Annotated in this window: 51 protein-coding genes, 2 pseudogenes and 1 other annotated feature; of the genes and pseudogenes, 32 read left to right on the top strand and 21 right to left on the bottom strand. The window is 36.0% G+C overall.

The window, feature by feature from the left end; translation table 11 throughout:
• Window positions 1-127 precede the first annotated feature (127 nt).
• From ACMZ42_RS22310 to ACMZ42_RS22335, 6 genes are all read left to right on the top strand, one after another.
• A complete protein-coding gene (locus ACMZ42_RS22310; RefSeq protein WP_370080126.1) occupies window positions 128-847 on the top strand; it encodes an ABC transporter ATP-binding protein in 720 nt (239 codons plus the stop codon).
• Window positions 816-3,281: an FtsX-like permease family protein gene (locus ACMZ42_RS22315; protein WP_415732817.1), complete on the top strand. Its 2,466-nt coding sequence runs from the start codon at window positions 816-818 to the stop codon at window positions 3,279-3,281. Before ACMZ42_RS22310 ends, ACMZ42_RS22315 begins: the two co-directional genes overlap by 32 nt.
• Window positions 3,282-3,287: 6 nt before the next feature.
• On the top strand, window positions 3,288-3,794 hold the full coding sequence (locus ACMZ42_RS22320; protein WP_323657096.1) for a PadR family transcriptional regulator: 507 nt from the start codon (window positions 3,288-3,290) through the stop codon (window positions 3,792-3,794).
• Window positions 3,795-3,985: 191 nt separating this feature from the next.
• Window positions 3,986-4,501: a hypothetical protein gene (locus tag ACMZ42_RS22325; protein WP_415732818.1), complete on the top strand. Its 516-nt coding sequence runs from the start codon at window positions 3,986-3,988 to the stop codon at window positions 4,499-4,501.
• Window positions 4,502-5,675: 1,174 nt separating this feature from the next.
• Window positions 5,676-8,381: an aconitate hydratase AcnA gene (gene acnA, locus ACMZ42_RS22330; RefSeq protein ID WP_415732819.1), complete on the top strand. Its 2,706-nt coding sequence runs from the start codon at window positions 5,676-5,678 to the stop codon at window positions 8,379-8,381.
• Window positions 8,382-8,460: 79 nt separating this feature from the next.
• Window positions 8,461-9,873 (top strand): YcdB/YcdC domain-containing protein, encoded by a 1,413-nt coding sequence (locus ACMZ42_RS22335; protein WP_415732820.1) that lies wholly within the window; start codon window positions 8,461-8,463, stop codon window positions 9,871-9,873.
• A gap of 206 nt (window positions 9,874-10,079) precedes the next feature.
• Here the strand turns inward: ACMZ42_RS22335 and ACMZ42_RS22340 are convergent, their stop codons facing one another.
• From ACMZ42_RS22340 to ACMZ42_RS22360, 5 genes are all read right to left on the bottom strand, one after another.
• Window positions 10,080-10,478: a hypothetical protein gene (locus tag ACMZ42_RS22340; RefSeq protein ID WP_415732821.1), complete on the bottom strand. Its 399-nt coding sequence runs from the start codon at window positions 10,476-10,478 to the stop codon at window positions 10,080-10,082.
• A 230-nt stretch (window positions 10,479-10,708) separates the two neighbouring features.
• Window positions 10,709-11,128 (bottom strand): hypothetical protein, encoded by a 420-nt coding sequence (locus ACMZ42_RS22345; RefSeq protein WP_415732822.1) that lies wholly within the window; start codon window positions 11,126-11,128, stop codon window positions 10,709-10,711.
• A complete protein-coding gene (locus ACMZ42_RS22350; protein WP_415732823.1) occupies window positions 11,104-11,622 on the bottom strand; it encodes a hypothetical protein in 519 nt (172 codons plus the stop codon). The genes ACMZ42_RS22345 and ACMZ42_RS22350 overlap by 25 nt, the downstream gene beginning before the upstream one ends.
• Window positions 11,598-11,765, bottom strand: a complete 168-nt coding sequence (locus ACMZ42_RS22355) for a hypothetical protein (RefSeq protein ID WP_415732824.1) — start codon at window positions 11,763-11,765, stop codon at window positions 11,598-11,600. The genes ACMZ42_RS22350 and ACMZ42_RS22355 overlap by 25 nt, the downstream gene beginning before the upstream one ends.
• A gap of 80 nt (window positions 11,766-11,845) precedes the next feature.
• On the bottom strand, window positions 11,846-12,988 hold the full coding sequence (locus ACMZ42_RS22360; RefSeq protein ID WP_415732825.1) for an MFS transporter: 1,143 nt from the start codon (window positions 12,986-12,988) through the stop codon (window positions 11,846-11,848).
• A gap of 168 nt (window positions 12,989-13,156) precedes the next feature.
• Here ACMZ42_RS22360 and ACMZ42_RS22365 point away from each other — a divergent pair, with 168 nt between their 5' ends.
• A complete protein-coding gene (locus tag ACMZ42_RS22365) occupies window positions 13,157-14,008 on the top strand; it encodes a LysR family transcriptional regulator (protein ID WP_370083583.1) in 852 nt (283 codons plus the stop codon).
• 47 nt (window positions 14,009-14,055) lie between these two features.
• On the opposite strand, the gene ACMZ42_RS22370 is transcribed toward ACMZ42_RS22365, so the two are convergent.
• Window positions 14,056-14,640, bottom strand: coding sequence for a DJ-1/PfpI family protein (locus ACMZ42_RS22370; RefSeq protein WP_370083581.1), 585 nt, complete (start codon window positions 14,638-14,640; stop codon window positions 14,056-14,058).
• 141 nt (window positions 14,641-14,781) lie between these two features.
• On the opposite strand from ACMZ42_RS22370, the gene ACMZ42_RS22375 reads away from it, so the two are divergent.
• From ACMZ42_RS22375 to ACMZ42_RS22405, 7 genes are all read left to right on the top strand, one after another.
• Entirely contained in the window at window positions 14,782-15,219 is a 438-nt protein-coding gene (locus tag ACMZ42_RS22375) for an Lrp/AsnC family transcriptional regulator (protein ID WP_415732826.1), read from the top strand.
• 102 nt (window positions 15,220-15,321) lie between these two features.
• Window positions 15,322-15,843: a sigma-70 family RNA polymerase sigma factor gene (locus tag ACMZ42_RS22380; protein WP_415732827.1), complete on the top strand. Its 522-nt coding sequence runs from the start codon at window positions 15,322-15,324 to the stop codon at window positions 15,841-15,843.
• Window positions 15,836-16,792, top strand: coding sequence for a hypothetical protein (locus tag ACMZ42_RS22385; protein WP_370083575.1), 957 nt, complete (start codon window positions 15,836-15,838; stop codon window positions 16,790-16,792). Before ACMZ42_RS22380 ends, ACMZ42_RS22385 begins: the two co-directional genes overlap by 8 nt.
• A 143-nt stretch (window positions 16,793-16,935) precedes the next feature.
• The gene (locus ACMZ42_RS22390) at window positions 16,936-17,568 is read left to right on the top strand and encodes a hypothetical protein (protein WP_402872628.1); all 633 of its coding nucleotides are present in this window, start codon (window positions 16,936-16,938) and stop codon (window positions 17,566-17,568) included.
• A 38-nt stretch (window positions 17,569-17,606) separates the two neighbouring features.
• Window positions 17,607-18,458, top strand: coding sequence for a DUF2785 domain-containing protein (locus ACMZ42_RS22395; protein ID WP_415732828.1), 852 nt, complete (start codon window positions 17,607-17,609; stop codon window positions 18,456-18,458).
• 81 nt (window positions 18,459-18,539) lie between these two features.
• Window positions 18,540-18,779 (top strand) — a binding site (T-box leader).
• A 54-nt stretch (window positions 18,780-18,833) separates the two neighbouring features.
• Window positions 18,834-21,923 carry an isoleucine--tRNA ligase gene (gene ileS / locus ACMZ42_RS22400; protein WP_415732829.1) on the top strand — a complete coding sequence of 1,030 codons (3,090 nt, stop codon included), beginning with the start codon at window positions 18,834-18,836 and terminating at the stop codon, window positions 21,921-21,923.
• 536 nt (window positions 21,924-22,459) lie between these two features.
• The gene (locus ACMZ42_RS22405; protein WP_415732830.1) at window positions 22,460-22,600 is read left to right on the top strand and encodes a hypothetical protein; all 141 of its coding nucleotides are present in this window, start codon (window positions 22,460-22,462) and stop codon (window positions 22,598-22,600) included.
• A gap of 76 nt (window positions 22,601-22,676) precedes the next feature.
• Here the strand turns inward: ACMZ42_RS22405 and ACMZ42_RS22410 are convergent, their stop codons facing one another.
• Window positions 22,677-23,630 carry a hypothetical protein gene (locus ACMZ42_RS22410; protein WP_370083567.1) on the bottom strand — a complete coding sequence of 318 codons (954 nt, stop codon included), beginning with the start codon at window positions 23,628-23,630 and terminating at the stop codon, window positions 22,677-22,679.
• Window positions 23,631-23,825: 195 nt separating this feature from the next.
• Window positions 23,826-23,948, bottom strand: coding sequence for a hypothetical protein (locus ACMZ42_RS22415; protein ID WP_370083565.1), 123 nt, complete (start codon window positions 23,946-23,948; stop codon window positions 23,826-23,828).
• Window positions 23,949-24,244: 296 nt separating this feature from the next.
• Between ACMZ42_RS22415 and ACMZ42_RS22420 the strand changes: the two genes are divergently transcribed.
• The 7 genes and pseudogenes from ACMZ42_RS22420 to ACMZ42_RS22450 all read left to right on the top strand — a co-directional run bounded on the left by ACMZ42_RS22420 (window position 24,245) and on the right by ACMZ42_RS22450 (window position 30,237).
• Complete coding sequence (locus ACMZ42_RS22420; protein WP_415732831.1) at window positions 24,245-24,718, top strand: DinB family protein; 474 nt, start codon at window positions 24,245-24,247, stop codon at window positions 24,716-24,718.
• Window positions 24,719-24,721: 3 nt separating this feature from the next.
• The gene (locus ACMZ42_RS22425) at window positions 24,722-26,701 is read left to right on the top strand and encodes a prolyl oligopeptidase family serine peptidase (protein ID WP_415732832.1); all 1,980 of its coding nucleotides are present in this window, start codon (window positions 24,722-24,724) and stop codon (window positions 26,699-26,701) included.
• Between the two features lie 3 nt (window positions 26,702-26,704).
• A pseudogene (locus ACMZ42_RS22430) lies at window positions 26,705-26,822 on the top strand (SMI1/KNR4 family protein); the annotation flags it as partial.
• 313 nt (window positions 26,823-27,135) lie between these two features.
• The gene (locus ACMZ42_RS22435) at window positions 27,136-27,651 is read left to right on the top strand and encodes a hypothetical protein (RefSeq protein WP_415732833.1); all 516 of its coding nucleotides are present in this window, start codon (window positions 27,136-27,138) and stop codon (window positions 27,649-27,651) included.
• Between the two features lie 162 nt (window positions 27,652-27,813).
• Window positions 27,814-28,287, top strand: coding sequence for a GNAT family N-acetyltransferase (locus ACMZ42_RS22440; RefSeq protein ID WP_415732834.1), 474 nt, complete (start codon window positions 27,814-27,816; stop codon window positions 28,285-28,287).
• Between the two features lie 730 nt (window positions 28,288-29,017).
• Window positions 29,018-29,509 (top strand): DinB family protein, encoded by a 492-nt coding sequence (locus tag ACMZ42_RS22445; RefSeq protein WP_415732835.1) that lies wholly within the window; start codon window positions 29,018-29,020, stop codon window positions 29,507-29,509.
• A gap of 249 nt (window positions 29,510-29,758) precedes the next feature.
• A pseudogene (locus ACMZ42_RS22450) lies at window positions 29,759-30,237 on the top strand (CcdC family protein).
• Between the two features lie 256 nt (window positions 30,238-30,493).
• Here the strand turns inward: ACMZ42_RS22450 and ACMZ42_RS22455 are convergent.
• Together ACMZ42_RS22455 and ACMZ42_RS22460 are read right to left on the bottom strand one after the other, a co-directional pair.
• Entirely contained in the window at window positions 30,494-30,922 is a 429-nt protein-coding gene (locus ACMZ42_RS22455) for a HEAT repeat domain-containing protein (RefSeq protein WP_415732836.1), read from the bottom strand.
• 450 nt (window positions 30,923-31,372) lie between these two features.
• Window positions 31,373-31,654, bottom strand: a complete 282-nt coding sequence (locus ACMZ42_RS22460; protein WP_415732851.1) for a type II CAAX prenyl endopeptidase Rce1 family protein — start codon at window positions 31,652-31,654, stop codon at window positions 31,373-31,375.
• A gap of 950 nt (window positions 31,655-32,604) precedes the next feature.
• On the opposite strand from ACMZ42_RS22460, the gene ACMZ42_RS22465 reads away from it, so the two are divergent.
• Both ACMZ42_RS22465 and ACMZ42_RS22470 read left to right on the top strand, forming a co-directional pair.
• Window positions 32,605-32,811, top strand: a complete 207-nt coding sequence (locus tag ACMZ42_RS22465; RefSeq protein WP_415732837.1) for a hypothetical protein — start codon at window positions 32,605-32,607, stop codon at window positions 32,809-32,811.
• An 18-nt stretch (window positions 32,812-32,829) separates the two neighbouring features.
• Window positions 32,830-33,738 carry an alpha/beta fold hydrolase gene (locus ACMZ42_RS22470; protein ID WP_415732838.1) on the top strand — a complete coding sequence of 303 codons (909 nt, stop codon included), beginning with the start codon at window positions 32,830-32,832 and terminating at the stop codon, window positions 33,736-33,738.
• Window positions 33,739-34,148: 410 nt separating this feature from the next.
• On the opposite strand, the gene ACMZ42_RS22475 is transcribed toward ACMZ42_RS22470, so the two are convergent.
• Window positions 34,149-34,751, bottom strand: a complete 603-nt coding sequence (locus ACMZ42_RS22475) for a LysE/ArgO family amino acid transporter (protein ID WP_415732839.1) — start codon at window positions 34,749-34,751, stop codon at window positions 34,149-34,151.
• Between the two features lie 339 nt (window positions 34,752-35,090).
• Here ACMZ42_RS22475 and ACMZ42_RS22480 point away from each other — a divergent pair, with 339 nt between their 5' ends.
• The 3 genes from ACMZ42_RS22480 (at window position 35,091) to ACMZ42_RS22490 (ending at window position 37,647) form a co-directional block, all read left to right on the top strand.
• Window positions 35,091-36,518 (top strand): PLP-dependent aminotransferase family protein, encoded by a 1,428-nt coding sequence (locus ACMZ42_RS22480; protein WP_415732840.1) that lies wholly within the window; start codon window positions 35,091-35,093, stop codon window positions 36,516-36,518.
• 244 nt (window positions 36,519-36,762) lie between these two features.
• Window positions 36,763-37,242 (top strand): NUDIX domain-containing protein, encoded by a 480-nt coding sequence (locus ACMZ42_RS22485; RefSeq protein ID WP_415732841.1) that lies wholly within the window; start codon window positions 36,763-36,765, stop codon window positions 37,240-37,242.
• Between the two features lie 150 nt (window positions 37,243-37,392).
• The gene (locus ACMZ42_RS22490; RefSeq protein ID WP_415732842.1) at window positions 37,393-37,647 is read left to right on the top strand and encodes a hypothetical protein; all 255 of its coding nucleotides are present in this window, start codon (window positions 37,393-37,395) and stop codon (window positions 37,645-37,647) included.
• A gap of 366 nt (window positions 37,648-38,013) precedes the next feature.
• Here the strand turns inward: ACMZ42_RS22490 and ACMZ42_RS22495 are convergent, their stop codons facing one another.
• The 6 genes from ACMZ42_RS22495 to ACMZ42_RS22520 form a co-directional block, all read right to left on the bottom strand.
• Window positions 38,014-38,301 (bottom strand): hypothetical protein, encoded by a 288-nt coding sequence (locus ACMZ42_RS22495; protein WP_415732843.1) that lies wholly within the window; start codon window positions 38,299-38,301, stop codon window positions 38,014-38,016.
• 168 nt (window positions 38,302-38,469) lie between these two features.
• Window positions 38,470-38,622 (bottom strand): DUF2992 family protein, encoded by a 153-nt coding sequence (locus tag ACMZ42_RS22500; protein ID WP_415732852.1) that lies wholly within the window; start codon window positions 38,620-38,622, stop codon window positions 38,470-38,472.
• Between the two features lie 11 nt (window positions 38,623-38,633).
• A complete protein-coding gene (locus tag ACMZ42_RS22505) occupies window positions 38,634-38,885 on the bottom strand; it encodes a DUF2992 family protein (RefSeq protein WP_415732844.1) in 252 nt (83 codons plus the stop codon).
• A gap of 351 nt (window positions 38,886-39,236) precedes the next feature.
• Window positions 39,237-39,839 carry a lysostaphin resistance A-like protein gene (locus ACMZ42_RS22510; protein ID WP_415732845.1) on the bottom strand — a complete coding sequence of 201 codons (603 nt, stop codon included), beginning with the start codon at window positions 39,837-39,839 and terminating at the stop codon, window positions 39,237-39,239.
• Window positions 39,840-40,997: 1,158 nt separating this feature from the next.
• The gene (locus ACMZ42_RS22515; protein WP_370076614.1) at window positions 40,998-41,186 is read right to left on the bottom strand and encodes a DUF4177 domain-containing protein; all 189 of its coding nucleotides are present in this window, start codon (window positions 41,184-41,186) and stop codon (window positions 40,998-41,000) included.
• Between the two features lie 215 nt (window positions 41,187-41,401).
• On the bottom strand, window positions 41,402-41,608 hold the full coding sequence (locus tag ACMZ42_RS22520; RefSeq protein ID WP_143999067.1) for a hypothetical protein: 207 nt from the start codon (window positions 41,606-41,608) through the stop codon (window positions 41,402-41,404).
• Between the two features lie 120 nt (window positions 41,609-41,728).
• On the opposite strand from ACMZ42_RS22520, the gene ACMZ42_RS22525 reads away from it, so the two are divergent.
• Window positions 41,729-41,917 carry a hypothetical protein gene (locus ACMZ42_RS22525; protein ID WP_370076612.1) on the top strand — a complete coding sequence of 63 codons (189 nt, stop codon included), beginning with the start codon at window positions 41,729-41,731 and terminating at the stop codon, window positions 41,915-41,917.
• 119 nt (window positions 41,918-42,036) lie between these two features.
• Here ACMZ42_RS22525 and ACMZ42_RS22530 read toward each other — a convergent pair whose 3' ends face one another.
• Together ACMZ42_RS22530 and ACMZ42_RS22535 are read right to left on the bottom strand one after the other, a co-directional pair.
• Entirely contained in the window at window positions 42,037-42,429 is a 393-nt protein-coding gene (locus ACMZ42_RS22530) for a hypothetical protein (protein WP_402874406.1), read from the bottom strand.
• 585 nt (window positions 42,430-43,014) lie between these two features.
• Window positions 43,015-43,215, bottom strand: coding sequence for a hypothetical protein (locus ACMZ42_RS22535; RefSeq protein WP_415732846.1), 201 nt, complete (start codon window positions 43,213-43,215; stop codon window positions 43,015-43,017).
• Between the two features lie 825 nt (window positions 43,216-44,040).
• On the opposite strand from ACMZ42_RS22535, the gene ACMZ42_RS22540 reads away from it, so the two are divergent.
• Window positions 44,041-44,511 (top strand): O-methyltransferase, encoded by a 471-nt coding sequence (locus tag ACMZ42_RS22540; RefSeq protein WP_415732847.1) that lies wholly within the window; start codon window positions 44,041-44,043, stop codon window positions 44,509-44,511.
• A 66-nt stretch (window positions 44,512-44,577) separates the two neighbouring features.
• Entirely contained in the window at window positions 44,578-45,753 is a 1,176-nt protein-coding gene (locus ACMZ42_RS22545) for an oxalate decarboxylase family bicupin (protein WP_415732853.1), read from the top strand.
• 49 nt (window positions 45,754-45,802) lie between these two features.
• On the opposite strand, the gene ACMZ42_RS22550 is transcribed toward ACMZ42_RS22545, so the two are convergent.
• The gene (locus tag ACMZ42_RS22550) at window positions 45,803-46,954 is read right to left on the bottom strand and encodes an MFS transporter (RefSeq protein WP_415732848.1); all 1,152 of its coding nucleotides are present in this window, start codon (window positions 46,952-46,954) and stop codon (window positions 45,803-45,805) included.
• A 101-nt stretch (window positions 46,955-47,055) separates the two neighbouring features.
• Here ACMZ42_RS22550 and yeiL point away from each other — a divergent pair, with 101 nt between their 5' ends.
• The gene (gene yeiL, locus ACMZ42_RS22555; RefSeq protein ID WP_402874415.1) at window positions 47,056-47,718 is read left to right on the top strand and encodes a transcriptional regulator YeiL; all 663 of its coding nucleotides are present in this window, start codon (window positions 47,056-47,058) and stop codon (window positions 47,716-47,718) included.
• Between the two features lie 6 nt (window positions 47,719-47,724).
• Here the strand turns inward: yeiL and ACMZ42_RS22560 are convergent, their stop codons facing one another.
• Entirely contained in the window at window positions 47,725-48,015 is a 291-nt protein-coding gene (locus tag ACMZ42_RS22560) for a hypothetical protein (protein ID WP_370076600.1), read from the bottom strand.
• 360 nt (window positions 48,016-48,375) lie between these two features.
• Here ACMZ42_RS22560 and ACMZ42_RS22565 point away from each other — a divergent pair, with 360 nt between their 5' ends.
• Window positions 48,376-49,356: a diaminopimelate dehydrogenase gene (locus ACMZ42_RS22565; RefSeq protein WP_415732849.1), complete on the top strand. Its 981-nt coding sequence runs from the start codon at window positions 48,376-48,378 to the stop codon at window positions 49,354-49,356.
• A gap of 473 nt (window positions 49,357-49,829) precedes the next feature.
• Window positions 49,830-50,540, top strand: a complete 711-nt coding sequence (locus ACMZ42_RS22570) for a hypothetical protein (RefSeq protein ID WP_415732850.1) — start codon at window positions 49,830-49,832, stop codon at window positions 50,538-50,540.
• The last annotated feature ends 63 nt before the right edge of the window (window positions 50,541-50,603 follow it).

Here is a 50,603-nt window from a genome sequence, read left to right on the forward strand (position 1 = left end):
GTATATATTATACTTGGGGGGTCTTTTATAAAAAATACATAATTTATAATGAAATTTAAACGATTTTACTTTTATGCATTATATACTTAGTATATAATAATTTCGAAAGGATAGGAGGAATTAAAACATGATTAAAGTTAGAAATTTGAAAAAGGAATTTATACAGGGGCAAGAAAGAACACAAGTCTTGAAGGGTTTTGATTTGAACGTTGAAGAAGGCGAATTTGTGGCTGTAATGGGCCCAAGTGGTTCTGGAAAGAGCACATTACTACAACTTTTAGGGGGTCTTGATGTCCCTACTGAAGGAGATATAGTAATAAATCAAAGTAATTTAAGTAATATGACGGAAAAAGAAAGAACGATATTTCGTAGAAAGTATATCGGTTTTATTTTTCAGAATTACCAGCTACTCCCTACATTAAGTGTAGAAGAAAATATAGCTTTCCCTCTTCATGCAGATGGTAGTTTAACTAAAAAGAAGAACCAAATTATTATAGAACTACTTGATTCTGTCGGATTGAAAGGACTTGGTCGGAAACGTGCTAATTTGCTGAGTGGTGGTCAACAACAACGAGTTGCTATAGCCAGGGCGTTAGTTAATAACCCTTCTGTTCTATTAGCCGATGAACCAACAGGAAATTTAGATAGAGGTAAAGCCGAAGAAATACTCGGATTAATATCAAGATTCAATCGAGAGAATAATCAAACAATCATCATGGTAACGCATGATATTTTCGCAGCTGGGTTTGCTGATCGAATTATTCTTTTTAAGGATGGTGTTATTGATCAAGTGATTTCTAGAAAGGATGATGATTATGCTAAATATGTGGCGAATTTCATGGCGTAATATCACACAAAATAAAAAAAGGTTTTTCATTTCCTTACTTGGGATAATCTTAGGTATAGCTTTTGTAACATCTATGCTTATTGCAGACAAAACAACAAATGATGTTTTCGATTATTATGAAGAAATGTATGTGGCAAATGCGGATTATTGGGTTCTAAGCGATGAACATACTTACTCTGAGGATGTGGTTTCGTCAGTTTTAACTAGCCCAATTGTGACGGAAACCATGCTTGCACTTGATAAACAAGCCTTTTTTGAGCTGGAGGGTGATCAATCTTTAAATCAAAGATCCGTCCGAATTACAGGCGTGAATGATCAAAGCAGTTCTTTACTGAAACTTCCTGTTATCGAAGGGAGTTTGGATAATGAAGGTTTGGTGATACCAAAAGCTGTTGCGAATCTGTTAAATAAAAACGTAGGAGATACAATTAGGTTTACCGATTTGGGAGAAGCTAAGGTTTCCGCCATTGTTGAATATACGCAGTTGCTTGCAAGTCCGAGTAACTGGGAGCGTGCTGAATCAACCAGCTTCCGAATCATGGCTCCACTTGAATTGCTACAAGAATGGACTGGTATGGAGGACAAACTTTCCTATGTAAGATTTCAAACAACTGAAGAAGGAGAGAAACTTTTTCAATCTCTCCAGGAAGAATTTCGTAATTCAAATGCATATGTACAACCAGTTGTCGCGGATGATCGACAAAGTAACGATATAGGGGGACTATATACGTTCTTTTACTTAATTGCTGGGTTATCTATGTTTATTAGCGGATTCATTGTTTTTAATATGATTTATACAAGTGTTATGGAGCGAAAAAAGGAATTTGCAATCATGAAAAGTTTCGGATATCTACAAAGTTCTGTTTCCAGACTTATTCTTATTGAAGTACTACTGTTGGGGCTAATAGGTACAGCTGTTGGGGTGCCTATGGGAATTTGGCTTGGGGATATGTTCATGCAAACTTTACTAAGCGTATTTGAATTTGACATGGTTTACACATTAAATTGGAAAATACCTGCATTAATAGCTGTGGTAGTTGGAATTTTATTTCCTGTTGTATCTTCATTATTTCCTATTTACAATGCGGGGAAAACCTCTGTGTTATTGACATTAAAAATGGCAAATCAAACCCAATCATCGAGAAGCCTGTACATAGTTAGGGCAGTTCTAGGTGTTGGCTTGCTTGCTTTTGTATTTATCAATCATCCCATCTCTTATTTAGCGATTTTAGTAAGCATCATTTTGTTGTTTCCATTATTGTTACTTGGTGTGAGCAGGATATTTAAACCTATTTTAAAATTAATCTTCGGCTACTCTGGTAGTCTGGCAACGCAAACCCTTATAAAACAATTAAATCGAAATGCTAATACTGCTGCTATTCTTGCTGTGGGGATTGCAGTGATATTATTACTAAGTGCTGTTATTGAATCCGCACCTGAAGGTTATGAAAATGAAATCAGGAATACGTATGGAGGAGACCTGAGAGTTTCATCAGAAGCACCTTGGTCTAATCAGGATATAGAAAAGTTACTATCATATGATGCTGTTGTAAATGTTGATCCTTTAACGGAAGCTACGCCAATTACATGGGTAACCACTGATGGGGAGAAGAGACAGTTTTCCATTTTTGCTGTAGATGAAGAAGGCCCCACCTTATTTGAAAGTTCTAATAAAGACAATTTATATTATGAGCTGGCAAAGGAACCTTCTGTTATCCTCGGCGAAAGAGCTTTTGATGAATGGGGTGGAAATATAGGAGAATATATTTACATTAATACACCCTCAGGTAAACAACAACTTGAAGTCCTTGATGTAGTGAAAACATCGAATTACTCAGGCTATGTTGCATTTATGGATGAGAATCATTTAAATAATAAATTTGGTTGGGCGAATCATTTCGACATATTATTAACTTTAAATGACGGATATACTGGTGAACAATTACGTAATGAGTTATGGTTGGATTTCAGCACTCATCTCTCAAAAGTAGAAACAGTAGAAGATAAAATTAAATCAACTACTTCAGCATTAACCGGTATGAATGAGTTGATTTTAATCATGTTAGTTTTAATCATTGGACTAGCTAGTATCGGTACAGCAAACACTTTATTAATGAATACGTTGGAACGCACCACCGAGATAGGGACAATGCGAGCGCTTGGTTTTACGAAACAGCAAGTTAAAAAGATGATCATTGGAGAAGGTTTACTTATAGGATTGTCGGGGTTTATTGGTGGTATAATTTCGGGTGTAGTTTTACTTTATACAACTAGCCAATCCGAACTATTGGGAGGGTTGATATCTTTTCAATTACCTTTAGGGAATACTATTCTGGCACTGATTGCTGGTGTTTCTCTAAGTCTCCTTGCTTCTTGGATTTCCAGTACTACAGCTAGTAAAATAAATATTATATCATCACTCAAAGAAGGTTAAGCAATTATGTCGGTTAAATATGGAATATTAACTCTGCTATTTCTACAAAAAAATCATGGGTATGAATTAAAACTAGAGCTAGAATCCCATCTGGGAGTTAAAGGAAAAATTAATCCTGGTCAAATTTATACGACTCTAGACCGTCTAATACGTGATCAACTTGTCTTATCTGTAGGAATGGATGACCAAGAAAGAAAACTTTATGAAATCACTACGGAAGGTAAAAAAGAGTTGGAAAATTGGTTACTGGAACCTGTACCCTATCATTCTACTAAAGAAGACTTTCATTTTAAATGGAGCTGTGCTCGTAAGATTGATTTCGAACAAGAAAAGAAAATGCTAGATCAACAAAAAGCGATGATAATGAAAGATGTCATGGAATTGACTAAATTTAAAACGGAATTTCTTCTTCAAGGTGACGAGAATAGGTATTTATTAATCACTGGTACCCTCTTGCATTTAGAAGCAGATTTAAACTGGATAAATCAAGTTGAAAATCGAAATAGACCATAATTCTAGGTAAAGGTTTTCTCTTTTAAAAACCTTTGCCGTTATTCAATCTTTTGAAGGGAAGTGAAAATTTTTTGGATGTTATCCTTGATTACAATTGGGAATTGTTTATCTCTATAGAGGTATTGTCATTGGGATCCCTGATCTTATTCGGTATATTTCGCTATTTTTTTAAAAAAACTCGATATAGCCTAATGTGTATTTTTTTATTTCTGTTTTTGTTGATAATTGAGGGATTACTCGGACTGTATGTCTATCGTCAAACAGGAGAAATATCAACTTTTCAAATCGTTATTATCATCTTTATCATTTATGCTTTTACATTTGGTATACTCGATTTTATCAAATTGGATCGTTGGATGCGTAAAAAAATTGGAAAGTTACGTGGCGTTGAATTATTGACTGATAAAGATTATGAGATTATTGAAAAAAATAATAATCCTAAATATATTGCAAAGAAATATCGTGTATCATCCTATATTCATTTAGTTTTGTTCATTACAGTTCAAGCTATTCTGTGGGTAATTGGTACAGAAAGTTTGGCAGAAATAAAGATGTACTTAAGTGATTTTTCGTGGCTAGGAAATGAAAATGCTAAAGGATCACCTTATCCAAATGATGCTGCGTTTGCAATAGGTGTAATTTGGGGAATTGTATTTATTGCTGACTTTATTAATTCATGGTCTTATACATTGTTTCCCAAAAAATAGGCAGAAGTAAGTTTGAACTTCAAAATTCGCACAATTATGGCATATACAGGTTGTAATCGCCTTTTAATAATTAGTGGAAACAAGATATTATTCTATTCTTTGAATACATGTCCACAGTGAAATAGTGTTGTTTAATTACACTTTTTTATAAAAAGGTATTGATAAAGTGTAAGCCCGAATTATAAAAAAATAGGCGCACTTTTTCGGTACGCATCACGAATGGCCGTATATCATTGATTTTTTTATCAGATATACGGCTATTTTATTTTCCACATGCAGCTTGGATGTTTTTTGACCAAGGCATGTACTGATTTAAAATTTCTAGGTTTCGGTGGATATCCAGATTCGGTGGATCCGTCATTAACTTCATCAGGTATTGATAGAAGTCCACTAAATGCGCCCTTATTTTTGGTATATATAACAAAATTATGGATACAGTTATCTTGGGTTACAGCGAAAATCCTTTTTCATTATTAGTGGGCACAATGATAAACAAAAAATATAAGGCTCTAGCTAATGTTGAGTTTGGATTTAAAACAGAAGAAAAGAGCCTTTCGTCAAATCGCCAAACATATTGCAACAAAAGTAGATCGCGATATGATTTGGCTGGAGCCGAGATTGTATTGTAAAGTCCAGTATTTAGAGAAAACTAATTCTGGATTGTTAAGAACAGTATCGTTTAAAGGATTTTGTTTTGATAAAGAACCTGAAGAATGTATCTATTGAAATAATAGTTCATGAAAGTCACTCATTATTTATTTATAAAATGAGTGACTTTTTTAAATTTTTTTAATATGATTTATCTATATAAAAAATATGTTTCTTTGTAAGATTTCTACTATATAAAGTACCTGTCCGAACGATTGTTATAAATTATTCAATATTATAGGTGGGGTACCATTAAAAAAACTACGAATGCCCCAAAAAATGCCCCAGTTAAATACACTTCATATAAAAGGTATAAAAACTTCTTTTTAGCGAAACCTTCATATTATGCACATCAAAAAATTAAAAACATTAGGCTACAAACCAGGGTCATAAGGATTACTTATTGAAAAAGATAATATTAATGTAATTTACTTATGAATATAAATACGCTATTATGGGTATTGGAGAAAAGATGCTTTAAAAATTTATATAGCCTTTTCAAAAAGAAATTTAGGGGGATCCGCAAATGGCACAAGGTAATTTACACAACAGCCGCGCATCATTCGAAGTTAATGGTAAAACTTATAATTACTATGACTTAGCTGCGATTGAAAAAGCTGGCGTTGCAAAAGTTTCAAACCTTCCTTACTCAATCAAAGTATTATTAGAATCAGTTTTACGTCAATATGATGCATATGTTATCAAAGAAGAGCACGTAAACGAATTATCAAAATGGGGTAACGGTGCAGATCCAGAAGCAGAAGTACCATTCAAACCTTCACGCGTAGTATTACAAGACTTCACTGGTGTACCAGTAGTAGTTGACCTTGCTTCTCTACGTTCTGCTATGAAAGAAATGGGCGGCGACCCAAGCAAAATCAACCCTGCTATTCCAGTTGACCTTGTAATTGACCACTCAGTACAAGTTGACAAATACGGTAATGCATCTGCATTAGCAGCAAACATGGACCTAGAATTTGAACGTAACGCTGAGCGTTATAACTTCTTAAAATGGGCTCAAACTGCTTACAATAACTTCCGTGCTGTACCACCAGCAACTGGTATCGTTCACCAAGTAAACTTAGAGTATCTAGCTCCAGTTGTACACGTAAACGAAAATGCTGACGGTACATTCGAAACTTTCCCAGATTCAGTAGTAGGTACTGACTCACATACAACAATGATCAACGGTATCGGCGTTCTTGGATGGGGCGTTGGTGGTATCGAAGCTGAAGCAGGTATGCTTGGTCAACCTTCATACTTCCCAATCCCAGAAGTTATCGGTGTTAAATTAGTTGGCGATCTTCCAAACGGAACTACTGCTACTGACTTAGCATTAAAAGTAACTCAAGTATTACGTCAACGTGGCGTAGTTGGTAAATTCGTTGAGTTCTTCGGACCTGGCGTAACTAAATTACCACTAGCTGACCGTGCGACAATCTCTAACATGGCTCCTGAATATGGTGCTACATGTGGTTTCTTCGCAATTGACGAAGAATCATTAAACTACATGCGTTTAACTGGTCGTGACGAAGAGCACATCGCGGTTGTAGAATCTTACTTAAAAGCTAACCACATGTTCTTCGATCCAACTTTAGAGCCAGTTTACACTGACGTATTAGAAGTAAACTTAGCTGAAATCGAACCAAACCTTTCTGGTCCAAAACGTCCACAAGACTTAATTCCACTATCTCAAATGCGTTCTCGTTACAAAGAAGCAGTAGTGGCACCACAAGGTACACAAGGTTTCGGTTTAACTGAAGATGAATTCGCAAAAACTTCTGTAGCTAAATTCGCTGAAGGTGATGTAGAAATCCCAACAGGTGCTGTAGCAATCGCTGCAATCACTTCTTGTACAAATACATCTAACCCATACGTATTAATCGCTGCGGGCTTAGTTGCGAAAAAAGCTGTAGAAAAAGGTCTAACTGTGCCTAAATGGGTAAAAACTTCTTTAGCACCAGGTTCTAAAGTAGTAACTGGTTACCTTGAAGATTCAGGTTTACAAACTTACCTTGACCAAATCGGTTTCAACACTGTAGGTTACGGTTGTACAACATGTATCGGTAACTCAGGCCCATTACTTCCTGAAATCGAAGACGCTATCAAAGAGAACGACTTATTCGTAACTTCAGTTCTTTCTGGTAACCGTAACTTCGAAGGTCGTGTACACCCACTTGTAAAAGCTAACTACTTAGCTTCACCACCACTTGTTGTTGCTTATGCACTTGCTGGTACTGTGGATGTTGACCTACAAAAAGATTCATTCGGTAAAGACAAAGATGGCAACGAAGTATTCTTCGCTGATATCTGGCCTACAACTGAAGAAGTTAACGCAGTATTAGGTACTGTAGTTAACCGTGAATTATTCCAAAAAGAATACGAAACTGTATTCACAGCGAACGAAAAATGGAATGCAATTGAAACATCAACTGAGTCTCTATACACATTTGATGACAAATCAACTTACATCCAAAACCCACCATTCTTCCAAGGTCTTGCAAAAGAGCCAGAAGCTATCAAAGGCTTAGAAGGCTTACGCATTATGGCGAAGTTCGGTGACTCAATTACAACTGACCATATTTCTCCAGCTGGTGCAATCGGTAAAGATACACCTGCAGGTAAATATTTAATCGAAAACGGTGTTGCAATTCGTGACTTCAACTCATACGGTTCTCGTCGTGGTAACCACGAAGTTATGATGCGTGGTACATTTGCAAACATCCGTATCCGTAACCAAGTTGCTCCAGGTACAGAAGGTGGTTTCACTACTTACTGGCCAACAGGTGAAGTAGAGTACATCTATGACGCATGTATGAAATACCAAGAGCAAGGTACTGGCTTAGTAGTACTTGCTGGTAACGACTACGGTATGGGTTCTTCTCGTGACTGGGCTGCTAAAGGTACTAATTTACTTGGTATCAAAACAGTTATCGCACAATCTTACGAGCGTATCCACCGTTCTAACTTAGTAATGATGGGTGTTCTTCCACTTCAATTCATGCCAGGTGAATCAGCTGATACATTAGGCTTAACTGGTAAAGAAGAAATCTCTGTTAACATTACTGACAACGTGAAACCACGTGAAATCTTAACAGTAACTGCTAAATCTGAAGACGGATCAGTTAAAACTTTCCAAGCTTTAGCTCGTTTCGACTCAGAAGTAGAAGTAGACTACTACCGTCACGGTGGTATCCTACAAATGGTTCTTCGCGCGAAAGCTGCTCAATAATCATTTAACTAAAAAACCGATCTCTTAGGAGATCGGTTTTTGTCTATACATAAAAATAATTGTCATGGGGGTTTTGATTTTGCAAAAAGATAAACTAAAAGAACGGGCTCTATCAATTGTTCCATTACCAAGTCACTATAAACTAATCATAGAAGAGTATTCTGAAGACGAAAGAGTGATGTTCTCATGGGCAACTGAACAACAAGATGAAAGTATGACTGTTGAGTTAGACTGCTCTGGAAACCTCATATACTTATCAATTGAAAAAAATGATTCTGTTTCTGAGGCAAATTCTTTATCTATTGATGAAAAAAGAAGATGTGCTGAACAATTTTTACTTAGTCATTATCCATCTGCACTGGAAGATTTAACGTTTTCAAAAGCTAAACAACTATCTAGTGCGGATCGTTTTTATTTTGAACAAATTGTCATGGATTTACCGTTAGAACATGCTGGTTGTTTTATAGATGTCGATGCTTTGGGAAATATTGTTGGATTTAGATATGACGGAGTGAAAACGAGTCCTGAAATTCCTTCAAGGCTAGTTTCAAAGAAAGCTCTAATGGAACATGTGCGGAATGAATTGGTGTTACAACTAGTAATAACAACATTATCTCGTGATGTTTATAATGTGAAGAAAGATGGACTCCATCTCGTGTATCAAGTAAATTCATTTTTACACTTTAATGCAGATTCTTTAGAACCAAAATTAACGAGTATTCATGATGAAAATGAGCCTGAAAGTTATGCTACACTTCCTCCTTTACCAACTAACTTAATTGCCAATGAATTTACGAATGAATCAATCATTGGCATAACAGATGAACTGGAGCTTATTCGAGAAGTAGACAGAGGTCCAGAGATAGGAATCGTGTGGCGTATACGGGATTGGGAGATGAGAGAAAAAGATTTATCGTTGAACAGTTTTTTTAAAATGCAGTCAGAAGATACAGTAAAAGCTATTATTTCAAAGAAGACTGGTAAAGTTCAAAGCTTTATATGGATGTATGAACGCTCAGGGAATCTACAGCTTAGTCAAGCAGCCTGTTATCAAAAAGCATTAGATTTTTTACTGAAAATAATTCCTGATTACTATCCTTATATCCAACGATTAATTCGAGAAGATGAGGAAGAAGATAATACGTCACAAAGCGAATCGTTTATATTCCAGGCCTATAATAGCCAAGGTATACTTATTCATGATATGGTTGGCGTTGTTGTTAATCGTATGACTGGTCAGATTGATAATTATGCTGGACCAAACTTTGATTTGATTGAGCTTAGCCAAGTTCCAACAGGACCACGTATTTCTATGGAAGAAGCGTATCGTCGATTTCTAGAGAATGTCGATTTTCAATTGGTTTGGGACAAAAATTACGATGACGAAATAGAGTCTTATCAACTTGTCTATCAAGCTTGTGATCGACATACTAGATCACCTATCCGGTATATTGACGCAACAACTGGCGAAATTATTGTCAGTAATATTTAACTTTTTTCAGTGAATTGAATTTGAAGCGACAGTTATAGAAGTCTCCAACCTCTATAGCTGGTGAGATGAATGAGGATAAAGTTATCAAAACATCCGTATCCAGTTGCTCTTGGTGCAGAAACCGATTTCCTGGGAAGTCGGTTTTTTCATGCACCTCTATTATGATGGATAGAACTTCAATAAAGAGGTCTTTAGTTTTAAAATCTTTACTCTTCTACAATTTCCAACAGTTTGTAATAGTTTTCTACAATAGGATAAATATCCGGGTTTGAATCATAGTAGGTATTATCAATTTCGCTTAGTGTAAAATAAAATTTTCTTTCACTATCAAAAAGAGTAATACCATATCTCCAACCAACACGTTTTTCTTGATTGTCTTGCGGAGTAAATTTTATATCTTTAATCAGAGAAATGAATTCATTGATTTGGTCTTGCTTAGTTATCGTTTTTGAAGCACCCATTGAACCATCTTGGATAATCACTTTATCGATACTTTCAATTTTTGCATCCTTATAAAAAGCTTCTAATGATTGCGTTTTTCCATTTGTACAAGCAGACACCAAAAACAGACTTACCAATAAAATTAGAAACAAAAATCTTTTCATTAGACTGCCTCCAAAAAGTTTATTCTATTGCCAATTAGACGGGCTAAATTACAAATAGTTACAAATTGCAAGAGTGTTTATTTAATGCAGCTGACAGCTTTTTCAAATGCCATTGCCTCGATAATGGTTGTAATATATCGTATAACACTTAGTGACGGATAGATCCTCTGAAATCGTGGATAGAAACGTCAAAATCGTGGATAGAACTTCCGGAATCGTGGATAGAATGGTCAAAATTGCGGATAGAACCTCAAAATAAAGGATATAAATGTAAAAGCGATGGATAGAACCTCTGGAATCGTGGATAGAAACGTCAAAATCGTGGATAGAGCCTCCGAAATCGTGGATAGGGTGGTCAAAATTGCGGATAGAACCTCAAAACAATGGATAGAAATGTCAAAGCGATAGATAGAACCTCCGAAATGATGGATAGAATCGTCAAAGTGACAGGAAGAACGGCCAAAGTGACGGAAGTTCCCGCCAAAGAGACGGAAAGAATCGCCACAGCGACGGATGGAACCATCGAAACGACGGAAAGAATCTCCGCCGACGGAAGTTGCCGCCGGAGTGACGGAAAGAATCATCAGAGCGACGGATGGAACCATCGAAGCGACGGAAAGAACGGTCAAAGCGACGGAAAGAATCTCCAACGACGGAAGGTCCCGCCGAGGTGACGGAAAGAATCGCCACAGCGACGAATGGAACAATCGAAACGACGGAAAGAATCTCCGACGACGGAAGGATCCGCCGAAGAGACGGAAAGAATCGCCACAGCGACGGATGGAACCATCGAAACGACGGAAAGAACGGCCAAAGCGACGGAAAGAATCTCCGACGACGGAAGGTCCCGCCAAAGTGACGGAAAGAATCGCCATAGCGACGGATGGAACCATCGAAACGACGGAAAGAACGGCCAAAGCGACGGAAAGAATCTCCGACGACGTAAGGTCCCGCCGAGGTGACGGAAAGAATCGCCACAGCGACGAATGGAACTATCGAAGCGACGGAAAGAACGGCCAAAGCGACGAAAAGAATCTCCGACGACGGAAGGATCCGCCGAAGAGACGGAAAGAATCGCCACAGCGACGGATGGAACCATCGAAGCGACGGAAAGAACGGTCAAAGCGACGGAAAGAATCTCCAACGACGGAAGGTCCCGCCAAAGTGACGGAAAGAATCGCCATAGCGACGGATGGAACCATCGAAACGACGGAAAGAACGGCCAAAGCGACGGAAAGAATCTCCGACGACGAAAAGCGCCACCCTAAAAGAAGGTAACCCAGTCAAATTTGCGATTCTAACCATCAAAATGACGAATAAGATCATAAATCAACAGTTAGAATCGCAATTATATAAATTTATACTTTCTAAACGCTAAATTTGTTCTTCAAACTAAAGAACTGTAAACAAATGGCGATTAGTATAGAGATAACCGCGAAATAAATCAATGTTATTGTTCCAATCTGTAAGGACAGTACAATGCCACCTAAGCTTGCACCGATTGCACTGCCTAAATAATTTACAGAACTGTTTAAGGCCACTGCGGAGCTTCCGTTGTTGGGCTGATATGATAGTAAAATATGTTGTTGAGGTGCTTGGCTTGCCCAACCCATTGCTCCCCAGACAAAGAATGGTAAGTACTTTATTATAGGTAAGTTAATCATTAATGGGATACAAATAATGGATAAAGTTAAAGTGAATAAAATGATCGTAACTAAAGTTTTTGGTTTTCCGAAGTAGTCGATTAAGTATCCAATCATTATACTTCCAAATAAGCCACCGAATCCCCATGCCCAAAGATATTTTGTTATGTTACCTGAGCCTGCCATGTCTTCTAATACGGGAGATAGATATGTATACAATCCAAGGCTAGCAACACTGGCGAAAAATGTTATACATACAGTTACAGTTACTCTTTTATCTAGAAACATCTTTAATCGTTCATTTAGTGCAGGGGGAGGGGTTGTTGGGAAATTGGGAAGTAAAATATACATACATAAAACAGAAATTACACCGATTATAACTAATAGCCAAAGTGTTAATTTCCAATCAAATAAGTTGGATATATATATACCTAAAGGAACCCCTAGTACTGTTCCCATGCTCATTCCTCCAATAGTCAATCCTAGAGCTCGCCCTCTCTTTTCACTAGAAACGAACTTTGTAGAGGCTGCAACAGCTAATGGTGAAAATAAACCAGCCCCAGTCCCCGCAATTGCCCTCGAAAGTAGAAGAATAGAAAAGCTTGGCGCTAAAGCTGTGATGCCATTCGCTATTGTAAAGATAAGCATTGACCCTATTAAGATTTTTTTTATTGGTTTTCCTGCAAGTAAAGAAGAAAATAACGGCGCTGATATTGCGTAAAATAAAGTGAAAATACTTACAGCCTGGCCGACTTGTGAAGTGCTTTTGTGATACGTATCACTAATTCCTGGGAGAAGCCCTGCGATCACATAGGCATCAAAGCCCAAGGCAAACATGCCAAAGGATAATAATAAAACATTTTTCATTTATCGAACCTCCAAAAAAATTAAAGATGCTAAGTATAGACGTCCTATAACGTTATGTTATAATCGATGCATCTTCTATATTTAATAGGTTACTAAAAAACCAAGAATATGGAACAATCACTATTTTATAAGGGTATAACAAATCGTTATAAGGTATGGAGGAATACAATGAATGTAGAATGGTTACATAGTTTTATTGCCGCAGCCAATCAGAAAAGTTTTTCAAAAGCTGCTCAAATCATGAATCTTTCCCAACCTGCACTAAGTAAACATATACGAAACTTAGAGAATAATCTTGGCATCGAGCTATTTCATAGGACATCGATTGGTATCGAATTAACAGAAGCTGGCGAACGTTTTTACACTCGCATTACACCAGTTTTGACTGAATTAACGACCATTCGTGAAGAATTACAGCAATTTAGCCAGAGCAGCCCTATTGCCATCGGTGGTCTGCCTAGCTTAGCTACTTACTATTTGCCAAACAAAATGAATGAACTTAAGCAACTAGATCGACCTATAACTTTAATGATTCAAAATACGTCAAATGAACTGCTACAATCTTTGGAAAAAGGTAGACTTGATGCAGTCTTTGTGGATGCAAAATATACGGGAGAATCTTTGTGGAGTTGCGAATTGTTTACGGAGCCTTACTATGCTGTGTTTCCGTTGACTCATCGTTTTAATTCAAGAACAGTAGTGGATCTTGAAGAATTGTGTGAGGAGCCACTTATTGTCCATCAAGCTCCTTGTGATTCAAGGAAGGAGATAGTAGAACAAATACAATCACTTGGCTACAAGCCTAATATCATAAGTGAGATGAACTTTGGGGATTTTATCTTTGGAGCTGTAATTGCTGAAATGGGGATTACGATTGTACCAGAATTAATGGCTAAAAATATCGGTCATCTTCAGCTGTTTGCCTTACCGATTAATAATTTTGGAAGGTCCAGAACGATTGCATTGGTTACAAAAAACAAAGAACTTGGATCGAAGTTACATCATTTATTATCAAATTAAACGAATGAAGCTGTCTCAACTTAACGCATTGAGACAGCTTCATTTAATTACTTAAACCCCATTAAATCCTTTACCTTTTTTGTATTTTCCTCAGATGTCAGCATTTCTAGTAAGCTAAAAGCAACGTCGAATGCGGTGCCAGGATTTGATGATGTAATAATATGTCCAGTTTGAACAATTCGTTCGTTTACGATGTCTGCACCATAGGATTGTAGCTGTGCCAGTCGTTTACTTGTTGGATGATTATAAGTAGTAGCTTTTCGATTATGTAGTACTCCGCTATGACCTAAAATTAGGGAAGCTACACAAACCGTTGCAATCGGTTTTTTGTGTTCATCGAAATGACGAATGACCGCCTGGAACTCCTCGCTAAAGGCATCATCATAAAATCCAGCTTCTTCAAAACCTCCAGGAATCGCTAGTGCATCAAACTCCGCTAATGAAATTTCATGAAGTAACTTTTCAGGTGTTACGTTAAAATTCCATGTACATTGTAATTGCTGATGCAATCCTACTGTCACGACTTCAGTTGTGCCGTCTCCCTCCCATTTATTCCAGCCAAGTACATCTGTAAAAACACTCGCTTCAACAGCCTCGAAACCATTTGCTAATAGTAATAATATTTTTTTCATGTTGTTAATGCCTCCTTTATATGTTTCATTGTAATGAATAAGGCTATTCAATGACAGAATCTGTATAATGTTATTTAGATGAATTGCTTTATTATAAAAGGAATTTTATTAAATCTAATTAATTAAAAAAGGTGGATACATATGGATCAAATAGATACAGAAATATTACAGCAATTGCAGCGAAATGCAAAAATATCGATGAAGGAATTAGCTTCGATGGTTCATTTATCATCTCCAGCAGTAATTGAGCGTGTTAAAAAGTTAGAAGAGCAGGGGATTATTGAGGCTTATAGTGCGAAGGTAAATTTAAAAAAGTTAAATCGCGATATTCAAGCTATTATTTTATTTAAATCAATTGATTGTAAAAGTCTTTCGGATTTTTGTAATGCACATCCTGATGTCCTTGAATGCTATCGTGTAGCGGGTGAAATAAGTTATATCGTAAAAATTGCAACTAATTCAGTGGAAACATTGGAGCAGTTTATAGATGAGGCAATGCCATATGGAACGCCATCTACAAATATTGTGCTTTCTTCAAATAAAAAAGCGGTCATTGCTCCTTTCTCTGATGAAAATTAGAATAAGTGAATTTAGAGTTTATCTAGATCTTTATTTAAAAAAATATAAAAAAAGCAAACCTCAATATCGTGAGCACCGTTTATAGGGCAGAGAGGGGGAGAGATGTTGCTTGAAACTAAAGAACTCGAAGAAATAATGCAGCAGCATACAGAAAGGCTCATCCGACTTGCCTTTTATTACGTCAAAGATTTACAAAGTGCTGAAGATATCGTGCAGGATGTATTTATCAAATTTTACGATATTCAGCAAAACTATGAGGAAAGAGGAGAATTACGGGCATATTTATCGAGGCTCGTCATTAACAAAAGTAAAGACTATTTACGTAGCTGGACATACCGTAAAATACAAGTTCAACAGAAGATCTTTGCCAAGCAGGCTATTACGAAAAGGGACATGCTAGTACAGCAGGATGAACAAACCTTAGTAGAAAACGCCATCTTAGCACTACCATTAAAACAGCGTGAGGTCCTAATTTATTTTTATTTTGAGGAAATGCCTGTTATTAAAATTGCCGAGCTTTTAAGTATTCCGGAGAGTACGGTGAAAACAAGGCTACGTCGTGGACGAGAGCTATTAAAGCCGAAGCTACAGCAAATTGAATGGGAGGTCCTGCTGCATGAGTAAAGTCGATGTGAGGGTAATAAATGATTTAACCGAAAGCAAAAAGCGTGTGATGACTAATGTTGTACAGCATTTAGAACAGCGTGAGATGAAAAAAAGATCCTGGCGTTGGCAATATAGTGTATTATCTATTTTATTTACAGTTTGTATTGGAATATTTCTGTATAGCCAATTCAACGGAAGTCAAGAGCAATCAGCAAGTATACCAACTGTATTGGATGAAAAATTTCTAAACTTCTATTTAGAAACGGATTCCCGGGTAAATGATCAGAAAAGGTCCAATGATGCAAAGAAGCAGAACTTTGAATCCTTTTTACAGGCTGAATCTTTATATGCTTACGCTCGGTCAAAGGGGATAGTACCTTCGCAAAAACAAATTGATGAACAGCTTGAATCATTGATAGAAGTAGGTATAAATCAAAACGAAGCGCAATTTACTGAACAATTAAAAATGGTGAATCTTACAAGAGAAGAATTTATCGAACAATATTCTTATAGATTAGCTATAATCAATTCACTATTGGAGCAGGAAAAGAATCAATACAAAGATGTAAATAGGCCGATACTATATTTTCTAGTCTTGAAAGATGCTATGAACTATTTAGAGAAGCACTATAGTCAAGAGATAGTTGCCTTACGTGAAAAATTTGATATTCCAGTTGGGGAAAAAGAACTCCATTCTAAAAAGGGGTTAATCGTAGCAATCAAGGAACATGAATTTTTAGTTGTTTCCTATGCAGATAAATCGGATATTGGTAAATTATCAATTGATGACATTGTACAAAAACATGGTAATGGTACGTGGTTCCCATTAATCGATGCTCCTACAACATTGTCGCTTGGAGATAATGTAGAAGTGAAATATAGTATAGATATAGGAAGGGAAAAAGCCGAATCTAAAATAACCTTTGCAGATATAGATAGCATGAAAATACTCGAAGATCATAAATGAATCAAGGCTAGACATTCGAAAATTTCAAGAATGTCTAGCTTTTTTATTAGCTGTTTTATATATTTGGATTAGGGTACAATTATTGTAAGTATTTGTATGATGGTGTTTTCTAAAAAAATAGGTACTGGGGAGTGAATAAAGCATTGATAACTGTAATAATGGACAATTCGTTAGCATTTATTCTATCTTTTCCACTTATACTTATCTATTTTAAAAGTCTTTCCCAGGAAAATTCAGCTTGGCGTTGGACTTTGCCTCTTTGGTTTTTAAATCATAATATGATTAGATATTTAGTGTCTTTTGGTGATGACTTTTGGGTGGTGTTAATGTGGCAAATTCTTTTTGTTTGGCCATTATGTATAGGCATATATTATTTCTTATACAAAAAGGAAGATAAATGGGGATTTTATATAGGGTTAAAGAAAAAGAATGTCATTTTATTGGGAAGTCTACTCGTTTTATGCATTGGTTCACTTGGGATTAGTATGTATGATACTAATAAAAAAGTGATTGCCTTTCATGAACATGTAATGAAGGAGTTGCAAGATAGCTCTGACCGTCCGCAATATTTGATACAAAATAGTGTTACTCCATCTACTCTGCTCTCTTTGTCTGACCAAATCAATGAGGTCAGAAATGGAAAGGTGCGTGCGGTGACCTTTCCTTGGAAAAGCAAAGTAATTGTTGTAATGGACAACGAGCAGAAGGAGTTTACTTATGTACGGTTTAATGAGGGATGGAAGCTTGATGGCATTTATCGTGAAAGTGGTTTTTGATTATTCGATTAAAAGCAAACATGAAAAGGAGAGAAACAGTGCGTATACTACTAAATGAAAACTTATTGAAGGAAGATGAATTAAAAGAAATACTCAAAGAATTACAAAGTGGAGCTATTACATGGCAGCAAAAGGATCATACCGATCTCATACAATCAATGATGCTACATATCGGTTCATTAGATAGTGAATTACGAGATAACTTAATTTATGGATCGTTTTATGAATTGATTCATGAAAAAAACTTACTAGAGCATTCACTTTTAACGGAGCTTTTAGAGGAATGTTTGAATAATTTATTATACAAGGGTATTGAAGAAAGCGAATCAGATTTAGTTTTTACCCGTACATTTACGTCACTATTGATTGCCCTAATATTGTTTAGAGATAACGCAGATGATTTTTTATCCCAACAGAAAATCGCTGATTGTAAAGATAAAGTACTAGCTTATTTAGCGGCAGAAAAGGATGTAAGAGGCTACGTTCCGGTGAAAGGGTGGGCTCATAGTGTTGCCCATATGGCTGATGCAATCGATGAATTGGTGAAGAATCCGAAATTAAATAAAGCCTCTTATTGTGAAATTGTAAGCGCATTATACAACGCCATTTTGCAAGAAAATTATGCTTTCATTCACGAAGAAGATGAACGGATTTTAGTGCCTATTTTCACAATGCTTGAGCATGGTTTAGAGGAGCAAGAGCTCATTAAATTGCTGCAAGAATTACCTGCTACTTTAAAAGTAAAAAAAGGACAGCTCGATGTACAGCATCACAGAATCTTAGTTTTTAACTGCAAAACCTTTGTAAAAAGCTTTTATATTAAAACAAATGGAAAGCCTAAGTTCGCAGCTCTTCATAAAAGCATTGAAGCATGTCTCAATGAATTATAAGGAAAACACTACCAATATTAGTACTTTGAAATTATTGACAGACAAAAATTAGTTTGTTAAGATGAGTGACAATAAAAGCATACAAATTCGTTGATGAGAAAAAGTAGTGTTTCATTTTGTTCTACAGAGAGCCGACATATTGGTGGAAGTCGGTGTGCAAGTGTTACATGAAGATCCTCTCTGAGAAGATTGGCTGAACATAGTAAGCTAATCCGGGTGTCTACCGTTAAAAAGAACACGTATGATTGTACGTTGCTAAGTGCTATTGAACGTTGATTCAATAGAATTAGGGTGGTATTCGCGGTTAACCCCGTCCCTTACTTGGGACGGGGTTTTTTGTATGCCTTTTATACAATTAGTATAGGAGGAATTTACATGCAAGCTAATGAGAAGAAAGAAACGACTGTAGAAAGAGAAACGCGTATTCGTCAGTTGTGGGAACAAGAAGGAACGTTCCAAGCGTCTGTTGCGAATCGTTCTAACAATAAGCCTTTTGTATTTTACGAAGGTCCTCCAACAGCGAATGGCTTACCACACGTAGGGCACGCATTTGGCAGAACAATTAAAGATGTCGTGGCTCGTTATAAAACGATGCAAGGTTATTTAGTTGAGCGTAAAGCTGGCTGGGATACACATGGTTTGCCTGTAGAGTTAGGCGTGGAAAAAAAGCTAGGTATCTCTGGCAAGCAAGAAATTGAGAAATATGGTGTCGAACAATTTATTCAAGAGTGTAAGGGAAGTGTCTTTACCTATGAGAAGAAATGGCGCTCCTTTACAGAGCAGCTAGGCTATTGGATTGACATGGATGACCCATATTTAACGTTAAGTAATGATTATATTGAGTCTGTTTGGAATATTTTAAGTCATGTGCACAAGGAGAAGCTTTTGTATAAGGGCCACCGCGTTTCACCTTATTGTCCTAGTTGTCAAACATCATTAAGCTCTCATGAAGTTGCGCAGGGCTATAAAGATGTAAAGGATTTATCTGTCACGGCAATGTTTAAGCTAAAGGATAAAGATGAATATTTTCTTGGCTGGACAACGACTCCATGGACATTACCTGCCAATGTTGCATTAGCCATGAATCCTAAGCTCATGTATGTTCGAGTGAAGCAGCACAATAAAGTCTATATCTTAGCAAAATCACTAGTGAATAAAGTTTTTGCTGATTCTGTGGAAGTGTTAAGTGAACATGAGGGGCATGAATTTGAAGGTGTATCGTACACCCCACCATTTTCTTATGTCACAGTTGATAAGGGGCATGTCGTTGTATTAGCGGATTATGTCACAGAGCATAGTGGAACTGGTATCGTCCATATCGCGCCAGCATATGGGGAGGACGATTATAAAACGGTTCAGCAAAATGGGCTATCGTTTGTCAATGTTGTTGATTTAAAGGGTTGCTATACAGAAGAGGTTCCAGAGCTTGCCGGTAAATTTGTGAAAGATTGCGACGTCGAAATCATTAAAATGCTCGCTAAAAAGGAGCTATTGTTTGATAAGGAAAAATATGAGCATAGCTATCCACATTGCTGGCGCTGTGATTCACCATTGCTTTACTACGCGACTGACAGCTGGTTTATCAATATGTCTACAATGAAAGATAAACTTTTACAAAATAATGAACAAGTTACATGGTATCCTGATAACATTAAGCACGGTAGATTTGGCAATTTCTTAGAAAACCTAGTGGACTGGAATATTAGCCGTAATCGCTATTGGGGTACACCGCTAAATGTGTGGGTTTGTCAGGATTGTGGTCATGAAGTGGCACCAAATAGTATTGCATCTTTAAAAGAACTAGCGAAGGGTACTATAGATGACATTGAGCTTCACAAGCCGTATATTGACGAGGTTGTGTGTACTTGTCCAAAGTGTAGTGGTGACATGGAACGTACACCTGAAGTGATTGATGTTTGGTTTGATAGTGGATCCATGCCATTTGCGCAGCATCATTATCCTTTCGGTGGCCTTACTACTTTTAACAATCAATTTCCGGCGGATGTGGTCATCGAAGGCATCGATCAAACACGAGGCTTTTTCTATAGTTTATTAGCGGTTTCTACTTTATTCACAGGAAAGGCACCTTATAAAAATGTACTTTCTTTAGGGCATGTTTTAGATGAGCATGGACAGAAGATGTCGAAAAGTAAAGGAAATGCGTTAGAGCCAGTTGAACTGATAGAGCAGTACGGAGCGGATGCTTTACGATGGGCATTTTTAGTTGATAGTTCTCCTTGGAATCCTAAACGTTTTTCAACAAAAATTGTGATGGACGCGAAATCAAAGCTAGTCGATACATTAGATAATACGTTCAAATTTTATCAACTATATGCAGAAATAGATGGCTTCCAGTACGACGTTAACAAGACTGGCACGCGTACAAAACTAGATCATTGGATATTATCTCGATTACATCATACGATCCAGCTTGTGACAAAATCTATGGACGACTATCAATTTACACAGGCAACACGCGAAATCGGCAAGCTTGTGGAAGAGCTAAGTAACTGGTATATCCGTCGTTCACGAGCAAGATTTTGGGCAAATGGGCTGACAGAGGATAAACGAGGTGCTTATAGTACGCTGTATGAGCTACTAACGACAATTTGTCAATTACTAGCACCATTCACTCCATTTATCGCAGAGGATTTATATCGACAATTATCAGGGAAAAGTGTTCATTTACAAAACTACCCAACATACAATGAATCGCTCGTTAATGCTAAGCTTGAAAAAGAGATGGCGAATATTTTAACAATCGTTGAGCTAGGCCGTAGCATACGTAATAGTCAAGGGATCAAGGTAAAGCAGCCGTTAAGTGAAATCATTGTCTCTGTTGACGGCGAGTTACCAGATTATCAACCATATAGCGAGCTCGTGAAAGATGAGCTAAATATAAAACAATGCGTTTGGACAAATGATTTTTCAGCTTACGAAACAGTTCATTATAAGCTTAATTTTAAAACGGCAGGTGCAGCATTTGGAGCAAAAGTGAACAAAGTAAAAGATTACGTAGTGAATTTAAATGATGAGGAGAAAAATGTATTACAGCGAACAGGTTCAGTTCCGTTAACGATCGATGGAGAACAGGTAACATTATTAAAAGCACATGTGTTAACTGAATCTATCGTGAAGGAACATTACGTCTTAAGTGAAGATGCTTCTTGTCGAGTCCTTATGAATGTTCATCTGACAGCAAACTTACTTGAGGAAGGGCAAATAAGGGAATTAATTCGCACAATTCAAGATACACGCAAAAAATGGAAACTCCCTGTTGAGCAATATGTATCGATTTCGATTGCTGGAAGTGCCAAAGCAACAACTATCATCCAGCAACACGAAGCGTTACTAAAGGCCAATGTGTTGTTAAATGATATTCATTATGTGAGTGACGATCATGGCGAACGATATATAGAGACAAAAGTGTTTGATGAAAAAATTACTGTTTATTTTAAGCTGTAAAATCTTTAATGCTCAGGTAATCTGGAAGACAGAAGAGTGATCAGGTAAGCCCGGAAACTGCTCGGGTAGACAGAAAAAGTGATCAGGTAAGCCCAAAAACTGCTCTGCTAGACAGAAGAAGTGATCGGGTAAGCCCGGAAACTGCTTTGGAGTCGCCAGAAAAAAGCACAGAACGATGTAAAGAACGCTCAGGTAACTAAAAGTAAGTTAATTGTTTAAATAATGCACTTAAAACAATGTACAACATTTTTATTTGCTATTTTTAAGTTGAACTAATTTTGATATTAGTTCAGCTTTTTTGTGTTTAAGGATATAGTTCGAGTACATTTATAAAAGTTTAGTATCTGTAAATTTTTCTCTCCGTTATTTAACTAACAGAGAGGATATATCAAAGTGCAGTATTAAATTACAACACTATATTGAGTGAATATCTGAAAGAAAATGTGCAGTAGGAGAATGAAATTAATTAATCACAAACATGGACTCCAGACGCTAATCGAATGATTACAGATTATATCGAAAATGAGTACCTAGAAATGTATGAGGATTGGGACGACAGAGCTAATGAATGCGTTACAGATGAAATCTTGCAGAAAATCCAAACAATCTTAGATAAAGCTTTTGCCAGCGATTCGGTTAAACAATATTGGACTTTAGAAAAGAAAATCGTAATTTAAATACTGTACATTTTAAGCAAAACTAAATGGACAAAAAAATGTGTATTCAGTAATGAATACACATTTTAATAAAAACTTAATGATACACGTCATTTGAAAGATATTTTATGCTGTGATAGTCCACAATATTTTTATTTTTGTTAATTCGGTAGTAGTTAACGATATCTATGAGTGGAGTTAATGGTGAATAATCCAAAGAAGTGTAATGAGGAATTTTTTTATTCACTGCACCTTCTTCACCGATATACGATAGTTTGCTAGAATGCATATCGTGTATACTATTTAACCATTCATTATCAACGAAAAGGTTTTTTACATCACTGTGATATGTACGGTTTTTGTTTGCAGTCCATTGAGTATCAGTCATTTGTGACTTAGCTACTGGTAAAGCATTAAAAGTATATACTCCGCTAATTTTTTCCTTTTTGATAGGACCATAATGAGTAAACTTTTGGTTAGAAACTACTGTTATTCCAGCACGAACGTCTAAGTAGGACTTCGCTGCCAACCATCCACCTAAAGAATGTCCTGTAAAATACCATTGGTAGTCTTTATAACCAAATTTATCATAGATATAGTTAAGGTAGAGGTGCGCTTGATGTAATTGGCCTGGAACACTACCATTCAATAATGATGATGCTGCTGTTGCATAATCTGAAACATCTTCTGAACCTGCAAAGGCAATGAATAGTTTCTTACTACCATTTGGATCGGCAATAACAACTGTCATTGCTTTAAAGCCAGTTCTATCTAAATTGTAACTAGGTGCTCCCATCTTATGATTTTGATTAGAGTTAATGTCTACCGAATCAATCACTTTAAATTTATTTGGACCATGTTCAAGATTGATTGCATGTTGGATTTCAGCATTTGTCTTATTTCCGACTTTGTAAACTTGGTCTGCTAAATCATAGTATAGTTTACTAGGGTTATCTGCATAACCTGCTTGTGCTTTACTAGCACCAATAGAAAATGTAAATAGTAGTAGGATGGCAGAAAGTAAAACTGTAAAACTAAATTTTTTTAACATGAAAAATTAATACCTCCTTTTATTAAGTATATTGGTAATTATCCTTTATTTTGGTAATTAAGTCTACGGTATTATTAATTAAACAAGTATATTTACGAAGATTTTTTTGTATCAGCAATAATAGTGAACATTTTGAGGATTAAACAAAAATAGAGCGATTAAATCGCTCTATAATCCCATTATGTATTCAAGTAATTACTTATTTCTTTCAAGTTCTTCGATACGTTTTTCTAACTTTTTAATCTTAGCATCAGCTGAGACAGCAAAGGCGAATGATAAACAAGCAAAAGAAAAGGCCATAAGTGCAAAAGAGTTCATTTAAGTACCTCCGAATAATAATAAAGGAAAATTGTTGTAATTAATTTACGGATGAAAATGGAAAAGGTTTCAAATAGTTCATGGCGATTGAAAAGGAAAAAGCCGCAGCGTAGCCCATACTACAGTAAACTAATGAACAATAGAGGAAATTAATAAATAAGGTAATCTACTACTTATTACGAATATCAAGAATTTGTGAAGAATCATACTCGAACTACGGCGCTGGTTAGTTGAAGAAGGAAATAGTTGGATTTATATCGAAATATATTGTAATAAGCTAGATTGGAGTGCTTACAATGATTAAATTATTTGAATACAACTGGCAGGTAAGAGATGAATGGTTTGACTGGTGCAATCAACTGACAATTGAAGAGTTGTTAAAAGACCGCAGGGGTGGAGTAGGAAATATATTATATACACTTTTTCACATAATTGATGTGGAATATAGTTGGATTCGTGGTATTCAAGGCAAAGAAGATGTAGTATTTCAGTTTGCTGATTATCCTACACTTGAAAAGGTTAAATCACTTTCAGATAAATTACGAAATGAAATAGCTGAATTTATTAAAACAAATGTAGGAGATTTAAAAGAAAAGTTAGTCAGTGTTTCTTGGGATGAAGATAAATACACTGTTGACGAAATATTACATCATATAGTTACTCACGAAATTCACCACATAGGTCAACTTTCTGTTTGGGCAAGAGAATTAGAACTAAGTCCTGTACCTGCTAACTTTATTGGAAGAGATTTAACGAGAGGGGTTAATTAATTAATGAATAAGAATGAAAAAACATATCCAAGTATAGAAGAGATTATTTCATTACCAACCTTATCAGATACAAACATAAGTGATGATGGCAAAAACGTAGCATTTGTAAAGAAGACAGCTAACTGGAAAGATAATACATATAGGAATCATGTATGGATATATGAAAAAGAAAAGGGGCAGTGTTACCCATTAACAACTAGGGATATAGAGAGTACATACCCTTTATGGTCTCCAAATTCTAGAGCTATCGCATACCTTAGCCCAGTTGGTGACGGGGATAATAAGAAAAATCAGATCTTTGTTAAGTCCATAGATGGTCATAGTGGGGTTCAAATTACTAATGAGAAAGAAGGGGTCAGTAAATTCAAATGGGAGCCTACTGGCAATGGATTTTATTATGTTGCACAGTCAAAAGAATCTGAGACGATAAAGAAACGTAAGGAACTATATGGAGATTTCCATCATATAGGTAAGGAATATCAAAATAGTTGTTTATATTACATTGAAATAGAAAAAGAGATCCAAAATGATAAAGGTGAACACGGAAATAGCGTTGTTTATCAACTAACGGATGGTAAGGATTTTCATATCCATGAATTTGATATTTCAAATGATGGGAAAAAGGTTGTATTTATGGCTACACCAAGTCCGAATATGGGAGATTTTATTAAAGGAGATCTATACTTACTAGATATTAAAGCTGGAGAGCTACAAAAGATAAATATAGATAAGTTGCTGGGAGGGAGTGTTTGCTTCTCCCCTGAAGGTAGCAAAATATGTTACTTAGCAAGCATAAGGGAGAAGGATTATTATAAGACCCATATACAAGACAGTACGCTAGAGGTTTATGATATTAATAGTGGAGAGCTATTTCAACCTTTAACAGATTTTGATAGTACGGTTATGCCATTACGGTGGACAGCTAAAGGAATTTTAATTCGATGGCAGAATAAAACTAATTATCTTATTGGGTTGCTATCTGAGAATGGCACTGTGGAAATGTTAAGCGAAAAAGTAGATAGCTTTATAATGGAGGCTTCTATAACAAGTGATGGAAATCATATATCCTATAATAAGGCGATAACAAATGAAACCTTTGAAATCTATTTAGACGATAAAAAAATAACGAATGAAAATAGCTATTTTAAAGGAAAGCTTAAAAGTAACAGGGAAATAATCTCATGGCAAAGTAGTGATGGTCTTGAAATAGAGGGAGTTTTATCAACCCCAGTAGAGTTTGACGCAAATAAAAAATATCCCTTATTAGTAGTAATCCATGGTGGACCGGCTTGGGCATCCTTTCCAATATTTTCAGACTGTTTTAATGAGAAATATCCTATTGAACAGTTTATCGAAAAAGGCTTTATCGTTTTAGAACCAAACTACAGGGGAAGCTCTGGTTATGGCAATAAATTTCTAACAGCAAACTACAGAAAACTGGGAATTGCTGACTACGATGATGTTATATCTGGAGTGGATACACTAGTTGACAAAGGAATTGCAGATAAAGAGAGAGTAGGGGTTATGGGATGGAGCAACGGGGGATATATATCAGCTTTCTGTTCTACATTTAGTAGTAGATTTAAAGCCATTTCAGTTGGAGGTGGAATTACAAATTGGAGTAGCCATTATGTAAATACAGATATACCTTACTTTATTAAGATGTATTTAGGAAATGATCCATGGAACGATCCAGAAATCTATACTAAAACATCACCAATGACATATATTAAATCCGCCTGTACCCCGACTTTAATCCAACATGGCGAAAAGGATGCAAGAATTCCAACTCCAAATGCATATGAACTATATCAAGGATTAAGGGATATGGAAGTTGATACAGAATTAATTATTTTTAAAGGAATGGCATATAGTTCTGACCAGCCTGGAATTAATGTGGCTATTATGAAGCAAAATTTGATGTGGTTTTCACACCATATTCTTGGAGAAAGTTTGAAAGACTTTAGAATACCAATCAAATGAACGATGGCGTTTTGGAGTCGTTTTTCAAAGGAACTGTATGCCATTACTTATGAAAACTTCAGCGATTATCTATTAGATTCTTTACAAGAATCAGTAGATTAATTGTTATGATGAGGATTAATTGATTATAGAATACTAAGAATCGTAATTTAAGTAATGATATATATTTATAAGGTTCATAAAGTTTCATATTGTTTTACTGCTTTGATTTACAAAGCCGATTATCTCTAAACATAGAGGAAATCGGCTTTTTCTATAAAAATTTGCTTAGCGTACGAAATTCACGTTTGTTGCGCTACCCCTTTTTAAGCTAACGGGGCTTTACTTCAAGATTGGATTCCGTAAAGATTCCATCTTTTTCTTAGTCAACTAACGGCGTAAATACTTCAATAACCACAAAGGATATTTATGGTAAAATTTGTTGGAAGGGGAGAATGAAGTTGAGTAAAAGGAAAAAAGTGCTATTTCGAATTTCAATAGGTTTGAACATATTTCTTATCGCAATTGTAGCTTGGGGAATTATAAAAATGAATTTTGTTAAAGAGCAAGTTTTCGTTACGGAAGTACAGCGTAATTTAGTAGAATTGGAAGGTTTGATAGAAAATCAGATTGATGATAACTGGTCCGAACCCAATTTGGTTACAACTAAATTAGGAGATGTATTGAATGGAATTTGGCTTGGTATGACTACTGGAAAGCAATTAGGAACGCTTTCTAAAAGTGACAACGACATTCTTGAACATTTTTATTCTAAATTAAATCAATATCCTAAAGATGAATTATATAGATTTGTTGATTTAACCGAAGAGGATAAAAAGAATTTTGAAGAGTTGCGGGAAACACTCCGTGAAGTAGGATTAGGATTAAATATTACTATAAGTACAAATATGGATTCCTTTATAAATCAAGTAGAGAAATTAAACGGAAAAATTAAATACCCATTAAATTAACATTTACTTGATATTTTGTTAATGGGGTGCACTAACGGGGCGAAATTGTTCAATTAGAGCAATAGTTTCTTGTGCTAAGTAGGTTAGTTGCATAAAGAATAATATATAGTTTGCTTTAATGTTAATATTAGTTTAAATAGATTTTTACAAAAGGAGATTAAGATGGAAATTCGTTCAGTTAAAGGTTCAGACTACTATGTAATTTCACCTCTAATCAATGAGTGGTGGGGTGGTAGGAATATGTCTGATATGTTACCAAAGTTATTCTTCGACCATTTTACACAAACAAGTTTCATTGCAGAAAAAGATGGTAAATTTGTGGGTTTTCTAATAGGTTTCCTTTCTCAAACTCATGCAAATGAGGCGTATATTCATTTCGTTGGAGTTCATCCTGAATACAGAAAGCATAATATTGGAAACCATTTATACAATGAATTTTTTAATGTGGTAAAGCAAAATAATCGAAGTATTGTTCGATGTGTAACGTCACCTGTCAACAAAGTTTCGATTGCCTATCATACCAAGATGGGTTTTGAAATTGAAGATGGAGATAGAAGTGTTGATGATCTGTCAATAAATACAGAATATGACGGACCAAATCAAGACAGAGTTTTATTTGTAAAAAAATTAGATTAAATTCTAGTTTCTTATTGCATTAATTAAAGATCATTGAGTTGCGAAGGCAGCTCTTTTTTCTTTAAACGGATGTAAAACAGAAAAAGTCAGTTATCATTGCAGGAAAAAGTAAGAAGAGAAGGTGGACAATGGACACGAATGATCGGAAAATAAGATTAGAGTTTCTCTTGCAAAAGTAAAAAGAGAAAGAAATAATGAATTACAGATGCAATTAGATTGGATGTTGGAGCCGTTCTCAACTAAAGAAAGTATTAGGATGTTAGATGTTGAAGAAAAGGAAAAAATGAAAACTGAATTTATAGCGAGCATCCCCATAATTGAATGGGTAAGTCTAGACTTCTGGGATTATTGAAAATATTATTCATTTAGCAGCAGAAGATGCCTATCAACAGTATGTATTTTGCCCATCACCTAAATTTGTAATAGAATTCGTTGAACCTGACTTAATAACCATTGCTTGGTAACAAGGGGGTACTTGATCGATACGTTTTACTAACGGCGCAAGTTGCTATACAGTCTAATCGATTATTCAAGAATATGGCACTTTAATTAAAAATACGCATCTCTTTATTAAAGAAATACGCCCGATTGTGGAAGATCGTTAATTAAAGTTCAGGCTACACAAATATAAAGACCATGTATATTTTCACTCCTATGTACTATTTTCGAAAAATTTGATAAATTAATAGTAAGTAATGTTTAGAGAGTTACAAAAAAGGAGGCGATCCAAATGAGTAAAAAAGAACTCTTGCAAAATGGAGTCAATCAAGTTTTTTACGAAGAAGAATGGTACCCACCGTTATCAGAAGCATTAAAGAATCTCACTGCTGCACAAGCATGTTGGCAACCAGAAGGAAAGGCCGCTAATACGATTTGGGAAAATGCAAACCATTTACTAACCTTTAAAGAGCGCTTACTTTCTCGCTTATATAAAGATGACACATTTGTTGCTCCGCAAAATAATGATGAAACGTTTATCCAAGGTGAAGCTAATGATGAAGATGCTTGGCAAGAAACAGTGAAGCGAACGCTTCACGTACATGATGCCTTAAAATCTTCATTAACATCCTTTCAAGAAGCAGTATTGGATCAACCTAGTCCTTCTCTTCCAGTTTGGCAACAATATCTAAATATCCTTTTGCATGACGCTTATCATACAGGACAAATTGTACAACTTCGTAAACTACAAGGTTCATGGCCAGCTAAGCGCTCAAATTTATAAACGATGATTAAAATTGCTTGAATATTGCACACAACAAAGCGATTTAAAAGCAGATCGAACTGTTACATCAAATAAAATCCCGATTTCCTAGTATTCAAATTGAGAAATTGGGATTTTTTATTAACCCATAATAGCGCCCGATTGTTGTTCATCCTGCCTCAAAAAATTTCTAATTCTATTTGCTACATCCTCTTTAGAAATCACTTCACTTGCATATTTTTTAACATATTGAGTTCCAACGCATACGCTATGTATTGCTTGTTCAAAATAGCATTTATCATTATTATTGGATTGTTCATTTTAGTTCGCAGAATCCGTTCTATGTACAAACCAACCAAAGGCAGAGGAGGGCGATTAATTCTTCCCCTTCTATTTTTAACACCAGGATTTTCATTTTTTCTAAACGCTTCTGTGCACGTCACATACCTTCAATTATCTATAGCAATTTTTTTAGGAGTGGGTTTTTCTATTCCTCTTATTTTATGGTCAGATTATGAAATACGAAATGATGGTTTAATTATGCTAAGAAAAGTCCTGCTTTTATAATTACTTTCGCCATTATGATTGCTTTACGTTATTATTTTCGACAACATATTTCTACTATCGAACCAGGTACACTCAAAGTGCTAATTTTCTTACTTGCTACTTGTTATTTAATTCCTTGGAGAATAGCTTGCTATATAAAGTATAAAAAGGTTCTTAAACTAAAAAATACAGTTAGTTTTTAGAACTTTGTATTTCTCTAACACTCTCCAAAATGAAACAAGGAGTATAAGTTTGTGAATAAATGCTCTTAAACTAACGAAGCAGGTTAGTTTAATAAGGTGTTTGTTTTATCATTAAACAATAAAGACGGATGATCAAAGAAAAGAAGTAATACAATTTAATATTAGTTTTCGATGAACCGCAGCGTAAGATAAGAAAAAGCCATTCCCTCCACAAGTGGAGAGAATGACTTTCCTTCATAAATCGCAAAACTACTGATTATAGTTTTGCCCAACGTTCCTCTAACCAGTTCATAAATTCTACACCTTTGTCGCCTTCATACGCATCAAAGACATCTAAACGCATACGTTTTAGTTTATCTGCAAAGTCTGCCACTGTATGGTCCTTCGGCAAGCTCTTTTTCACCCGCAGGAAAATTTTGTCTGTGCCTTTGATAATATCAAAACGTGCAGGTGATGGCTTCTCTACGTCCTCACCAAACGCCACGAGTGCTTCATAGGCTGCTAATTGCACCTTGTTGACAGTATCATGCTGCATACGATTTTTTAATAAATCTATGATTTTGTCATGTTGATAAGCCGATAACATTTCGACTGCGTCTAAACGCTCTCGCCAGCTAGACGTATAATTGGCCTGTTTTTTTAATGTTTCATACTGCTCAGGTAATGCTGTTTCAAACTGTTTCAAGTAATTGCACCTCTTTTTTTAACTAGAGGAAAAATGAATTCTTCTTCTGCTTCTCTTATTATACGTTGTCTGGGTGAAAATAGCTATGAATAGCTGGTAAGGATATATATATAGAAAATGGAAACTAACTACATTAAGGTGAACCGTATCATAAGTATGTACTATTCTTTATTAGATTTGCTTTTCGGGGGTTTTACTTCAATAAGGAGTAGAGCCTTTTTCTAATTAAACTAAAGGAGCACTAATTGTTCCTCAAAACGAAAAAACGATATTCTCTCTGTAAAAATATACAGGGAGAATATCGCTTTTTTCTGACTTATTCTATTTATTCTATGTGCATGTTATATTCACGAACGAATGAAATTTATTTCTCTCTTCAATATTTCTTATGTAAGAACTCAAGCTATCACTGTGCATGGCATGATGCCTTGTATTGACTATTTATCACTACTAAAGCAGGAAATATACAAAAATAACATGGTGAAAAGCATGACCTAAAGCGTGTGCCATCATCGCATATTGTAATCCAAGCTTCTGATACAGCCAACCAAAAACCATTCCTGAAATACCGTTAAGTAGAAAGCAACGTACCAGAACAAGCGTGTTTAGACCACCAAACATCGCAACTGTTGCCGGAATATGCCCTGCCGCAAACAAAAGTGCTGATACACTGTTAACAACAACAAATATCCATACCGCGATAGTCTCTTTGTCCTTGCTACGGGCAAACAGTTACCACAAGATAAAAGAATAACGGTTATCTACGCAGCGACTTTTCATACGGTAGATGGTGGACACTTTTTTATTACAGAGAATTGTGGACCTGTTGGATAATATCAAGCAAACATTGACAATATCGGATAAAATTCTAGAAAGGCAATGATAGTAGTTTTTTTTGTGAACTAATTTTCATTTAACTTAATTGGAAAAGAGGTTTTGAATCAACGAAAAGCAATATTATTTGAGGTATAGTATTTTTAGCGCTGAGTCTGTTTCTTAAGCCATTATTAGCGATTGTGGGGCTGAATGAAAGGTTGTTCGGATTGCACTTGCAAGGTGAAACTGTGTTTTCATTGAGCCCATTCTTAGTTCGGATTATTTTGGCAGTAATTAGGATTATCATATTTATCATCGGCGGTATGCAAGTTGCAAAGCAGAAGAATAAATAGTTGAAAGGATAGAGAGCACAAAATTGATCTTGCTACAATATTGAACATTTATAACCAAGGTATTGAAGACCGCAAAAAACATTGAGTTGCATATGCAGCTCTTTTTTTATTGAACTAACGATGCAGTTTAGTTGAACAAACATTATACACATTGTTTTTGAATAAAAAACAAACGTAAATTAAAAATGTTTGTTTTTTGATAAACATAGTATTATAATGTTTGTATTAGTTCGGTGGATTTGAAACGTTTACTATTCGTTTGTAATGACAGCTATGGCAGGGAACTTCCATCAATCCGAAGAAGCTCTGCGAGAACTATATACTGGTGATTTGGATCGTTTTTACCACTTCATCGATGACTAGGCACCTGATACCGTATCAATTAGCTTCATGCTGCGTTTTCGTGACACAGCCCATCCTGAACTAACACCGGAGGTCCCAGTCAGTGGTGCCGAAGCTTTCAACTGCTATATTGAGCACACCCTCCCATTTCTCCGTGAAAGCGGAGGTGAAGTGATATTTTTTGGCGATGGCGGTGAGTTTCTTATCGGACCCGAAGACGAAAGATGGGATCTTGTTATGATGATCCGCCAGAGCAGCGCGCAGTCGTTTCTTGCCTTTTCAAGTCATCAAGACTACATGGCCGGTATCGGGCATCGGACTGCAGCAATCGAAGATTCACGCCTTCTGCCTATGACAGAACTTCTGATATCAAAATAAAAGGAGGAGAACATGATTATGAACATTCTGAAAGTCAACGACGTCGATTTGGCCTTTGACAGTTTCGGTAACGAAAATGACGAGGCTATTATCCTAATCGCCGGGCTTGGAACCCAGATGATCCGATGGACGGATTCGTTTTGTCGGATATTAGCAGCGCGAGGCCATCGAGTAATCCGCTTTGACAATCGCGACGTAGGTTGCTCGACTCACTTTAACCATTATCCGACACTGGATTTTGACGCACTGGCCACTGCTCTCATGTCGGGACAGCGACCGGACATCCCTTACACTCTCGGTGACATGTCCAACGACGCTATCGGACTGCTCGACGCCCTATCAATTGATCAGGCACATTTTGTTGGCAGGTCGATGGGCGGAATGATTGCCCAGATTGCAGCCAGTGAGTACCCTGAACGGGTTTTATCACTCACATCCATTATGTCCAGTTCCGGTAATCCCGCCCTTCCGCAAACTTCCCCAGATATCATGGCGATGATGACTAAACCGGCGCCGAATCCATTTGAAGATGAAGCAGGATTTTTGGCGCACAGTCTCTCTTTTGCCAAACGCATCGCCGGCACCGGCTATCCGTTTGAAGAGGATGCTTATCGGGCGCTCATTCTGGAGGAAGTCCAGCGAGCTTACGATCCAGGCAGTGTCGGACGACAAATTGCTGCTATGGCTGTCTCTGGTGACCGTCGTTCGCGGCTGGCGACCATAAAAGTACCAGTACTTGTCATTCACGGGGTGGACGATCCCCTGTTCGTCCCGGCGTGTGGTGAGGACACGGCTTCCGCCATTCCTGGCGCCGAGCTAATGTTGGTTGACGGTATGGGACACGACCTGCCGCACCAACTGTACAAAGTAATCGCAGATGGCATAGAGCGAACAGCTCGTCGCAATGGACACGGGCTTCCTGAATAGCAACCAGTCGGGGTCCCGCGGTGTCCAATGGGACTGAGTAGGCCCAGGGCGCAGGGTTAATCAATTTGCACCCTTCACGTACGACCCGGGTGGACATGGCGGTGCTCTTAGAACGGTTGTTAAAGCAGCTAGATTTCATCAATTAATTATGTGTGCAAATAGCTTACTTTGTGAAAGATTACACTTAAACTATCGGGGGCGTTTCTACAATAAGTAGAGACGCTTTTTTTACAAATAGAGCAGGTCTTTAAACACAAATAAAAGCTGATCTAATATCAAAATTAGTTCAGCTTAAAAAAAGTGTATTTTAATGTTGCACAATCTATATAGGATACTATTCTATTAAATGTATTACTTTAACTCTTGATTTTTAATAAAAACTAGTATCCTGAGTGTTTTTTGTGAATAGGTTACAGTAAACCACTAACAAGGTAGAGAGCGGTTGCCCAAATAAAAATCGCTGAGCATTTATTAAAAATATTCATAAGCTTCCCAGAGCTATCAAATCTTTTCAAGGATGCTCCAGCTATGATAAGACCGAAAAACCATAACCAAGAAATCAAAACACATGCTGCAGTGAACAACATTTGCTCCGTCCCACTATATTTTAAAGCACTCGTCCCGATAACACCTATTGTATCTAAAATGGCATGTGGATTTAAGAGAGAGACAGAGACCGCAAATAAAATTTGCTTTTTTACAGGAAGTGCTTCGTTATTATCTGAAGATGCCGGATTTGAGCGCCAAATTGTATAGCCCATATAAAGTAAGAAAAGTATCCCGACACTCATCAAGGCGATACGTAACCACTCAAACTGCAAAACAATTATAGATAAACCAAATACCGCAAGTAGTATTAGAAGCGTATCACAAATTGAGGCAGTGATGCTGGCGGGTAAGGCCCGAACTAGATGTGGCTGAGTCGCACCTTGGGAAAAGACAAAGACATTTTGTACGCCAAGGGGCAAAATAAGTCCAAATGCTAAAATCATTCCATGTAGAAATGCTTCCAATGAAATTCCTCCTTTCACTAAACATTTTAGATATGTTATAACTAAAAGAAAACGACCAATTGGGTGGTTTTTAAGCCATCCAATTTTAACTTCTTTTAGCGGGTGTTTGGACACCCGCTGAAAGAAGTTAAAGCCTCCGGCGGATGTTACGGAATCGGAAAGGAATTCTTAGAGGATGATAGCCTCAGATCATCGCATCCATGCGATAACGGCTAACTGACCTGCATCGGTGCCGCTACCGCTACGCTTTCGCGCAAAAAACATCTGCAGGCCTAAGCACAAAGCCGATTCCGAACGTAATTATGCCGAGGCAAAATTGATATGTTTGAGGTGATACGAATGAGCTGGCAACCAAATAGACAGGGAGAAATGACATTACAGCAACAAATTATTCAGTGGATTACTGAGCATATAGAACGGGGAGATTGGGTGGCAGGAACAAAGCTACCGACACAAAGACAGCTAGCTATGCAGTTTGGGGTCAATCGTAGTACTGTTCAACAGGCGTTAGAGGAGTTAAAAGCAGCAGGAATATTGGAATCGAAGGTAGGCTCAGGTATTTATGTAGCACAAAATTCATGGGATTCATTAATTACACAAACACAACCAAATTGGCAAAAGTACATAGACACAAGTCTCCATAAGCCCAATTATCATACCATTCAATTAATCAATGAATACGAGCAGCGCGATGATATCATTCGATTGGGAACTGGAGAGCTTGCACCTAGTTTATTGCCCACTACTGAAATTGAAGCGTCTTTGAAAGAGCTCTCTTTGCAGCCGAAAGCTTTAGGCTATTCATCACCACAAGGTAGCGATAAACTTCGAGAAGCGATTTGCGAATACGTGAAAAAAAGGGGGATCTATGCAAAGCCCAAAAATGTTTGTATTGTCTCTGGTGCACTTCAAGCATTGCAATTGGTTGCTGTTGGGCTGCTTGAGCAGGGTTCTATCGTATTCCAGGAACAGACGTCTTATTTAAATTCAGTCCATCCTTTCCAATCTGTAGGTATGCAAATGCTGTCTATCGAACGTGATGAACAGCTTGCACAAACCTTAGCTCAAAAGAAAAGAAAAAGGCAGGCTGTATTTTATGCTGTACCTACGTTAAACAATCCAACTGGTGGGGTATGGACGTCGCTTGAAAAAAGGGAACTTTATGAAGCGTGTAAAGCATCTCGTATTCCTATCATTGAGGATGACGTCTATCATGAATTGCTATTTGAAGCGGCAACGTCTCCAATTAAATCAATGGATGATAGCGGGCAAGTCCTTTATATTGGGAGTGTTTCGAAAACATTAAGCCCCGGACTTCGTATTGGCTGGTTAATCGGTCCAACTACAGTGATTGAGCGGTTAGCAGATATAAAAATGCAGACAGATTACGGATCAAGCGCCATCTCACAGGAAATTGTGCTGCATTGGTTGCAATCTGGTAAGTATGAGAAGCATATTCAAAGTTTGCGGAAAGAATTATTACTGAGAGCCAACTTTGTTGAGGGTATATTACAAGAGAGATTTACGGAAATTGCTAGTTGGGATAAGCCGAAAGGTGGCTTCTATATTTGGCTTAGGTTTCATGAGCCAATCGTTGATAAAGAGTTATTTACCAAGCTATTGCATCGACAGATTCTCATTAATCCTGGTTATATTTACGATCTTCAAGATACCCAACATATTCGATTATCATATGCATATGCAACAGAAGAAGAGTTGGATAAAGGCTTAAATATCCTATTTGAGATTGCAAGAAAGAAGAAATAACTTTAATTACATTGTTTAGTAGATTCAAAAAGAAATCTCCATTGTGTAATCACGATGGGGATTTTTCATTCTTAAAATAAGGCTATTTTCGAAAAGATTGTTGTTTTTCAACTAACTAAGCAGTTTAGTTGAAGAAGAACAAATAAAGGATATTATTATTTAACGTTGAATTTTATAAATTATCAAGTGCATCTTCATTGATGTAATGGAACATTTTGGAAATAAATATAGGGGTTGATATTAAATGCAGTTTCATATCAGAGTACGAGCAGGTGCAATTATCATAGATAATAACAGAATATTATTAACGGTATATAATGACCCGATAAGAGGCATCGTTTATGATTTGCCTGCTGGTGGAGCAGAACCGAATGAATCTATTACTGATACAGTTAAAAGAGAAGCCAAAGAAGAAGCGTGTATAGATGTAGAAGTAGGTCCTTTAGCCTTTGTTTATGAATATATACCACATCTTAATCTTGAAAAGTTTGGGAAGATCCATACATTAGTTATGATGTTTGAATGCAAAATAAAAAACCACACCACTCCAAAATTTCCAGAAAACCCAGATTCGAATCAAATAGATGTTAAATGGCTACCATTATCAGAGTTACAAAATATTGAAATGTACGCCAATATTGGTTATTACTTACAAAATTACGCCGTTAACGGTAGAAACATTGACTTGATAGAAGAACATAAACTAAATCAAGCTACTATGTGAAGCTATGAGAAATTATTTATTTCATTCTTCAACGATCGTGGTGCTTTACTTGAATAATATAGATAAACCAAAAGCGACAATCTATGAGAAAACAGCCTAAAATAAAAAGAAGAGAAAGCATATCAAATAGTACTCAATAAAGCTCTAGAGGTGATCGATATTCCCGAGGGGTATCAATTTAAAGAAGTTCGTAGCGGCAAACAGAATGAAGTGGATGTTATCGTTTTCCGTTATGAAAAATCCGATTTGCTTAATAACGGTCTAGAGGGAGAACATTATTCCTTTACAATTGAGCAAGAAAGTCACAAAATTGTGGGGATTACTTGGATGGACCAACGTTTGCTTCCAATCAATAACTTCCATCTAAAAAAGGACAGAGGAACTTGTAAAAGAGTAACTGAATAATATTCAAAGTGGGTTATTTGATCGATTAGAAAATCATTGGATTCGACCTCATGATGAAGTTATTAAAGTGAATAATGGGGCTTTAACGGTTACGGGCATGAAAGATAAATGCTATGTACAAGAGAATGATTCATAGGAGTGGGTCATCGTCGGTCCTGATGAAAAAATAATGACATTTGAGCAAGACATTAAATGGGTAGGTGGACGGATAACCGAAAAGGGTTGCATGATAGCTGGCTGTTAGAACATCAACTATAGGGAGTTCTTTATAAAAAGCGCGAGAAATCAATATTTAGAAACGTTGATTTCTCGCACTTTTTAAACGTGAATTTGCTTTGAAAAAAACTTAACCTCTTGCGATAATTGTTATTTCCATCCACGATATTCGTCATATTCTTTCCCCGGTTTAAGAAATTGAAATCCTTTAGATTTTACGAAAATTGCATGCATTATTAAACCTAGGATCGGTAGTCCGACAATCCAAATCCAGGTCCATAGATTACCTAAATAATAGTGGGACAAAGTAGTAATTCCTAGAAACCCTCCGTATCGTAGGAGGAGAATGAACAAAGGATCTTTCCTTACGAATGAATAAAACATAAAACGACCAATACCTAAGATACATATAGCTACTAAGAGTTGAATAAACAGCAAGACTAATCCTCCTTTTCTTTTTGTTGAAAATTCTTTCCTTAAGGAAACTTTAAAGGTATATTAATTTATTTTATTTGTGATTACAATATGAAAATATTTCGAATGAAATTGTGTATTAATCCCTAATAAAAAAACTGACAACATTAGTTGTCAGTAAAAAGAATGATATTACCTACCTTTATGTTTATTTTTAGACTTTTGAACTTTGATATTCCGAATATATTCTTTGCGTTCTTCTTTAAGTCGTTTACAGGTAACAGATTTTTCTTTTTTTCTAAGTGCCAATTCTGCTTTTATAGCTTCTTCGGCCTTAGAGGTGATACTTGGATTTCTTAGTTCTTTTGCAACTTTTCTTTGAAGCCTTTTAGGGTGATTTTCCTCATTTTAACTTGTTGGATAGGTATTCCATCATGTTTATCATTATTTTTGATAAAATCCAACAAATTATTATTTACAAAATCAAGGACTTCTTGATCTTTAGGTTCATTCCCGAAAGTATACTTGTATGCTTTGTATTTGTTTTCGGAAGTGTGTTCTATTAGCCCTATATAAAATTGCCCATCATTAAAAATGGTTAGTTTCATAGTAGGTCCCTCCTCATATTAAAATCGAATGATGGACATCCCGAGGAGGGGAAGGTTACTGACATCATATTTATGATGCATCCGGACTACCAACCGAATCGTGTTTTTTCATTCATGTAGTATTATAAACGATTTGTTATTATTTGTAATGGGACATTTGTGATTTCGCTATAAATAGTAACAAGGAATATAAATGATTTATGATTGAATGCAATAATAGTATCAGATCTTGGTGGCTCTTTTCGGGTGTAACCTTTTGAGAAAAGAATAATTCAAGTGAAAGATCTGGCATTAACCAATTGTTAATAGGAAGTAATTTATCAAGCTATTGCGTCGACAAGACTCATTAATCTAATGTTTAACTCTTATTAAATTGTATTTGAATAATAGTGTCATACCGATATTCATCAAAAAATGCACAAGAAAAGGCACTAAAATATTGTTTGTTTCAAAATAGATCCATCCGAAAATTAAACTTGGAACGGTTATATTTATTAACATTATAGGTTTTTTGAAGTATTGAATATGCATCCCTATGAACAATAAAGTTGTTATTATAATCGCAGTCCATGGTTGTTCTAGAAATACAAGAAGTAAATTTTGAATAATTCCCCTAAACAAAATTTCTTCAAATAACGCCCCTATAAACATAAAGGCAACAATACTTAATAACGAATAGTCTTGATAGCTTTTGTTAGTTTCGTCCATGTATTTCGAGGGAATAAACAATGTTAAAATTACCCCAAACAAAAGTAGACCGAATGAAGCGAGAATTATGCTCATTACCATTGTGAATGGCTGATTGAATGATAGGAAATCTTGTATTGTGAATACATCATAAACTATTAAAGCGAAAATGATAGCTACACAAACAAATGTAAAAGAAGAGAATACAAAAATAGCGTCTTTCGGGCTAAAATCCTTCTTTGTCTTTTTTGATTTATCTTTCTCCATATATTTCCTTCTTTCTTAATACTTATAGAATAAAGAGATATTTTACCATAATATTTTTGCAGAAAAAGCAATCGCTACTACTTTACCGATAAATAGTCTTTTTTTTAGAAAAAATCGAGATTAGTAAAGGTAACCATGTAATGATTCATATTATTAGAATTAGTTAAGTGAGCGAAATGTTGAGACAGGGGTTTTAGGAAATCCTAAGAAAGGCTGTTATCTGTGCTAGTGGGGTAAATTACAGAAGTGGAAATACTAGGGAAATAAAATATTAAAAGTGCCTAAATCCTAATTAGGAAGACCACTTTTCTAGGATTGGTTATGGTGACTTAATTCTACCAAGAAAAGGTCTTCCTTTTTTGTCGTTTTATCCATTTATACAAAATATTTCATACTCTCTTTTTCAATTGTCTATTAATGCTCACTAATAAGCTAATAATAATGGAAAGTAAAGTAACAATTATTAGCCCAATAGACATTATTAGACCATCTATATAATTAAGGAATCCTACTGCGGCTAAAGCCAAAAAGCTGATGACGCTTAAAAATAAAGTAAGGAAAAAAATTTGGAAATAATACATGTCATCCACCTCCTATTTTGGGGTTTGTCTTTTATATGGTGCGGTTATTACTTAACTTCTTTTAGCAAATCTTTTATGTAACGAAAGTGAAACGGCAGTTACAAATGTTTTATGTAGCGAAAGCGAAGCGTCAGATACAAATGTTTTATGTAAGGTAAATGATTAATTTATAATCCATGTAAGTAATCTTGCAATTTGAAATGAGGCATACCAAGTAAAGATGAAACTACAAAGGAAAAATGTTACAACAGGAAAAAGCTTGTATTTTCCCTGTTCTTTTTTAATACAGCACCAAGACTTAACAAAAAACTTATAAATAATAAACCGAATCCAGATATCATAAGAATTTCAAAGTTAATTGAATAAATGTAAGAGAAACTCAGTAGAACAGCACCGATTACTGCAAGAATAATGGATAGTTTGCTAAACATTTAAAAGCTCTTTTCGGAAAAAACCAATTTATTGTAATGGACTTTTTGTAAAATTTCTTCGTAAGTTAAAGAAAAAGTTATGATGATTATTTGAAAGATATTGTGCAATAAAAAGAAAGAGAAGAGGTAATGAAACCTCATTTTTCTTAATCTTTCTTACGTTTAAATATTAATTCAAAAAAAGTAGGAGTGCCGTGACCTTTTATTCCCGGTGCAAAGATTTGTACTAACTCCCATCCTTCTTTTTCATGATCATAAACAACTTTATGATAATCTTCCTCAGGAGTTAGTGTCCATGTGGATAATTGAATTTTCACAAATTTATGTTCATACAAGATAATAACCTCCTTATTATTACTTTTATTTACGTTTTTTAGTAATTTAAAGTTTCAAAAATATTATGAAGTAAACAGTTCGAGGGTTTTTCGAAAGAGAATGTGTAGAGAGGGTGTTCACTATGGATTTTTATAAATATTTCCATTTAGAACTGATTGATGCATGCGAATTCGCAAAAGATACTTAAACACTAGATAAATAGTGTTCAGTAAAATTATTGATCTTTTCGGGGTTTTATAAAGAATGAACTGAATACAACAGAAAGCCCAATAAAAATGAATATTATTGCAATAGATTTATTTGGAATAAATGAATTGTATTCGAGGGGACCAGATAATCTGCCTGTTCCGCTTACAAGCAAGAAGATACCTAAAATAAATATTATATATCCAATTTTAGAATGTGTACCGTCTGTTTTCATTGCATTACAACTCCTAATATATAGGTTAATAACTTATATAAGGATAACATAATTAGGTAATGTTTGAAAATATGGATTGATTCAATTACTGCACAATATGAGGAAAGAAGGTAAAAGAATATGAGTAATCAAACTTTATGCTGTGATTATTGCGAGAGCACATATCGGGAAGTACCTATTATCGAAAAACCAAAACGATTTGCTTTGAATCGAGTTTATGATTTAACACAAGTCAATTCGGATGGACGAGAAGTGGATAATATCTGCTTAGAATGCTTGAAAGAGCAAATTGATGATTACGGGATCTAAATTACACAACGTGAGTAAAAGAAAAAGCAGCAGCGTTTGCAGACGCTACAGCTCTTTAAGAGATGTTAAACCTTCATGTAAATTAATAATCTTCTAATTATTGTTTATATTGGTCTTCCTCAAATACCTGTTTTATATTTAGAAATATTCTTTTCTTTTTCAAAAATAGAAGTATTCTGTTCATATTTTTTGGGATTAGATAACTTTTCAAGCTCTTGTATCAACATATCCTCTAAATCTATGGACTCTTTCATGTTTTCTTGGGTTTGTTTAACCTCCCTAACAAGTAATCTAACTAATTTTTGTCCATTCGATTTCACAAGATATGTACGTATATAACCATCTTCATATCTAGTTTCGAATTTAGGTTTGATATTTTTCTCGTTTTCGTCTTCGTCTTTGTCTTTATGTATATTTTCAATTCCAAATAAATCTAAGAGACTTTCATTTTTTATATTTTTATTTACCTCTGTTTTCAAATAATTTATTGTATTACTGGTTTGAATTTTCATTCATAATTCTCCTTAGAAATTAGTATTTTGTTACACTTAATTATAACCTTTAAAGTTAATAAATGGAGGTTTTATTATGAAAATTCGTTCAGTACTTTTAAGAGCATTAGTAGCATTAAAGTCTACATTGTTAACTCGCCCCAAAAAGGAGTTTTAACAACTTACTTTACTTTTTATTATTAATCATAATTCTTATAGCAACTGGGACTCAATACTACTGCACAATATAAGTATTAAACGAAAAAAGTTTGGTGGGGATATACCTACCAAACTTATGAATTAGTTAGATCGAGATCTTTTTAAAAATAATAAAGCAAGGACAATTATAGCAAGACCTATCCAAATAAATTTATATGGTAAAACAATTAAATTCCAAACAATAAAAACGATGTGGACTACAAGATCAAGAAAAAACGACAATAATAAACCTGCTTTCTTTTTAACCAAATTATAACATATTAGTAGATTCAAAAAATAAAAGCCGCAGCGTCTTCACACGCTACAGCAAACTAATGAACAATATGAGTAAAGAAACTAATATAGAGACACTCGGCTGGAAGTGACCCAAAGTTTAACTATAAGTGACTATTTAAACTTATCAACTTTCTTAACTTTCATTGAAGCTACTTCTCCGCAATTCGTACAAATAGTCAAAATTAGTGGTGAACTCGAAAAATGGAGCATATCGAGCTTAATGGGTTTTACATTTGCCATAGATCCGCCTAATTCACCTTGTGCAAAGGAATCACCACCACAAGCCTTACAAACTAATTTATTATTTTCCATGTTATCACCTCTTTATGTAATATATGTAAATTTTATCATGAAAATAGCCGCGGTGTCATCATAAGCTACAGCAACCAAATGAACAATATGAGTATTAAATGAAAAAAAGAGCGATTAAAACATCGCTCTAAAATCTATTTTTTATTAATTTGTTCTACTAACTTTTTTAAATTTAAATTTATTCAATATGCCACTGACGAAAATAAAGACAGCAAGGAATAGATGCTCCATTCATCGGCACAACTCCTCATTAATATAGAAAGCTGCAGCCTTTGCACACACTACAACTCAGATTTGAAAGACATTTGATGATTTCAAAAAAAGTGTTTTGCGGACCTCAGATACTACTGGATATATCTAGGGAATTAAAATTATGGTGGGATAGCAAACTGTTAATGACGTTAGGGGCGATGCATAAGGTAAGCTATCCAGAAGTAAATATATGTAAAAGAAATTAATGACATTCCAACTGTAAATATGGTTAAAAAGGGAATATAAAATAAGATGGGCTATTACTAAACAAGCATTTTAGGGAGGCGTCAGATTAAAACCGTATACATAAGTAGCGATTACTTTGAAATAGAAAAATTTCGAATTTATGAATAACGGCATCGTTCCTCTATTTAGGGATGTGGTGTTTTAACAAAGGAATTTCAAGAAAAGAAGCGAATATGTAATTTAAAATCCAGAAGGTGGTTCGTAACTATGTTAACAAAATATCGCTCCAATACATATATTCCGGAAATGGTGAAGGCAAGTAAAATGTTAGCCTATAGACATGATTTCGAGTATTCTTGCTCAGACGAGGCAGGAAGATTGTAGTCAGTGCTTGTTGGTCAAATTAAACATGGGACAATCCTAGAAGTCGGGACTGGCTATGGTGTAGGCAGTGCATGGATTCTTTCTACCATTGCACCAAACGTACAGTTTGTCTCAGTGGATCATGCAAAGGAAAAAATCGATGCTACTGCTCAAACACTTCGTCATCAGCAGGCTGAATTTTTAGTAGGGGACTGGAAAGAAGCGATAGCAAAAGGCCCTTTTCAATTTATTTTTGCTGATGCCGCTGCTGCTAAAACAATTGAAGGCGAACAACTATTGGAGGCATTAGCTGTTGGAGGTATGTTAGTAATGGATGATTTTACGCCAGAAGAACATTTTCCAGAAGAATGGAGAGGGAAACCTGATAAGGTCAGGGACTTTTGGTTAAATCATAAGGAATTAAGAGCTACAGAAATTTATTTAACAGCAACATCTTCTGCTATTCTCGCAACTAAGCTGAAAGGAAAAGAATAATCAAAGTAAAGAATCTATACATATTATATAATGATTTCTTTATGAAGAGGTGAATCATTGGAGAACATGCCAGAGGGCTATTCTTATGTTCCGCAGCCTATTCGGAAAGATGGGGCGGGGTGGGTTGATAAAGGGCCGAGAGATATTATGAGGGATCTGGAAAATCCTGATATGCTTGTCCCTCCGAAAACAGATGCTGGACTTGTACCGAATTTAAAATTCTCTTTTTCTGATACGCATATGGTTTTAAAAAATGGCGGTTGGTCTCGAGAAGTTACTGCTCGTGATTTACCAATTGCCACTACATTAGCAGGTGTCAATATGAGTTTGACACCTGGTGGAGTTCGTGAGCTGCATTGGCATCAACAAGCTGAATGGTCGTATATGCTTCTTGGTCATGCACGTATTACAGCGGTCGATCAAAACGGGCGTAATTTTATTGCCGATGTAGGACCGGGGGATTTATGGTATTTCCCGCCAGGAATTCCGCATTCCATACAAGGTCTTGAGGATGGCTGTGAATTTTTGCTGGTGTTTGACGATGGGCATTTCTCAGATCTAAGTACTTTTTCAATATCTGATTGGTTTGCTCATACTCCTAAAGATGTGCTGTCCTCCAATTTTGGTGTTCCAATAAGAGCTTTTAATCATATCCCGAAAGAACAGGTCTATATTTTTCAAGATAAGGTTCCAGGACCTCTAGACACACAAAAATTACAATCCCCATATGGTACAGTCCCTCAAACTTTCAAACATAGCCTGCTTGCCCAGACCCCTATAAAAACTCCAGGTGGAAGTGTCAGAATTGTGGATTCAACAAACTTTCCTATTTCTAAAAATATCGCAGCAGCACTTGTCGAAATTAAGCCTGGTGCTATGAGAGAGCTGCATTGGCACCCAAATAATGATGAATGGCAATATTACCTCCAAGGAAAAGGGCGTATGACAGTGTTTACAGCAAATGGTGTGGCTAGAACATTCGATTATCGTGCAGGAGATGTGGGATACGTGCCATTTGCAAATGGTCACTACATTGAGAATACCGGTACGGAGACATTATGGTTCCTTGAAATGTTTAAAAGTGATAGATTCCAGGATGTTTCGTTAAATCAATGGATGGCCCTTACTCCATCTGAGCTAGTACAAAGCAATTTAAACATTGGTCCTGAACTTCTTAATGTGTTAAGAAAGGAAAAGTGGCCGGTTGTAAAATATCCTGGATTTTCTTATTACCCAAGATGAACGTATAGAAAAGCAGGTAGGAAAGAGCCTCTTTCCCACCTGCTTGTTTTTAATATTGAAATTTATTTCTAGTAGCAAGTAGTATACCGATTGCTGGAACAGTACAAATAAGCATTGCTGCAAATGATAGTCCAGGCGAAATCTCGTATAAATAGCCACCTAAAAATGTAAGGATCGCTGTACTTAATCCCATTGCTAATGCAGAATAAAGGCCTTGTGCATTCGGAATTTGCTCCTTCGGCAATGTTTTTGTTAAATAGCCGATGAAAGCGAAATGCGCGAGAGCAAATGATAATGCATGTAATGTTTGAGAAGCGATAAATACCCAGACATTCGGGAATAGGTAAATGAGTAGCCAACGTAATGATGAACCACTCGCTGCTAAAAGTAATAAAGAAGATGAGCGCCATTTATTAAATAGTGTATCAGCCTTCATAAAGTATAAGATTTCGCAAATTACGGCGATGTTAATAATCATCCCCATATAGAATGGATCAACATGTAGATCACCTAAATATATATAGCCGTAGCTGTAATAAGAAGCATGTGCGCCTTGCAACAGAATAACAACTAATAAAACAATAGGGAAGCCTTTAATTGTCCATAATGTTTTCATCGACAATGATTTTGCACGTTGTTCTTTTGTCGGTACAACGAGTAACTCTTTTGGTGTAGCCATTTGTTGCATCAACAGCATACCGATCAGGCCAACCACCATACTCCAAAAGATAATGTTATTGCCAAATGCACCTGTCAGCATACTAATGATTAATACTGCAATGACAAAGCCAAGGGAACCATAGGAGCGGCTTTTACCATAGTGTACATTTCCATGCTGTACGAGCGTTGCCGCACTACTTTCAACGGCAGGTAGCAGTGCTGGATAGAAAACGCTAAATAAAAGGGTAACAATAAGAAGCGAGATAAAGCTCGTGCTTAGTAAGTAAAATAAAGTTGTGATGAGGGCACCTATTGCTAGAATACTAACGAGTCGTTTTTTGTGCACATATTTTGCAAGCGTCGGGAAGAAAAATAGATTTGAAGTTGCTCGTGCTAAAAGACCGCAGCCCATTATGACGCTAGCCTGTGAGACAGTAAGATGTTTGGCATCTACAAGCCAACCAGTCCAGTAAGGTAAGAAAATACCCCATGTAAAGAAAAATGCAAAGAAATTTTGAGAAAGCCATCGTTGATTGTTCATAAATTTTCCGTACCTCCAATTTAACTATGTTGAATAATAGCACGTTCATCGGTACAATAATGTGAGATATCTCACATTTTTCAAGAGGAGAGAGTGAAAAAATGCATATACTGACAGCTGAGGAACGTTCATACTATCTCGATAAATATCCAATTGATGATTTTTTCTCATTTGATATAAATCCATTTCTGGAGGTATGTAAGTTTGACAAAGGCGAATGGATTTTTCAAGAAGGATCATTTCCGGATACGCTATACTACATGATTGAAGGGAAAGCGAAAATATATATGACGCATAAAAACGGCAAGGTCTCACTTATCGAATACCCAGAGCCACCGCGTTTTATGGGTGAAATTGAGTTGCTTAATGAGGCGAGATATACGAAGGGGATTCAGACAGTAACCGAGACGATTTGTTTTTCGATTACACAGTCCTGCAAAGAAAAGTTACTCACGGATGTACTATTTTTACGTAAACTTTGTGTGTTTTTAGGGGAAAAGTCGACCAAAATGACGTCAAAATATACACAAAATCAAGCGTATCCACTTGAAAATCGACTTGCTGCCTTTATCCAATTATCGTCAGATCAAGGTATCTATAAAGAAAAGCATACGGAAATCTGTGAATATTTAGGGGTTTCCTATCGGCATTTATTATATGTACTGGCGCAATTTTGTGAAGAAAAAATTTTAGAAAAGAGAAAGAATGCCTATCACATTATGAATGAAAAGCGACTTTCCGAATTGGCACAGGAGATACAGTGAGGGATACTACAGCTTATTGTATTCACTTTTTTTAATCAACCAGCGTGCAATCTCCTTGCCGCTATGGTAGAAGTTAATCTCATCGACTCGTTGGTTTTGTACGGAGATATTTAGGGTTTCGTCTATAACGCCAAAAGGTATAACCCTTATACATTGGTGTTTGTTAGGTGAAAATCTTTTGCGCTTTGCCTTAGCTTCCATGTGAGCTTTAGCAGATTTTTGTGCATTTTGGAATGGACAAGCAAGTAATTCTCCTTGTTCCAATGTTGTGCTTGGTGAATAACAATTACTTTTCATTCAACATGCCCCCTTTGTCGTTAGTGTTATTGTACAAGACATGCGGTCGGAATAGTCTTCATTTACAAGGCTTTAACGAAAACTTAAAGTTTTGTCAGTCAATTATGTCTTGGCATAATTGCGTCTGGAGGCTATAACTTCTTTTAGAGGATGTTTGTACATACTCTGAAAGAAGTTGCATTAGTAAAATGTAACCGTATTCATGCCATTAACGAATAGAAATCATAGAAAACTTGTATAATTCCAAGAGAAAAACACGTACTCAAACTATTGTGAATTTTCCTGACAAAACGTATTATTGTAATTAGATTTAACGTGAAAGGTTTCACAGAGTCACGTAATCGTGAGGAGGAATTTTTAATGAGTGCAATTCGAGTAGGTATTGTAGGTTATGGAAATTTAGGGCGCGGAGTAGAGTATGCTATCTCGCAAAATCCAGATATGGAATTAGTAGCGGTATTCACACGTCGCGATCCTTCAACTGTAAAAATTGCAAGTAATGCAAGTGTATATTTAGTAGATGATGCTGAAAAATTTCAAAATGACATTGATGTAATGATTTTATGTGGTGGCTCAGCAACAGATTTACCTGAACAAGGACCACACTTTGCACAATGGTTTAATACAATTGATAGCTTTGATACGCATGCGAAGATTCCTGAGTTTTTCGAGGCAGTCGATGCAGCAGCTCAAGAATCTGGAAAAGTATCAGTCATTTCAGTTGGCTGGGATCCAGGTTTGTTCTCATTAAATCGTATACTTGGGGAGGCAGTTCTACCAGTGGGCACAACTTATACTTTCTGGGGAGACGGTTTAAGTCAAGGACACTCAGATGCTATCCGTCGCATCGAAGGTGTTAAAAATGCAGTACAATACACATTACCAATTAAAGAGGCTGTAGACCGTGTTCGTAACGGTGAAAATCCTGAGCTGACAACGCGTGAAAAACATGCACGTGAATGCTGGGTTGTTCTTCAGGAAGGTACAGATGCTACAAAAGTTGAGCAAGAAATTGTGACGATGCCGAACTATTTTGATGAGTATGATACTACAGTAAACTTTATTTCTGAAGAGGAATTTAAAGCAAACCACACTGGCATGCCTCACGGTGGATTCGTAATTCGTAGTGGTGAAAGCGGCGCTAACGAAAAACAAATTCTTGAATTCTCATTAAAGCTTGAAAGTAATCCAAACTTCACTTCTAGTGTTCTAGTAGCTTTTGCACGTGCAGCTCATCGCTTAAATCAAGCAGGAGACAAAGGTGCAAAAACAGTATTCGATATCCCATTCGGTCTGTTATCCCCAAAATCAGCTGCTGAATTACGTAAAGAACTTTTATAATATACTTATTCAAAATCCCGATTATCATATTATTTGATAATCGGGATTTTTTTAGCAAGTCTAATCCCAAGCACGTCAATATGTATAGCGTAGCCATGGTGTAAACAATACAAAGTTGACCCACAATATATCGGACAACAAATTACTTGAGGTCCAATCATGACAGGAAGTACATTCGATTCTACACCGGGTGGTAAAGGGAACTTGGACTACAAAGTGAAAACTCCTCTCATGATTTTTCTTAGCAACAGTTGCGATACTTGAGTTTTTGTTTAAATAAGACAAATTATTGTTATTTGGTAATAAATTATAATTTATGGTTAAATAAAACTATTTTGACCCTATATACTATGTGGTTCGTATTTAATTTCTTTTAATATAGGCTGAAATTAAATATATTACGGTGCTGGTATAAATGTATTACCAACGAAAGCTTTCTTAACTAAATTGGAATAAACGATGAGGTGAATGAAGTGCAAATTAATCTTCTGTATGAAGGTGCAGTTAGGGAGTACCATAGACAAGAGGCGCTTAGCAATCCTAACCTTGTAAAGGGGCAACCACTTGGCGGAAAAAATGAAATTGAAGTTGAACGTGATGGTAAAGCATATACACTCACTCTATCTGATGAAGTAAAGTATTTAAAAGCTATGACAGAGAAAGAAATCGCAGAGATGGACATGCGATCGGTAAATCCTGATCCTTCCGATATTTTTTCGTATCGTCCACTGGATCAGTGGCTTATTTTTAGTCAATATTTGAGTGACACGGGCTTTTTTACGGGCAAAGAATCACACACAATTGACGACATAGAAAATATGCTGGTAGACATAACGGACGGTCTAGATAATTTGGATATATCCCAGATGAAAGGAAGGGATATTAAAGTAGGACGGACGCCAATTACACAAGAATTAAGTTCTACAGAAGCACAGTTGGAACTCGCTGCTTCAACAGCTGCTTTAAAAATTTTTAGTGAAAAGTATTTAACAGGTGATATGAAACAGGGCTTCGATGACTTAATCGATCAATATGTTAAACATAATGAAAGCCGTGTGATAAATCATGCTTCTCAAGAAGAAAAGTTTTATAGAGGACGTGCGAAAGTATTTGAGATGCGAGGTATGGATACTTCATCTTTAAGTGCTGAACTTGAGACTCCCACCCCTAAAGGGACAAGCTGACTAATGTCAGTGGGATTCCTGAGTAACTATGCGTTCGCAGTCCATTTCTGTTTTGAACAGTTC

Source organism: Lysinibacillus sp. NPDC056185, assembly GCF_047737915.1.
GTDB lineage: Bacteria > Bacillota > Bacilli > Bacillales_A > Planococcaceae > Lysinibacillus.

Coding starts and splice junctions, on each gene's coding strand:
- ACMZ42_RS22310 (WP_370080126.1), top strand. CDS start 128: ATGATTAAAGTTAGAAATTTGAAAAAGGAATTTATACAGGGGCAAGAA.
- ACMZ42_RS22315 (WP_415732817.1), top strand. CDS start 816: ATGCTAAATATGTGGCGAATTTCATGGCGTAATATCACACAAAATAAA.
- ACMZ42_RS22320 (WP_323657096.1), top strand. CDS start 3,288: ATGTCGGTTAAATATGGAATATTAACTCTGCTATTTCTACAAAAAAAT.
- ACMZ42_RS22325 (WP_415732818.1), top strand. CDS start 3,986: ATGTGTATTTTTTTATTTCTGTTTTTGTTGATAATTGAGGGATTACTC.
- acnA (WP_415732819.1), top strand. CDS start 5,676: ATGGCACAAGGTAATTTACACAACAGCCGCGCATCATTCGAAGTTAAT.
- ACMZ42_RS22340 (WP_415732821.1), bottom strand. CDS start 10,478: ATGAAAAGATTTTTGTTTCTAATTTTATTGGTAAGTCTGTTTTTGGTG.
- ACMZ42_RS22360 (WP_415732825.1), bottom strand. CDS start 12,988: ATGAAAAATGTTTTATTATTATCCTTTGGCATGTTTGCCTTGGGCTTT.
- ACMZ42_RS22365 (WP_370083583.1), top strand. CDS start 13,157: ATGAATGTAGAATGGTTACATAGTTTTATTGCCGCAGCCAATCAGAAA.
- ACMZ42_RS22370 (WP_370083581.1), bottom strand. CDS start 14,640: ATGAAAAAAATATTATTACTATTAGCAAATGGTTTCGAGGCTGTTGAA.
- ACMZ42_RS22375 (WP_415732826.1), top strand. CDS start 14,782: ATGGATCAAATAGATACAGAAATATTACAGCAATTGCAGCGAAATGCA.
- ACMZ42_RS22380 (WP_415732827.1), top strand. CDS start 15,322: ATGTTGCTTGAAACTAAAGAACTCGAAGAAATAATGCAGCAGCATACA.
- ACMZ42_RS22385 (WP_370083575.1), top strand. CDS start 15,836: ATGAGTAAAGTCGATGTGAGGGTAATAAATGATTTAACCGAAAGCAAA.
- ileS (WP_415732829.1), top strand. CDS start 18,834: ATGCAAGCTAATGAGAAGAAAGAAACGACTGTAGAAAGAGAAACGCGT.
- ACMZ42_RS22405 (WP_415732830.1), top strand. CDS start 22,460: ATGTATGAGGATTGGGACGACAGAGCTAATGAATGCGTTACAGATGAA.
- ACMZ42_RS22410 (WP_370083567.1), bottom strand. CDS start 23,630: ATGTTAAAAAAATTTAGTTTTACAGTTTTACTTTCTGCCATCCTACTA.
- ACMZ42_RS22415 (WP_370083565.1), bottom strand. CDS start 23,948: ATGAACTCTTTTGCACTTATGGCCTTTTCTTTTGCTTGTTTATCATTC.
- ACMZ42_RS22420 (WP_415732831.1), top strand. CDS start 24,245: ATGATTAAATTATTTGAATACAACTGGCAGGTAAGAGATGAATGGTTT.
- ACMZ42_RS22425 (WP_415732832.1), top strand. CDS start 24,722: ATGAATAAGAATGAAAAAACATATCCAAGTATAGAAGAGATTATTTCA.
- ACMZ42_RS22435 (WP_415732833.1), top strand. CDS start 27,136: ATGAAGTTGAGTAAAAGGAAAAAAGTGCTATTTCGAATTTCAATAGGT.
- ACMZ42_RS22440 (WP_415732834.1), top strand. CDS start 27,814: ATGGAAATTCGTTCAGTTAAAGGTTCAGACTACTATGTAATTTCACCT.
- ACMZ42_RS22445 (WP_415732835.1), top strand. CDS start 29,018: ATGAGTAAAAAAGAACTCTTGCAAAATGGAGTCAATCAAGTTTTTTAC.
- ACMZ42_RS22470 (WP_415732838.1), top strand. CDS start 32,830: ATGAACATTCTGAAAGTCAACGACGTCGATTTGGCCTTTGACAGTTTC.
- ACMZ42_RS22480 (WP_415732840.1), top strand. CDS start 35,091: ATGAGCTGGCAACCAAATAGACAGGGAGAAATGACATTACAGCAACAA.
- ACMZ42_RS22485 (WP_415732841.1), top strand. CDS start 36,763: ATGCAGTTTCATATCAGAGTACGAGCAGGTGCAATTATCATAGATAAT.
- ACMZ42_RS22505 (WP_415732844.1), bottom strand. CDS start 38,885: ATGAAACTAACCATTTTTAATGATGGGCAATTTTATATAGGGCTAATA.
- ACMZ42_RS22510 (WP_415732845.1), bottom strand. CDS start 39,839: ATGGAGAAAGATAAATCAAAAAAGACAAAGAAGGATTTTAGCCCGAAA.
- ACMZ42_RS22520 (WP_143999067.1), bottom strand. CDS start 41,608: ATGAAAACAGACGGTACACATTCTAAAATTGGATATATAATATTTATT.
- ACMZ42_RS22525 (WP_370076612.1), top strand. CDS start 41,729: ATGAGTAATCAAACTTTATGCTGTGATTATTGCGAGAGCACATATCGG.
- ACMZ42_RS22530 (WP_402874406.1), bottom strand. CDS start 42,429: ATGAAAATTCAAACCAGTAATACAATAAATTATTTGAAAACAGAGGTA.
- ACMZ42_RS22535 (WP_415732846.1), bottom strand. CDS start 43,215: ATGGAAAATAATAAATTAGTTTGTAAGGCTTGTGGTGGTGATTCCTTT.
- ACMZ42_RS22545 (WP_415732853.1), top strand. CDS start 44,578: ATGCCAGAGGGCTATTCTTATGTTCCGCAGCCTATTCGGAAAGATGGG.
- ACMZ42_RS22550 (WP_415732848.1), bottom strand. CDS start 46,954: ATGAACAATCAACGATGGCTTTCTCAAAATTTCTTTGCATTTTTCTTT.
- yeiL (WP_402874415.1), top strand. CDS start 47,056: ATGCATATACTGACAGCTGAGGAACGTTCATACTATCTCGATAAATAT.
- ACMZ42_RS22560 (WP_370076600.1), bottom strand. CDS start 48,015: ATGAAAAGTAATTGTTATTCACCAAGCACAACATTGGAACAAGGAGAA.
- ACMZ42_RS22565 (WP_415732849.1), top strand. CDS start 48,376: ATGAGTGCAATTCGAGTAGGTATTGTAGGTTATGGAAATTTAGGGCGC.